Origin of the sequence: Streptomyces sp. NPDC087420 (assembly GCF_044744165.1) — a bacterium.
Taxonomy (GTDB): domain Bacteria; phylum Actinomycetota; class Actinomycetes; order Streptomycetales; family Streptomycetaceae; genus Streptomyces.
Genome location: NZ_JBIUXU010000007.1, coordinates 228,659 through 276,811, shown reverse-complemented (window position 1 = coordinate 276,811; position 48,153 = coordinate 228,659). Strand labels below are relative to the sequence as shown.

Annotated in this window: 40 protein-coding genes; 19 read left to right on the top strand and 21 right to left on the bottom strand. The window is 72.4% G+C overall.

Annotated elements, in window-relative coordinates; genetic code table 11:
- The first annotated feature begins 193 nt into the window (after positions 1 to 193).
- Both ACIO1C_RS16580 and ACIO1C_RS16575 read left to right on the top strand, forming a co-directional pair.
- A complete protein-coding gene (locus ACIO1C_RS16580; protein WP_401863731.1) occupies positions 194 to 1,711 on the top strand; it encodes an amino acid permease in 1,518 nt (505 codons plus the stop codon).
- 17 nt (positions 1,712 to 1,728) lie between these two features.
- Positions 1,729 to 3,327 carry a glycosyltransferase family 39 protein gene (locus ACIO1C_RS16575; protein WP_401863728.1) on the top strand — a complete coding sequence of 533 codons (1,599 nt, stop codon included), beginning with the start codon at positions 1,729 to 1,731 and terminating at the stop codon, positions 3,325 to 3,327.
- Here the strand turns inward: ACIO1C_RS16575 and ACIO1C_RS16570 are convergent.
- Positions 3,261 to 3,695, bottom strand: a complete 435-nt coding sequence (locus tag ACIO1C_RS16570) for an NTP pyrophosphohydrolase (RefSeq protein WP_401863725.1) — start codon at positions 3,693 to 3,695, stop codon at positions 3,261 to 3,263. The two genes, ACIO1C_RS16575 and ACIO1C_RS16570, sit on opposite strands and share 67 nt — an antisense overlap.
- Positions 3,696 to 3,869: 174 nt before the next feature.
- Here ACIO1C_RS16570 and ACIO1C_RS16565 point away from each other — a divergent pair, with 174 nt between their 5' ends.
- Positions 3,870 to 4,910: a hypothetical protein gene (locus ACIO1C_RS16565; protein ID WP_401863722.1), complete on the top strand. Its 1,041-nt coding sequence runs from the start codon at positions 3,870 to 3,872 to the stop codon at positions 4,908 to 4,910.
- A gap of 130 nt (positions 4,911 to 5,040) precedes the next feature.
- Here ACIO1C_RS16565 and ACIO1C_RS16560 read toward each other — a convergent pair whose 3' ends face one another.
- The 5 genes from ACIO1C_RS16560 to ACIO1C_RS16540 all read right to left on the bottom strand — a co-directional run bounded on the left by ACIO1C_RS16560 (position 5,041) and on the right by ACIO1C_RS16540 (position 12,061).
- Positions 5,041 to 7,167, bottom strand: coding sequence for a 3-hydroxyacyl-CoA dehydrogenase NAD-binding domain-containing protein (locus ACIO1C_RS16560; RefSeq protein ID WP_401863720.1), 2,127 nt, complete (start codon positions 7,165 to 7,167; stop codon positions 5,041 to 5,043).
- Positions 7,164 to 8,384, bottom strand: coding sequence for a thiolase family protein (locus ACIO1C_RS16555; RefSeq protein WP_401863718.1), 1,221 nt, complete (start codon positions 8,382 to 8,384; stop codon positions 7,164 to 7,166). The genes ACIO1C_RS16560 and ACIO1C_RS16555 overlap by 4 nt, the downstream gene beginning before the upstream one ends.
- Positions 8,385 to 8,978: 594 nt before the next feature.
- The gene (locus tag ACIO1C_RS16550) at positions 8,979 to 10,247 is read right to left on the bottom strand and encodes an HRDC domain-containing protein (RefSeq protein ID WP_401863715.1); all 1,269 of its coding nucleotides are present in this window, start codon (positions 10,245 to 10,247) and stop codon (positions 8,979 to 8,981) included.
- Between the two features lie 193 nt (positions 10,248 to 10,440).
- The gene (locus ACIO1C_RS16545; protein WP_161312622.1) at positions 10,441 to 11,100 is read right to left on the bottom strand and encodes a response regulator transcription factor; all 660 of its coding nucleotides are present in this window, start codon (positions 11,098 to 11,100) and stop codon (positions 10,441 to 10,443) included.
- Positions 11,101 to 11,371: 271 nt separating this feature from the next.
- On the bottom strand, positions 11,372 to 12,061 hold the full coding sequence (locus ACIO1C_RS16540; RefSeq protein WP_401863712.1) for a DUF3000 domain-containing protein: 690 nt from the start codon (positions 12,059 to 12,061) through the stop codon (positions 11,372 to 11,374).
- Between the two features lie 91 nt (positions 12,062 to 12,152).
- Here ACIO1C_RS16540 and hemE point away from each other — a divergent pair, with 91 nt between their 5' ends.
- The gene (gene hemE / locus ACIO1C_RS16535) at positions 12,153 to 13,217 is read left to right on the top strand and encodes a uroporphyrinogen decarboxylase (protein ID WP_401863709.1); all 1,065 of its coding nucleotides are present in this window, start codon (positions 12,153 to 12,155) and stop codon (positions 13,215 to 13,217) included.
- Positions 13,218 to 13,298: 81 nt separating this feature from the next.
- On the opposite strand, the gene ACIO1C_RS16530 is transcribed toward hemE, so the two are convergent.
- Together ACIO1C_RS16530 and ACIO1C_RS16525 are read right to left on the bottom strand one after the other, a co-directional pair.
- The gene (locus ACIO1C_RS16530) at positions 13,299 to 14,678 is read right to left on the bottom strand and encodes an FAD-dependent oxidoreductase (RefSeq protein WP_401863706.1); all 1,380 of its coding nucleotides are present in this window, start codon (positions 14,676 to 14,678) and stop codon (positions 13,299 to 13,301) included.
- 54 nt (positions 14,679 to 14,732) lie between these two features.
- Positions 14,733 to 15,722, bottom strand: coding sequence for a DUF4349 domain-containing protein (locus ACIO1C_RS16525; protein WP_401863704.1), 990 nt, complete (start codon positions 15,720 to 15,722; stop codon positions 14,733 to 14,735).
- A 126-nt stretch (positions 15,723 to 15,848) separates the two neighbouring features.
- On the opposite strand from ACIO1C_RS16525, the gene hemG reads away from it, so the two are divergent.
- Positions 15,849 to 17,291, top strand: a complete 1,443-nt coding sequence (gene hemG, locus ACIO1C_RS16520) for a protoporphyrinogen oxidase (RefSeq protein WP_401863701.1) — start codon at positions 15,849 to 15,851, stop codon at positions 17,289 to 17,291.
- 4 nt (positions 17,292 to 17,295) lie between these two features.
- Positions 17,296 to 18,012, top strand: a complete 717-nt coding sequence (gene hemQ / locus ACIO1C_RS16515; protein WP_401863699.1) for a hydrogen peroxide-dependent heme synthase — start codon at positions 17,296 to 17,298, stop codon at positions 18,010 to 18,012.
- Positions 18,013 to 18,082: 70 nt separating this feature from the next.
- On the opposite strand, the gene ACIO1C_RS16510 is transcribed toward hemQ, so the two are convergent.
- From ACIO1C_RS16510 to ACIO1C_RS16490, 5 genes are all read right to left on the bottom strand, one after another.
- The gene (locus ACIO1C_RS16510; RefSeq protein WP_401863697.1) at positions 18,083 to 19,714 is read right to left on the bottom strand and encodes an alpha/beta hydrolase; all 1,632 of its coding nucleotides are present in this window, start codon (positions 19,712 to 19,714) and stop codon (positions 18,083 to 18,085) included.
- A gap of 235 nt (positions 19,715 to 19,949) precedes the next feature.
- Complete coding sequence (locus ACIO1C_RS16505; protein WP_401863694.1) at positions 19,950 to 20,966, bottom strand: TIGR04222 domain-containing membrane protein; 1,017 nt, start codon at positions 20,964 to 20,966, stop codon at positions 19,950 to 19,952.
- Between the two features lie 6 nt (positions 20,967 to 20,972).
- Positions 20,973 to 22,304 (bottom strand): DUF692 domain-containing protein, encoded by a 1,332-nt coding sequence (locus ACIO1C_RS16500; protein WP_401863691.1) that lies wholly within the window; start codon positions 22,302 to 22,304, stop codon positions 20,973 to 20,975.
- Positions 22,305 to 22,437: 133 nt separating this feature from the next.
- Positions 22,438 to 23,226 carry a DUF4142 domain-containing protein gene (locus tag ACIO1C_RS16495; protein ID WP_401863688.1) on the bottom strand — a complete coding sequence of 263 codons (789 nt, stop codon included), beginning with the start codon at positions 23,224 to 23,226 and terminating at the stop codon, positions 22,438 to 22,440.
- Between the two features lie 112 nt (positions 23,227 to 23,338).
- Entirely contained in the window at positions 23,339 to 24,139 is an 801-nt protein-coding gene (locus tag ACIO1C_RS16490; protein WP_401863686.1) for a peptidyl-tRNA hydrolase, read from the bottom strand.
- A 71-nt stretch (positions 24,140 to 24,210) separates the two neighbouring features.
- Between ACIO1C_RS16490 and ACIO1C_RS16485 the strand changes: the two genes are divergently transcribed.
- Both ACIO1C_RS16485 and ACIO1C_RS16480 read left to right on the top strand, forming a co-directional pair.
- Positions 24,211 to 24,885 carry an AIM24 family protein gene (locus tag ACIO1C_RS16485; protein WP_401863683.1) on the top strand — a complete coding sequence of 225 codons (675 nt, stop codon included), beginning with the start codon at positions 24,211 to 24,213 and terminating at the stop codon, positions 24,883 to 24,885.
- A 97-nt stretch (positions 24,886 to 24,982) separates the two neighbouring features.
- Positions 24,983 to 25,156: a hypothetical protein gene (locus ACIO1C_RS16480; RefSeq protein ID WP_401863680.1), complete on the top strand. Its 174-nt coding sequence runs from the start codon at positions 24,983 to 24,985 to the stop codon at positions 25,154 to 25,156.
- Between the two features lie 19 nt (positions 25,157 to 25,175).
- On the opposite strand, the gene ACIO1C_RS16475 is transcribed toward ACIO1C_RS16480, so the two are convergent.
- From ACIO1C_RS16475 to zapE, 4 genes are all read right to left on the bottom strand, one after another.
- Positions 25,176 to 26,051, bottom strand: coding sequence for a polysaccharide deacetylase family protein (locus ACIO1C_RS16475; RefSeq protein WP_401863677.1), 876 nt, complete (start codon positions 26,049 to 26,051; stop codon positions 25,176 to 25,178).
- 108 nt (positions 26,052 to 26,159) lie between these two features.
- Entirely contained in the window at positions 26,160 to 27,548 is a 1,389-nt protein-coding gene (locus ACIO1C_RS16470) for an alkaline phosphatase PhoX (protein WP_401863674.1), read from the bottom strand.
- Between the two features lie 291 nt (positions 27,549 to 27,839).
- A complete protein-coding gene (locus tag ACIO1C_RS16465; protein ID WP_401863671.1) occupies positions 27,840 to 28,265 on the bottom strand; it encodes an OsmC family peroxiredoxin in 426 nt (141 codons plus the stop codon).
- A gap of 127 nt (positions 28,266 to 28,392) precedes the next feature.
- Positions 28,393 to 29,499: a cell division protein ZapE gene (zapE, locus tag ACIO1C_RS16460; RefSeq protein WP_401863669.1), complete on the bottom strand. Its 1,107-nt coding sequence runs from the start codon at positions 29,497 to 29,499 to the stop codon at positions 28,393 to 28,395.
- Positions 29,500 to 29,703: 204 nt separating this feature from the next.
- Between zapE and ACIO1C_RS16455 the strand changes: the two genes are divergently transcribed.
- The 4 genes from ACIO1C_RS16455 (at position 29,704) to msrB (ending at position 33,241) form a co-directional block, all read left to right on the top strand.
- The gene (locus ACIO1C_RS16455) at positions 29,704 to 30,531 is read left to right on the top strand and encodes a pyrimidine reductase family protein (RefSeq protein WP_401863666.1); all 828 of its coding nucleotides are present in this window, start codon (positions 29,704 to 29,706) and stop codon (positions 30,529 to 30,531) included.
- Positions 30,532 to 30,712: 181 nt separating this feature from the next.
- The gene (locus tag ACIO1C_RS16450) at positions 30,713 to 31,183 is read left to right on the top strand and encodes an indole-3-glycerol phosphate synthase (protein ID WP_401863663.1); all 471 of its coding nucleotides are present in this window, start codon (positions 30,713 to 30,715) and stop codon (positions 31,181 to 31,183) included.
- A 127-nt stretch (positions 31,184 to 31,310) separates the two neighbouring features.
- A complete protein-coding gene (murC, locus tag ACIO1C_RS16445) occupies positions 31,311 to 32,744 on the top strand; it encodes a UDP-N-acetylmuramate--L-alanine ligase (RefSeq protein WP_401863660.1) in 1,434 nt (477 codons plus the stop codon).
- 89 nt (positions 32,745 to 32,833) lie between these two features.
- On the top strand, positions 32,834 to 33,241 hold the full coding sequence (gene msrB / locus ACIO1C_RS16440; RefSeq protein WP_401863657.1) for a peptide-methionine (R)-S-oxide reductase MsrB: 408 nt from the start codon (positions 32,834 to 32,836) through the stop codon (positions 33,239 to 33,241).
- A 78-nt stretch (positions 33,242 to 33,319) separates the two neighbouring features.
- Here the strand turns inward: msrB and ACIO1C_RS16435 are convergent, their stop codons facing one another.
- On the bottom strand, positions 33,320 to 35,833 hold the full coding sequence (locus ACIO1C_RS16435; RefSeq protein ID WP_401863654.1) for a GTPase-associated protein 1-related protein: 2,514 nt from the start codon (positions 35,831 to 35,833) through the stop codon (positions 33,320 to 33,322).
- Between the two features lie 747 nt (positions 35,834 to 36,580).
- A complete protein-coding gene (locus tag ACIO1C_RS16430; protein WP_401863651.1) occupies positions 36,581 to 36,973 on the bottom strand; it encodes a VOC family protein in 393 nt (130 codons plus the stop codon).
- Positions 36,974 to 37,028: 55 nt separating this feature from the next.
- On the opposite strand from ACIO1C_RS16430, the gene ACIO1C_RS16425 reads away from it, so the two are divergent.
- Together ACIO1C_RS16425 and ACIO1C_RS16420 are read left to right on the top strand one after the other, a co-directional pair.
- Positions 37,029 to 37,667, top strand: coding sequence for a nucleoside/nucleotide kinase family protein (locus ACIO1C_RS16425; RefSeq protein WP_401863648.1), 639 nt, complete (start codon positions 37,029 to 37,031; stop codon positions 37,665 to 37,667).
- A 335-nt stretch (positions 37,668 to 38,002) separates the two neighbouring features.
- Positions 38,003 to 38,959, top strand: coding sequence for a hypothetical protein (locus ACIO1C_RS16420; protein ID WP_401864146.1), 957 nt, complete (start codon positions 38,003 to 38,005; stop codon positions 38,957 to 38,959).
- A gap of 75 nt (positions 38,960 to 39,034) precedes the next feature.
- Here the strand turns inward: ACIO1C_RS16420 and ACIO1C_RS16415 are convergent, their stop codons facing one another.
- Positions 39,035 to 39,907 carry an SDR family oxidoreductase gene (locus ACIO1C_RS16415; RefSeq protein ID WP_401863645.1) on the bottom strand — a complete coding sequence of 291 codons (873 nt, stop codon included), beginning with the start codon at positions 39,905 to 39,907 and terminating at the stop codon, positions 39,035 to 39,037.
- Positions 39,908 to 40,053: 146 nt separating this feature from the next.
- Here ACIO1C_RS16415 and ACIO1C_RS16410 point away from each other — a divergent pair, with 146 nt between their 5' ends.
- Together ACIO1C_RS16410 and ACIO1C_RS16405 are read left to right on the top strand one after the other, a co-directional pair.
- Positions 40,054 to 40,929: a helix-turn-helix domain-containing protein gene (locus ACIO1C_RS16410; RefSeq protein ID WP_401863642.1), complete on the top strand. Its 876-nt coding sequence runs from the start codon at positions 40,054 to 40,056 to the stop codon at positions 40,927 to 40,929.
- Between the two features lie 189 nt (positions 40,930 to 41,118).
- Positions 41,119 to 42,264 (top strand): aminopeptidase P family protein, encoded by a 1,146-nt coding sequence (locus tag ACIO1C_RS16405; protein WP_401863640.1) that lies wholly within the window; start codon positions 41,119 to 41,121, stop codon positions 42,262 to 42,264.
- 38 nt (positions 42,265 to 42,302) lie between these two features.
- Here the strand turns inward: ACIO1C_RS16405 and treZ are convergent, their stop codons facing one another.
- Positions 42,303 to 44,054: a malto-oligosyltrehalose trehalohydrolase gene (gene treZ / locus ACIO1C_RS16400; protein WP_401864144.1), complete on the bottom strand. Its 1,752-nt coding sequence runs from the start codon at positions 44,052 to 44,054 to the stop codon at positions 42,303 to 42,305.
- 229 nt (positions 44,055 to 44,283) lie between these two features.
- Between treZ and ACIO1C_RS16395 the strand changes: the two genes are divergently transcribed.
- From ACIO1C_RS16395 to ACIO1C_RS16385, 3 genes are all read left to right on the top strand, one after another.
- Positions 44,284 to 44,847, top strand: a complete 564-nt coding sequence (locus ACIO1C_RS16395) for a DUF1707 and FHA domain-containing protein (protein ID WP_401863637.1) — start codon at positions 44,284 to 44,286, stop codon at positions 44,845 to 44,847.
- Between the two features lie 149 nt (positions 44,848 to 44,996).
- The gene (locus ACIO1C_RS16390) at positions 44,997 to 46,733 is read left to right on the top strand and encodes a PQQ-binding-like beta-propeller repeat protein (RefSeq protein ID WP_401863634.1); all 1,737 of its coding nucleotides are present in this window, start codon (positions 44,997 to 44,999) and stop codon (positions 46,731 to 46,733) included.
- Positions 46,734 to 47,021: 288 nt separating this feature from the next.
- The gene (locus ACIO1C_RS16385; RefSeq protein ID WP_401863632.1) at positions 47,022 to 47,648 is read left to right on the top strand and encodes a hypothetical protein; all 627 of its coding nucleotides are present in this window, start codon (positions 47,022 to 47,024) and stop codon (positions 47,646 to 47,648) included.
- Positions 47,649 to 48,153 lie beyond the last annotated feature (505 nt).

Genomic DNA, 48,153 nt, shown 5'->3' with positions numbered 1-48,153 from the left:
AGTCCCGGCCCGGGGGGCCGTGGGGGCGGCCCCGGCCCGGGGGGGGCGGGGCGCGCGCGGCACCCGCGGGTCCCGGGGCGGGCCGCCCCCCCCCCGGGGGGGGGCCCCCCCGGCCCGTCCGTGTGAAATACGCCGTTACGGGGTATCCGGGGTCGATCATGTCCGGGGACGACGCGCGCACGGAGGTACGCCGATGAGTACGCAGCAGGATCTGGAGCCGGCCGACAAGGACCTGCCGGCCGGCACCGGCATGTTCCGTACCAAATCCGTCGAGCAGTCCCTCCGCGACACCGAGGACCCCGAGTTCGCGCTCAAGAAGTCCCTGTCCGCCCTGGACCTCACCGTCTTCGGCGTCGGTGTGATCATCGGTACGGGCATCTTCGTCCTCACCGGCAAGGTCGCCAGGGACACCGCGGGCCCCGCCACCGCCCTCGCGTTTGTCGCCGCCGGGGTCGTCTGCGCGCTCGCCGCCCTCTGCTACGCCGAGTTCGCCTCGACCGTGCCGGTCGCCGGATCCGCGTACACCTTCTCCTACGCCTCCCTCGGCGAACTGCCCGCCTGGATCATCGGCTGGGACCTCGTCCTCGAACTGGCCCTGGGCTCCGCGGTCGTGGCGGTCGGCTGGTCCGGCTATCTGCGCTCCCTGCTGGACACCGCCGGATTACAGCTCCCGGCCGCCCTGTCCGGCACCCACGACGGGACGTTCGGCTTCGACCTGCTCGCCTGCCTGCTGGTGCTCGCCCTGACCGGCATCCTCGTCGCCGGGATGAAGCTCTCCTCGCTCATCACGAACGTCATCGTCGCCATCAAGGTCACCGTCGTCCTGATCGTCATCGTCGTCGGCGCGTTCCTGATCAAGGGCGCCAACTACCAGCCGTTCGTCCCCCCGGCGGAGAGCACCAGCGGCGACGGCGGTCTCCAGGCCCCCCTCATCCAGCTGATCTTCGGCTACACCCCCACCAACTTCGGGATCCTCGGCATCTTCACGGCGGCGGCCGTCGTCTTCTTCGCCTTCATCGGCTTCGACATCGTCGCGACCGCCGCCGAGGAGACCCGCAACCCGCAGCGGGACGTCCCGCGCGGCATCCTCGGATCCCTCCTCATCTGCACCGTCCTGTACGTGGCCGTCTCGCTCGTCGTCACCGGCATGCAGAAGTACACCGCCCTCACGGTCGACGCGCCCCTCGCCGACGCCTTCAAAGCCGTCGGACACCCCTTCTGGGCCGGTCTGATCAGCTTCGGCGCCGCCGTCGGACTCACCTCCGTCTGCATGATCCTGCTGCTCGGCCAGACCCGGGTGTTCTTCGCCATGAGCCGGGACGGACTCCTGCCGAGGACGTTCTCCCGCGTCCACCCCCGGTTCGGCACGCCCTACCGGTCGACCCTGCTCCTCGGGTCGATCGTCGCGGCCGTCGCCGGCTTCACCTCCATCGACGAACTGGCCTCCCTGGTGAACATCGGCACCCTGTTCGCGTTTGTCGTCGTCGCGATCGGCGTGGTCCTCCTGCGCCGCCAACGGCCCGACCTGCCCCGCTCGTTCCGTACCCCCCTGGTGCCGTACGTCCCGATCGCTTCCGTGCTCGCCTCGCTCTGGCTGATGCTCAACCTGCCCGCCGAGACGTGGGTGCGGTTCGGGATCTGGATGCTGGTCGGCGTCGCGGTGTACCTGGTGTACGGACGAGGGCACAGCCGCCTCGGCCGGTCGCGCTGACGGCGGTACGCCCCCGCATGCTCGCCGAGCCCACGCCCGCCGCCCTGGAGGACCCGGGGCCCGCCGCCCCCGTACCCCCACCGCCCCGCACCGACCAGGACACGGACGCCACCCCCAGCGTCCCCCGCCCGCGCGCCCGCGCCGACCGCCCCACCGGCCGGGCCACGGGCTACTGGCGGCGGCTGCTCCCCCTCCTCGCCCTCCTGGCGCTCGTCACCCGGCTGCCCTCCTTCCGCCACCCGCTGTGGAGCCCCGACGAGGGCTACCTCGCCGTCCAGGCCCGGATGCTGGCCGACGGGGGAGTGCTGTACGACACCGTCGTCGACCGGAAACCACCGCTGCTGCCCTGGCTGTACGAAGCCACCTTCGCCGTCCTCGGCGACTCCACCCTGACCGGCGTGCGCGGCCTCGCCGTCCTCGCCCACCTGCTCACCGCCGCCCTGCTCGCCGCCACCGCGCGCGACCGCTGGGGCGACCGGGCCGGCCGCACCGCCGGGGTGCTGTTCCTGCTCGTCTCCGTCGGCCTCAACCCCGAGGACACCCAGGCCGCCACCTTCGAGGTCTTCATACTGCCGTTCACCGCCGCGGCCATGTGGTGCGCGGGGAAGGCCCGTTGGGGCACGGCCGGACTCGCCGTCGCCGGGGCGCTGCTGATGAAACAGACGGGCGGAGCCGTCCTCCTGCCCGTCCTGTGGCTGCTCGGCCGCACCCCGCGCGCCCGCACCAGGCTGCCCCGCCTCGTGGCAGGACTCGCCCTGCCCCTCATTGCCGCCGCCCTGCTCACCACCCCGTCAGGGCTCGTCTTCTGGACGGTCACCGGATCCGGCTCGTACGCCACCCCCACCGGCTCCGAACTCCACGTCCTCCTGCGGGCGGTGGCCAACACCGCCCTCCTCGCCCTCGGCTGCCTGGGACTGCTCCCGCCCCTGCTGCGCCTCGCGCGCCGGGCGGCCCCGCGCGCCGACGGCGACCTGTGGCTCTGGCTCGCCTCCTCGGCCGTCGCCGTCCTCACCGGCTTCCACTTCTTCGGCCACTACTTCCTCCAACTCCTCCCGCCCCTCGTACTGCTGGCGACCGAGGGCCTCCACCTCCTGCCCCGCGACCGCCTCACGGCCACGCTGACCACCGCCGCCTGCACCTGCGCGCTGTTCCTCGCCTGGGGCGTCCTCGCGCCACGTCCCGAACTGGCCCACGCCCAGCGCCTCGCGGACGCCGTACGGGCCCGTACGGCGCCCGCCGACCGGGTGCTGGTGTGGGGGATACACCCCGAGACGTACTGGTTCGCCGACCGCGCCCCGGCCAGCCGCTATCTGACGGCCGGACTGCTCACCAACTACAGCGGGGGCCGCGACGGGCCACGGGTCGGTGAGGCGTACGCCGTCGCGGGAGCCTGGCCCGCGCTCACCGCGGAACTCCGCGCCCACCCGCCGGCCCTGATCGTCGACGACTCGCGCGGCAAACCCTTCGCGCCGGAACGGCTGCCCACCCTGCGCCGCCTCCTGGCCCACCACTACGAGCCGCTGCCGGACACGGTCGACGGCGCGGTGATCTACGTACCGTCACCGGCTCCTGACGTGCCGTCAGTGAGTCCTGACGTACCGTCACCGAGCCGCTGACGTACCGCCGAAGGCCCCACGCACGACGCGCCGTACGCCGTCACCCGGCGCCGCAGCTCCCGGTCGGCCGTGGCGACCACACAGCCGCGGCCCGCCGCCGCGGCCTCCGCCGCCAGCTCCACGATCCGGTCGTCCCCGCTGCCCGGCGCGGACTCGACCCGTACCCCCGGCACGGACTCCACCCCCCGGGCCGCGCCCTCGACCACGAGCACGGTCTCCACCGGACCCGGATGGCCGGCCACCCCCCGCTCGCCGTACGGCACCAGGGCGTCGCGCAGCCGCTCGGTGGCCCCGCGCCGGTCGCGCCACCACCCGTCGGGGACCGAACCGACCACGTTGGCCGCGTCGACGACCAGCAGAATCCTCATCCCGCCACCCTGGCACAGGCGGGGGCACGGGTACGGTCACGGACCACCGGCCGGCGAGCGCGGGCCAGGGGCGGGCGGGGGGACGGCGGCGGGTAAAGTCGCCAACTGGGTTTTCCGCGTCCGTGGAACTCTCCGATCCGTGACATCTGTTGTCCAGGAAGGCGGCTGCGGGTCATGACCACCGGCTGGCTGCTGCGCGGCAAGGACGACAGGCTGACGGCGTACGCCGCGACGGCGGACGGTGTCCTGCGGTGGACGGAGACCCTGCCGGGCGGCCCCGGCTGGACCGGACCCGAACTGCTGCCGTTCCCGGGGCTGTTGCCGCACCTGGCGTTCGCCCAGACCACCGAGGGCTACGTGCACCTGCTGGGGGTACGGGAACGCCCGCGCCCCGAAGGGCCCAAGAACCGGGACATCGTGCACGCGGTGCAGTTCCAGACGGGCCGCGCGCTGCGGGACTGGCAGTCCCTGGGCACCCCGCACACGAAGGACATGAAGGCCGCCGCCCGGATCGGCCGTCCGTCGGCGGTCGTCGACGCGCGGGGCGCGCTGCACCTGTTCGTACGCAACGGCAACGGCAACCTCTCCTACCGCAACCAGTCGCCCACCGGCCGCTGGCTCGGCTGGGGCGGCGCCCCGGTGACGGGCAAGAAGCTGACGGGCGAGGCGGGCGCGGCCGTCACCGACGACGGACAGATCGAGATACTGGCGCCGGGGCCCGGCCTGATGACGCACTGGCGCAGGCCCAAACTCGACGTGAAACCGGAGCGGGCCGAGGAAGGCACCGAGCCGTCGGCGTCGGCGGACACGGTCACCGGCCTGTGCACGGGCCCCGGCCGGCTGACGCACTTCTGGCGCGACACCGACACCGGCACGGTTCTCGCCTGGCGTCCCGGCACGGACCCGGTGGACCTCGGCGGCCCGGGCACCGGACTGCCGGCCCTGCTCCGTACCCCGGTCGACGGCCTCGACTGCACGATCCTGGCGGGCCGGGGCCCGGACGGCCGCCCGCAGGTCGCCGCGTACCCCACGGAGACCGAGGACGCCGGCCTCAACTGGACCCCGACGGGCGAGCCGTGCACCGGCGTCCCCGCCCTGGCCCTGGACGGGCGGGGCCGGGTGGTCCTGGCGGTCCTGGGCGAGGACGGCTCGCTGCGGGTGACCCGGCAGAAGGACGAGCCGGGGCTGGCGCTGGAGGCCTGGAAACAGGTCTGAGCGACCGCGCCGGAACCGCCGGGCGGGACCGCGCCGCAAACGCCGGACGGGACCGCGCCGCAAACGCCGGACGGGCCGGTACGGATGTCCCGTACCGGCCCGTCGGACGTTTCCCGCGTCGCGCCCGTGCCTACACCGGCACGCTGGCCACACCCGGCGCCAGGAACCGCTTGCCGTTCACCCGCTCCGAGACACCTTCACGGTCCAGGTACGGGGTGATGCCGCCCAGATGGAACGGCCACCCCGCGCCCGTGATCAGACACAGGTCGATGTCCTCGGGCTCCGCGACCACACCCTCGGCCAGCATCAGCCCGATCTCCTGCGCCACCGCGTCCAGGACCCGGTCGCGGGTCTGCTCCTCGGTGAGGACGCTGTCCCCCTGGTCGAGCAGGGCGGCGACCTCCGGGTCCAGCTCCGGCTTCCCGGAGTCGTACGTGTAGAAGCCGCGCTTGCCGGCCTTCACCACCGCCGCCAGGTTCGGCGAGACCGTGAACCGGTCCGGGAACGCGCCGTGCAGGGTCTCGGAGACGTGCAGACCGATCGCAGGGCCCACCAGCTCCAGCAGCACCAGCGGGGACATCGGCAGCCCCAGCGGCTCCACGGCGCGCTCGGCGACCGCGACGGGGGTGCCCTCGTCGATGACGTTCTGGATCTCGCCCATGAAGCGCGTCAGGATGCGGTTCACCACAAACGCCGGGGCGTCCTTGACCAGTACGGCGGTCTTCTTGAGCTTGCGCGCGACACCGAACGCCGTGGCCAGCGAGGCCTCGTCGGTCCGCTCGCCGCGCACGATCTCCAGCAGGGGCAGCACCGCCACCGGGTTGAAGAAGTGGAAACCGACCACCCGCTCCGGGTGGTTCAGCTTCGACGCCATCTCGGAGACCGACAGGGACGAGGTGTTGGTCGCGAAGATGGCGTGCGCCGGGGCGACCGCCTCGACCTCCGCGAACACCTTCTGCTTGACGCCCAGTTCCTCGAACACGGCCTCGATGACGAAGTCGGCGTCCGAGAACGCCGCCGCCTTGTCCAGCACGCCCGTGACCAGCGCCTTGAGCTGGTTGGACTTGTCCGGGTTGATACGGGACTTGAGCAGCAGCTTGTCGATCTCGCCGTGGACGTACGCCACGCCCTTGTCGACGCGCTCCTGGTCGATATCCGTGAGGACGACCGGCACCTCCAGGCGGCGCACGAAGAGCAGCGCCAGTTGCGAGGCCATCAGCCCCGCGCCAACGACCCCGACCTTCGTCACCGGGCGGGCCAGGCTCTTGTCCGGCGCCCCGGCGGGCCGCTTCGCGCGCTTCTGCACGAGGTTGAACGCGTAGTTGCCGGAGCGGAGTTCACTGCTCAGGATCAGTTCCGCGAGCGCGCGGTCCTCGGCGTCGAAGCCCGCCTGGAGGTCCCCGTCCTTCACCGCGGCGATGATGTCCAGCGCGCGGTACGCGGCCGGGGCCGCGCTGTGCACCTTGGCGTCGGCGATCGCCCTGCCGCGCGCGACGGCCTGGTCCCAGGCCTCGCCGCGGTCCACGTCGGGCCGGGCGACCGCCAGTTCGCCCTTGAGCACGGCGGCGGTCCAGAGCAGCGACTGCTCCAGGAAGTCGGCGCCCTCGAAGAGCGCGTCGGCGATCCCGAGGTCGTAGACCTGACCGCCCTTGAGCTGGCGGTTCTGGTTGAGTGAGTTCTCGATGATCACCGAGACCGCGCGGTCCGCGCCGATCAGGTTCGGCAGCAGCGTGCAGCCGCCCCAGCCGGGGACGAGGCCGAGGAAGACCTCGGGCAGCGAGAAGGCGGGCGTCGCGGCGGACACCGTACGGTACGTGCAGTGCAGGCCGATCTCGACGCCGCCGCCCATCGCCGCGCCGTTGTAGTACGCGAACGTCGGGACGGCCAGGCCCGCGAGGCGCTTGAACACGTCGTGCCCCGCCCGGCCGGACGCGAGGCCGTCCTCCAGGCTCTTGACCCCGACGAGGCCCTTGAGGTCGGCGCCGACGGCGAAGATGAACGGCTTGCCGGTGACGCCGGCGCCGACGATCGTGCCCTCGGACGCCTCCTTCTCGACCTGGTCGATCGCGGCGTCGATGTTCGCCAGCGAACGGGGGCCGAAGGTGGTGGGCTTCGTGTGGTCGAAGCCGTTGTCCAGCGTGACGAGCGCGAAGCGCCCCACGCCGCCCGGGAGGTCCAGGTGGCGTACGTGCGCCTGGGTGACGACCTCGTCGGGGAACAACTCGGCCGCGCCCTTCAGGAGTTCGGCGATGCTCACTTGGTGCCTCCGTCGAAGTGCGGGTTCTCCCAGATGACCGTCGCGCCCATGCCGAAACCGACACACATGGTGGTCAGGCCGAAGCGGACGTGCGGCTGCTCCTCGAACTGCCGGGCGAGCTGCGTCATCAGCCGTACCCCGGAGGAGGCCAGCGGGTGGCCGTACGCGATGGCGCCGCCGTACTGGTTGACGCGCTCGTCGTCGTCCGCGATGCCGTAGTGGTCGAGCAGGGCGAGCACCTGTACGGCGAACGCCTCGTTGACCTCGAACAGGCCGATGTCGGAGATCGACAGGCCCGCCTTGGCGAGCGCCTTCTCCGTCGCCGGGATGGGGCCGTACCCCATGACCTCGGGCTCGACGCCCGCGAAGGCGTACGACACCAGCCGCATCCTGACCGGCAGTCCGTGCTCGCGCGCGAAGTCCTCGGCGGCGATGAGGGAGGCGGTGGCGCCGTCGTTGAGCCCCGCGGCGTTGCCGGCGGTGACGCGGCCGTGCGGGCGGAACGGGGTTTTGAGGCCGGCCAGCATCTCCAGCGTCGTGCCCGGCCGCATCGGCTCGTCGGCGGTGGCCAGGCCCCAGCCCGTCTCGCCGCCGGCGGGGTCGGTGCGGCGCACGGAGATCGGCACCAGGTCCTGCTGGATCTTGCCGTTGGCGTACGCCTTGGCGGCCTTCTCCTGCGAGCGCACCGCGTACTCGTCCGCCCGCCGCTTGGTCAGGTGGGGGAAGCGGTCGTGGAGGTTCTCCGCCGTCATGCCCATGAAGAGCGCGGAGTCGTCGACGAGCTTCTCCGAGACGAAGCGGGGGTTCGGGTCGACGCCCTCGCCCATCGGGTGGCGGCCCATGTGCTCGACGCCGCCCGCGATCACGATGTCGTAGGCGCCGAACGCGATCGACCCGGCGGTGGTGGTCGCGGCGGTGAGCGCGCCCGCGCACATCCGGTCGATGGAGTACCCGGGCACGGACTGCGGCAGCCCCGCGAGGATCCCGGCGGTGCGGCCGAGGGTGAGGCCCTGGTCGCCGATCTGGGTGGTGGCGGCGATGGCGACCTCGTCGATGGCGGCGGGGTCGAGGTCCGGGTTGCGGCGCAGCAGCTCCCGGATGGCCTTCACTACGAGATCGTCGGCACGGGTCTCGTGGTAGATGCCCTTGGGGCCCGCCTTGCCGAACGGGGTGCGGACGCCGTCGACGAAGACGACGTCCCTGACGGTACGAGGCACGATGGCTCTCCTCCAGGGGTGCGGTTGCTGCCGCCCATGCTACTCGTGGGTAACCAGCCTGCACAGCCTTGGCGGCGCTCGGTGGTGCGGGTCACTGATTGTCCTCAGTCGCCGGACGGGCGGTCTGGGGCCGGGGGGCCGCGCGTTCTCGGTGACCGGGTTGCGGTTCGTGTTGTCCTCAATCGCCGGACGGGCTTGGTTGTGCCCGCTGCGGGCCGGGTTTTTGGGTGCGGGTCGGTTGCCGGGGGCCGGGCAGGGGTCGTGTCCTGCACTGCATGTTTTACGTCGCGTTCAGCCAGTCGTATTGGGTAACGATCGCCATGCGACACAAAACACGCTCTACGTTCCGGACACGACCCCTGCCCGTCCCCCTTCCAGGCCCGCGCCAAAACGACCTGGCCCGCTCCGGGTCTTTAAGCCCGTCCGGCGTTTGAGGACGTAGTAACCCGCGCCTGCCCGTCGTGCGGGGGCACAATCCAGCCTGTCCGGCGTTTGAGGACAGCCTTGACCCGCACCCGGCACCGGGCGGGGGCAAAAATCAAGCCCGTCCGGCGATTGAGGACATCAGTGGCCCGCGCCCGGCGCACCGCGTCGTCACGTCGACAGGGCCTCCGCCAGGACCGGGGCGACCTGGGTCACCTGCCAGGCGCGGGCGCCGTGCGACGTCAGAGCCTCCGCCACCGCCTCCGGCGTCGGAGCGGACGGCGGCTCCCAGCACACGCGGCGGACCGTGTCCGGCGTGATCAGGTTCTCCTGCGGCATGTTCAGGCGCTCCGCCAGCGAAGACACCGCCGCCCGCGCAGCGGACAGCCGCGCCGCCGCCTCCGGGTCCTTGTCCGCCCAGGACCGCGGCGGCGGCGGGCCCGAGACGGGCTGGCCCGGCTGGGGCAGCTCGCTGTCCGGCAGCGCCTTCGCGCGGTCGACCGCGGCCTGCCACTGCTCCAGCTGCCGCCGCCCCATCCGGTGCCCGAACCCGGGCAGCGCGGTGAGCGCGTGCACGTTCACCGGAAGGGCCAGCGACGCCTCGACGATCGCCGTGTCGCTCAGCACCTTGCCGGGGGAGACGTCACGCCGCTGCGCCACGCTGTCGCGCGTGTTCCACAGCTCCCGTACCGCCGCCATCTGACGCCGCCGCCGCACCTTGTGCATGCCGGACGTACGGCGCCACGGATCCTTGCGGGGCGGCGCGGGCGGGGCCGAGGCGATCGCGTCGAACTCCTGGTGGGCCCAGTCCAGCTTGCCCTGCCGGTCCAGTTCCTTCTCCAGCGCGTCCCGCAGGTCCACCAGCAGCTCCACGTCGAGCGCCGCGTACCGCAGCCAGGGCTCGGGCAGCGGGCGGGTCGACCAGTCGACCGCGGAATGGCCCTTCTCCAGGGCGAAACCGAGCACGTTCTCGACCATCGCGCCGAGCCCGACCCGGGGGAAGCCCGCCAGCCGGCCCGCCAGCTCCGTGTCGAACAGCCGGGTGGGCGTCATGCCTATTTCGCGCAGGCACGGGAGATCCTGGGTGGCCGCGTGGAGGATCCACTCCGTGTCGGAGAGGGCCTCGCCGAGCCCGGAGAGGTCGGGGCAGCCGACCGGGTCGATCAGCGCCGTACCCGCGCCGGCACGGCGCAGTTGAACCAAATAGGCGCGTTGGCCGTATCTATAACCAGAAGCGCGTTCGGCGTCGACGGCCACGGGGCCCGTCCCCGCCGCGAAGGCGGCGATCACCCGGGCGAGGGCGTCGTCGGTCTCCACCACGGGGGGAATGCCCTCGCGGGGCTCCAACAAAGGGATCGGCGCCGTTTCGACGTCGTCCGGGGGTGCGCCCCCGGTGGTTCGCAGTGCTGGGTCTGCTGCGGTCTCTTGGGCGTCGGTCACCTGTCAAGGGTATCCGCCTGCGCGAACCGCTGACCTGCACTTTCGGTGCAAGAGTCGGATGACCTGCGAAAACACCCCCCAGAGGTCCCACAGGTACGCCCTGAACAGGCGTCTGAACGCACACCGCCCGCCGACGGAACGTTCCGTCGGCGGGCGGTGTGCGTGGGGGAAGGGGTGAGGGGGATGGCGGGGGTCAGTGGATGATTCCGGTACGGAGGGCCACGGCGACCATCCCCGCCCGGTCACCCGTGCCGAGCTTGCGCGCGATACGGGCGAGGTGGCTCTTCACGGTCAGGGCCGACAGGCCCATCGAGACACCGATGGCCTTGTTGGACTGGCCCTCGGCGACGAGTCTGAGCACCTCGACCTCACGGCCGGAGAGCTCGCGGTAGCCGCCCGGGTGGCTCGGGGCGCCCGGGGGGCGGCGGTGCATCCGCGGTCCCGCGCCGATGGGCGCGGCGCCGGGACGGGTCGGGTGGCCGATGTTCGTACGCGTACCGGTCACGACGTAGCCCTTGACGCCGCCCGCGAGGGCGTTGCGCACCGCGCCGATGTCGTCGGCGGCGGAGAGGGCGAGGCCGTTGGGCCAGCCTGCGGCCCGGGTCTCGGACAGCAGGGTCAGCCCGGAACCGTCGGGCAGGTGGACGTCGGCCACGCAGATGTCGCGCGGGTTGCCGACGCGGGGACGGGCCTCCGCGATGGACGACGCCTCGATGACGTCACGGACTCCAAGGGCCCACAGGTGGCGGGTGACGGTGGAGCGGACGCGCGGGTCGGCCACGACGACCATGGCCGTCGGCTTGTTCGGGCGGTAGGCGACCAGGCTTGCGGGCTGCTCGAGGAGAACGGACACCAGGCCTCCTGGGGGAAGGTGCGTGCGGGACGTCTCCGGCGCTGGGGATGAAGCCGGGGCGAACCGTGCTTGAAGGGTCATTGACCTCTTCGGCACCAAACCCGTCGGCCTTTAGAGAATGATCACGATTTGGTGAGTAACAATTCGGGCAATTCGGATGCGTGATCGATCATCCTACGAGTGGTCAGTCACCGAAGGCCTCCCCGGAGATGGTCCGGGGAGGCCTTCGGGACGTACGGGACACACGTGGCGCAGGCGTGCTGAGGGGGCGTCAGGAGACCTGCGGGCCGCGCCGCTGGGGAAGGGACACCACACCCGCGTCCGGCCCTCCGTGGCCCGTTCCAGGCCCTACCGGGGGCAACCCCGCGAGCTGGCACAGCAGATCGCACCAGCCCGCCAGGTGCGCGGCGGTGTCCGGCACCCCGCCCCGGCCCTCCCGGGGCGTCCAGGATGCCCGGATCTCGATCTGCGTCGCGGGCCTGCGCTCCGCGAGCCCGCCGAAGTAGTGCGACCCCGCGCGGGTGACGGTGCCGCTCGCCTCCCCGTACGACAGCCCCCGCGCCTCCAGCGCGCCGGTCAGCCACGACCAGCACACCTCGGGGAGCAGCGGGTCCGCCGCCATCTCCGGTTCCAGTTCGGCCCGTACGAGGGTCACCAGCCGGAAGGTCCCCTGCCAGGCGTCGTGTCCCGCCGGGTCGTGGAGCAGGACGAGCCTGCCGTCCGCCAGGTCGTCCTCACCGTCGACGACCGCCGCCTCCAGGGCGTACGCGTGCGGAGCCAGCCGCTTCGGCGGCGGGGTCGGGTCGATCTCGATCTCGGGACGCAACCGTGCCGCCCGCAGGGCCTCCACCGCCTGCCGGAAGGCCCGTGGAACGGCGTCCCCCTCCCCGTCCCCGTCCCTGCCCTCCGTTCCCTCGGTGCCGTTGGAATGATCGGAAAACTGTCCCTGAGCCGCAGCCATGCGGGGAAGAGTAGGCGGAACGGGGGCCGCGCGCAGGGAGGGACACCCGGCCCGGGGCCGCGGCTTACCCGTACATGCGAAGATTCTGGTCGTGAGCGCCATGGAACGCCCCTCGGGCCAGCAGCCGACGACGTACGACTCCGCCTTCATGAAGGCGTGCAGACGCGAGCCGGTGCCGCACACGCCGGTCTGGTTCATGCGCCAGGCGGGCCGTTCGCTGCCCGAGTACCTCAAGGCGCGCGAGGGCATTCCGATGCTGGAATCCTGCACGCGCCCGGAGTTGGTGGCGGAGATCACGCTCCAGCCGGTACGGCGGCACAAGGTCGACGCCGCGATCTACTACAGCGACATCGTCGTCCCCCTCAAGGCCATCGGCCTCGACCTGGACATCAAGCCGGGCGTCGGCCCCGTCGTCGCGGACCCCATCAGGACCCGCGCCGACCTGGCCCGGCTGCGCGACCTGACCCCCGAGGACGTGTCGTACGTCACGGAGGCCATCGGCCTCCTCACGGCCGAGCTGGGGACCACCCCGCTCATCGGCTTCGCCGGCGCCCCCTTCACCCTGGCCAGCTACCTCATCGAGGGCGGGCCCTCGCGGACGTACGAGCGCACGAAGGCCATGATGTACGGCGACCCGGACCTCTGGTCCGACCTCCTCGACCGCCTCGCGGCCATCACGGGCGCCTTCCTCAAGGTCCAGATCGAGGCGGGCGCGAGCGCCGTCCAGCTCTTCGACTCCTGGGCCGGCGCGCTCGCCCCCAAGGACTACCGCCGTTATGTGATGCCGGCCTCGGCCAAGGTCTTCGAGGCGGTGGCTCCGTACGGGGTCCCGCGCATCCACTTCGGGGTCGGCACGGGCGAACTGCTCGGGCTGATGGGCGAGGCGGGCGCGGACGTCGTCGGCGTCGACTGGCGCGTCCCGCTGGACGAGGCGGTCCGCCGGATCGGGCCCGGCAAGGCGCTCCAGGGCAACCTGGACCCGACCGTGCTCTTCGCCCCCACCGAGGTGGTGGAGACCAAGGCGCGCGAGGTGCTGGACGCGGCGGCGGCCCTGGAGGGGCACGTCTTCAACCTGGGCCACGGCGTCATGCCGAGCACCGACCCGGACTCCCTGACCCGGCTGGTCGACTACGTGCACACGCGGAGCGCCCGCTAGGGGCTGTCTGACCATTCGCGTCGTTGCCCGCGAGGCAGACGGGAATTGTCAGACAGGCCCTAGACACCGGTCGAGTCCCGGTCACATGCCCGCCGCCCGCACCGCCGTCACGGCCTTGCGGGCGGCCACCAGGACCGGGTCCCAGACCGGCGAGAACGGTGGCGCGTAGCCGAGGTCCAGGGTGGTCATCCGCTCCACCGTCATGCCCGCCGTGAGCGCCACCGCCGCGATGTCCACCCGCTTCGCCGCGCCCTCGCGGCCGACGATCTGCACGCCGAGGAGCCGGCCCGTACGGCGCTCCGCGAGCATCTTCACCGTCATCAGGGTGGCGCCGGGGTAGTAGCCGGCACTGTGGGTGGACTCGACGGTCGCGGTGACGAACCGGAGCCCCGCCCTGCGCGCGTCCTTCTCCCGCAGGCCCGTCCTCGCGATCTCCAGGTCGCAGACCTTGCTGACGGCCGTGCCGACCACGCCGGGGAAGGTGGCGTACCCGCCGCCCACGTTCGCCCCGATGATCTGGCCGTGTTTGTTCGCGTGGGTGCCGAGCGCGATGTGCCGGGTCACGCCCGACACCAGGTCGAGCACCTCGACGCAGTCGCCGCCCGCCCAGATGTTCTCGTGGCCGCGCACCCGCATCGACAGGTCGGTGAGCAGCCCGCCGTACGCGCCGAGCGGCAGTCCCGCCGCGCGGGCCAGGGCCGTCTCCGGCCGGACGCCCATCCCGAGGACGATCACATCGGCCGGGTACGTGGCGTCCTCGGTGGCCACCGCCCGCGCCCGGCCGTCCTCGCCGGTGAGGATCGCCGTGACCGTGGCGCCGCCGACGGTGGTGATGCCGAGGCCGTCCATCGCCGTGCGCACCAAGCGGCCCATGTCCGGGTCCAGGGTGGCCATCGGCTGCTCGTCGCGGTGGACGACGGTGACCTCGTAACCGCGCTTGAGAAGCGCCTCGGCCATCTCGACGCCGATGTACCCGGCGCCGATCACCACCGCGCGCCCGCTGTCGTGTCCTGCCAGGCCGTCCAGCAGCGCCCGGCCGTCGTCGAGGGTCTGCACGCCGTACACCCCCGGCGCGTCGATGCCGGGCAGCGGCGGCCTGACGGGGTGCGCGCCGGTGCCGATGACCAGGTGGTCGTAGCCGGTCCAGCTCTCCGTACCGCCGGCGAGATCACGCGACCGCACCCGGCCGCCCGCCACGTCGATCGCGACCACCTCCGTGCGGGTCCGCAGGTCGATCGCGCGCTCGCGGTGCTCCTCGGGCGTGCGCGCGATCAGGGCGTCGGGACCCGCCACGTCACTGCTCACCCAGTACGGGATCCCGCACGCGGAGTACGAGGTGAAGTGGCCGCGCTCGAAGGCGACGATCTCCAGCCGGTCGGGCCCCTTCAGCCTGCGGGCCTGCGACGCGGCGGACATGCCCGCCGCGTCGCCGCCGATGACCACCATGCGCTCCGCTGCCATTCCGCGTCCTTCCGGTCCGTCGTCCGCTACGGAACGCTACGCGGGCGCGGTGGATCAGTCCTGCTCGCGGTGCCCTTCCCGACCGCCGGCGGCCGGGGTCGTCGGAGTCGCCCGTGCGGCCGGGGCGGTCGCCTGAGCCGGGACAGTGGCCGGCGCGGCGGCCGGGACGGACCGCCGCCGCAGCCGCGCCCGGACCAGCCGCCACAGCAGACAGACCACGGCGAGCGCGGCGGCGAACGGCGCCACCGCCCCGATCGCGACAGCGATCCACCGCAGGGTCGCGACAAACGCGTCCCACCCGCCGCCCAGCGCGTCCACGAAGGTCGGATCGTCGTCCGAGCCGTCCTTCTCCTCCACCGGGGTCTCGGTGAGGTCGAGCGTGACGGTCGCCAGCGTGGTGCGGTCCTTGAGCGAGGACTGCTGGGCGAGCAGTGACTCCAGATCCGCCTGACGGCGGCTCAACTCCCCTTCCAGCGTGACCACATCACTCAGCTTGGTGGCCTGGTCCATCAACTCCCGCACCCGCGCCACACTCACGCGCTGCGAGGCGACCCGGCTGTCCACGTCGACCACCTTGTCGGTGACGTCCTTCGCGTTCGCCGTACGGGACAACAGCTTGCCGGTGCCCGCCAGTTCGCGCAGCACACTGTCGTACGACTCCTGCGGGACCCGCAGGACGACCGTGGTCGACACGTGGTCGTCCTCGGCCCGCTCCGTACTCTCCTTCTCGACCAGACCGCCGGCCCCCAGCGCCACCGACCGGGCCGTGGCGAGCGCCTTCGAGGCGTTCTTGACCTCGACGGAGAGCCGCGCGGTCCTGATGACATGGGTCACGGCCGGGACCTTGTCCCCCGGGTCCTGTTCCGTGACCTTCCCGGCCGCGGCCGGACCTTCCGCGGCGGCCCCCGCGCCCTTCTGGTCGGACACCGCCCCGTCGGCGGCCTTGGCCTGCGAGTCGCCGGCGCTGTCGTCGGCCGCGCCGCATCCGGCCAGTGCGAGTGAAACGGTCAGCAGCGCAGCCGCGAGTGCGGACATCTTCCGCATGAGATCCCCCCTGGGACATTCACGAGTGATGCCGGTTCGACGTGCGACCCCGGCGGGCGGGTTTCCCTCTCGCGGTCCCGAAGAGGTCACGGTCGGGACTCGTTACGGGTTTGAGAGAGTGGGCCCATGGAGTCGAACGCGCAGCACGTCAGCACACACACGGGCCGGGTTGTTGTCATCGGCGGCGGGATCGCCGGACTCGCCGCCGCACACCGGCTGCTGGGCGCGGGCGTCGCGGTGACGGTGCTCGAAGGCTCCGCGCGGCTCGGCGGGAAGCTCCTCACCGGCGAGATCGAGGGTGTCCCCGTCGACCTCGGCGCGGAGTCCATGCTCGCGCGGCGGCCCGAGGCCGTCGACCTCGCGGAGGCCGTGGGCCTCGGCGGCCTGCTCCAGCCGCCGACCGCCACCGGCGCCTCCGTGTGGACCAGGGGCGCGCTGCGGCCGATGCCCAAGGGCCATGTGATGGGCGTGCCCGGCGACGCGGCCGCCCTCGCGGGGCTGCTCTCCGACGAAGGGCTCGCCAGGATCGCCCAGGAGCCGGACCTGGCGCCCACCGAGGTCGGGGACGACGTGTCGGTCGGGGAGTACGTCGCCGAGCGGCTCGGCCGCGAGGTGGTCGACCGGCTGGTGGAGCCCCTGCTCGGGGGCGTCTACGCGGGCGACGCGTACCGCATCTCCATGAAGGCCGCCGTACCGCAGCTCTTCGCCGCCGTCCGTACCCACGACTCGCTGCTCGCCGGCGTCCGCGACCTCCAGGAGAAGGCAGCGGCGCGGCCGCAGTCCGCCGCGGTCTTCGCGGGCATCGCCGGGGGAGTGGGCACCCTGCCCGCGGCCGTCGCCGACGCCGTACGGGCCGGGGGCGGCGAGATCCTCCTCGACACCCCCGTCCTCGGCCTCACCAGGACGCCCGACGGCTGGCGGATCCGTACCGGCACCGGCGTCCTGAGCGCCGACGGCGTGGTCCTGGCGACCCCCGCGTGGTCCGCCGCCACCCTGCTCGCCGCCGAATCCCCGGTCGCCTCCGCCGAGTTGGCCGCCGTCGAGTACGCCTCCATGGCCCTGGTCACCCTCGCCTTCCGGCGGGCCGAACTCACCGGGATGCCCCAGGGCAGCGGCTTCCTCGTCCCGCCCGTGGACGGACTCACCATCAAGGCCTCCACCTTCTCCACCCGCAAGTGGGGCTGGGTCGACGGCGCCGCGCCCGACCTCTTCCTCCTGCGCACCTCCATCGGCCGTTACGGCGAGGAGGAACACCTGCACCACGAGGACGCCGAACTGGTCGAGGTGTCCCTGCGCGACCTCGGCGAGGCGACCGGGCTCGACGCGAAACCGGTGGCGAGCGAGGTCACCCGGTGGATCGGCGGCCTGCCCCAGTACCCCGTCGGCCACCAGGCCCGCGTCGAGCGCGTCCGCGCCGCCGTCGCCGCACTCCCCGGCCTGCGGGTCTGCGGCGCGGCCTACGACGGCGTCGGCATCCCCGCCTGCGTCGCGAGCGCCCGGCGCGCCGCCGACGAGATCATCGCCACGTCGACCCTGGCGCGGGGCACCGGACGCGGCGCGGGAGAATAGCCGTATGACTGCTGCACCAGACAAGACGCCGAACGCCGGCAAGAAGGCGAAGGACCTCAACGAGGTCATCCGCTACACCCTGTGGTCCGTCTTCAAGCTGCGCGAGGCGCTGCCCGAGGACCGGGGCGGGTACGCCGAGGAGGTCCAGGAGCTGTTCGACCAGCTCGACGCCAAGGACGTGACGGTACGCGGTACGTACGACGTGTCCGGGCTGCGCGCCGACGCCGATGTCATGATCTGGTGGCACGCCGAGACCGCCGACGAACTCCAGGACGCGTACAACCGCTTCCGCCGTACGCGGCTCGGCCGGGCGCTGGAGCCGGTCTGGTCGAACATGGCGCTGCACCGCCCCGCCGAGTTCAACAAGTCGCACGTGCCGGCGTTCCTCGCCGACGAGACGCCCCGCGACTACGTGAGCGTCTACCCCTTCGTACGCTCCTACGACTGGTACCTGCTGCCGGACGACGAGCGCCGCCAGATGCTCGCGGACCACGGCAAGATGGCCCGCGGCTTCCCGGACGTACGCGCCAACACCGTGGCGTCGTTCTCGCTCGGGGACTACGAGTGGATCCTCGCCTTCGAGGCCGACGAGCTGTACCGCATCGTCGACCTGATGCGTCACCTCCGCGCCTCCAAGGCCCGGCTGTACGTCCGCGAAGAGGTGCCGTTCTACACCGGGCGGCGCAGGTCCGTGGCGGACCTGGTCGCCGGGCTCGCGTAGGCGGGGCCCGGGAAAAAGCGTGGTGGCCGGATCCGTTCCCAGAACGGACCCGGCCACTCCGCCCGGAAGATCAGACGACCGGCGGCAGCTTCCTGTCCGCCGTCCGCTCGTCCAGCGACACCGGGTCCGGCTCCGCGTGCGGCGCGCACTCCGCGCGCCGCACCGGCGCCTTCCCGCGCAGCAGGTAGTCCTCGACGTACCGGTTGACGCAGGCGTTGTCGCCGCCCGCGATGCCGTGCGTCCCGGCGTCCCGCTCGGTCACCAGCACCGAGCCCGCCAGCCGCCGCTCCAGCTCCAGCGCCCCCTCGTACGGGGTCGCCGCGTCGCGCTCCGCCGCCAGGATCAGCGTCGGCGGCAGCTCACCCGGCCAGGTGCGGACGTCCACCGGCCGCTGCCGGGGCGCGGACCAGAAGGCGCAGGGGAGATTCATCCACACGTTGTCCCACGTCTCGAACGGCGCGCTCTCCGCGAGTTCGCTGTTGTCCCGGTCCCAGACCCGCCAGTCGGTCGGCCAGGGCGCGTCGTTGCACTCGACTGCGGTGTACACGGCGTTGCCGTTCTCGCTCTCCGCGGCGTCCCCCTCCCTCGGAGCCGCCTGCTCGACCAGCGGCTTCTCGTTGCCCTTCAGGTACTCGGAGAGCGCCGTGGCGCGCATCACCCAGTAGTCGTCGTAGTACCCGGCCCCGAGCATCGCCGCGTGCAGCTGCGCCGGTCCGACCGTCCCGCCCGCCGGCTCGTGCGCGACCCTGGCGCGCACCCGCTCGTAACTGCGCGTCACCTGCTCGGCGTCGGTGCCCAGGTGGTACGTCGTGTCGTGCTTGGCCACCCAGGTACGGAAGTCGGCCCAGCGCCGCTCGAACGCCTCTGACTGGTCGAGGTTGTTGCCGTACCAGATCTGCCGGGGGTCGGGGTTGACCGCCGAGTCGAAGATCATGCGCCGGACGTGCGACGGGAAGAGCGAGGCGTACAGCGCGCCGAAGTACGTGCCGTACGAGGCCCCCATGAAGGTGAGCTTCTTCTCGCCGAGCGCCGCGCGCAGCACGTCGAGGTCACGGGCGTTGTTCAGGGAGGTGTAGTGCCGCAGCGCCGGACCCGCGCCGCGGGCGCAGCCCAGCGCGTACGCCTGCGCCTCGGCGATTCGCTCCCGCTTGTACGACTCCGAGGGATGCGTGGGCGACGGGGACGGCGCCTTGGCGAAGTCCGCCGGGTCCTGGCAGGAGAGCGGGGCCGAGCGGCCGACACCGCGCGGGGCGTAGCCGACGATGTCGTACGCCTGGGCGATCCGCTTCCACTTCGGCAGGGACGCGGCCATCGGGAAGTACATGCCGGAGGCGCCGGGCCCGCCCGGGTTGTAGACCAGCGCGCCCTGCCGGTCGGCGGCCTTGCCGCTGGCGAGGGCCCGGCTGACGGTGAGCTTGATGGCGGGGCCTTCGGGGTCGGCGTAGTCGAGCGGGACCTCGACCGTGCCGCAGGTGACCGGGGCGGACAGCATCTCCGACTTGGGGCAGCGGCCGAAGGTGATCCCCGCGCCGGCGGCCCGCTCGGCGGCGCGGAGGACCCCGTGCGTCTCGGCGGTGAGGGTCTCGCGGGTGGTCGCCCGGGGGCCGCCGGTGTCGGCGCCGTCCGCGGGGGCGGCGACGAGGGCCGACAGGACCAGGGAGCCCAGGGTGGTCAGAGCCCCGTACTTCACTACAGCTCTCATCGCGTTCCCTTCGTGCGTGCGGCCGAGGGGTTGGCCGCACGACCGAGGGTCGGCGGAGGTGCGGGGCGGGACAAGGACCGCCGGGCGGTGTCGGGGGCAATGACTCCGATGCGCGGTGGGGTCACTCCGGAGCACCTCCCGGGATGCGGAAGCGCCCGGAGTGTGCGTGTACGCACTCCGGGCGCCGCCGCCCCCCGTTCCCCGTCCTCGTCTCCCCGTCCCCCGTTTCCCCCGCTCAGGAGCCTCCGCCGCCGCAACCCCCGCCGCCCCCACCGCAGCTGGAGCTGGATCCCCCGCAGCTGGATCCGCCGCCGCAACTGGAGCCCCCGCCGTCCGAACCCCCTCCTCCGCCACAGCCGCCGCTCGCGGCGCATCCCCCGCCGTGGCTGCCGTGCCCGCCGTGGGAGCGGTCCGTGCTCGCCCCGCAGCCGGCGCCCGGCATCGCGCCCGCGCACCAGGTCGTGGCCGTCCCGGTCACGACGGCGGCCGGCAGGAGGCCGTCCTCCGGCCTGACCCGCGCGGCCGTCCCCAGCTGCCGGCGCAACTCCTCGTCCGGCAGGGCCCGCAGTCCACCGGTCGCGACCAGCCGGACCGCGTCGGCGGAGGAGGGGTCCCGGAGCGCGAAGTCCTTCAGGGCGGCCCGGCCGGCCCCGGTCAGCCGGTTCCTGGCCCGGCCCGCGCAGACCAGACCCACGAAGGCACTCACGATCATCAGCGGCGGCAGGGCGAAGAGGGCCAGCGGGAAGCCGTCGCCGGGCTCGGAGTCCATCGTCAGCACCCCCGCCGTGACAAACGAGAACGGCACCCCGATGACGCTCAGAACCCCCTGGATCAGGCCCCACCGCGCGTACGGCCTCGCCTCGGCCGGCGGCACCAGCAGGCCGCGCGCCGCGAGCGCGTCGCCGACCCGCTGGACGGCCTCACCGCGCATCACGGCACGGCGCAGCGTGTGCAGGGCGCCGTTGGGCGCGGCGGCGTGCTCCTGCATCACGGCCAGTTCGACGGCGTTGCGCGCGCCGGCCGGCCGCAGCGCGACGATGCCGGGGCCGCCGACGGTCAGCCGGCCGTCGGCCTGCATCCCGGCGATCACGGCGTCCACGACCCGGCCGGGACCGCCGGCCAGGAAGGCGCCCTCCAGGACGTCGTGGACCGGGGTGGGTGTGCCGCGCCCACGGAGCCGGACCACGCCGGTGATCAGCAGGACGGAGGAGACGGCGATCGCGAGTGCGATCACCACGGGAAGAACGGTCATGGTCATTCACTTCCTCACGAGAACGGCGCGGGCGGCGGCACGGGTTGCGGCACGGACCAGACGGGTCGCCCGCCGTGGCGGGCGGGGCGCGGCGCGCTCCTCCCACCAGAGCGTCAACCGCCGCCGGGCGGCGGCGTCCTCGGGCCGTCCGTCGATCAGCAGGTGCTCGGCGAAGTCGAGCGCGTCGCGGCGGTACCCGCCGCGCAGCGGCCGTATCTGGGCGTACGCGAGGAACGCGGCGCGGTAGCCGCCGCCGAGGATCTCCGGCAGCTCAGGAGCGAGCTTGGCGACCACCCCGGCGCGCTTGGCGGCGAGGGCCCGGCTCTGCACCCCCAGACGCCGCGCGTCGAACCCCTCGGGCGCGGGCGTGCCCGCGACGAGGGACGACAGCAGGGCGGCCTGCTCCAGGCCGACCCGTTCCCGTACGTCGTCCCCGGCGGCTTCGACCGAGGGGGTCTCCCGCACGGGGCCGGGTCCGGGCACCCGAAGGTCGTGAACCGGCCCCGCCGAGATCGTTTCCCTGATCGCCCTCAGCTCACCGGCCAGTTCCGCCGCCGGCGGGAAGTCGTCGTCGCGCTCCAGGAGCACGCCGGGCGGCGAGACCCGGGCGCGCAGTTCCGCCAGGATGTCGAGGACGGGGCGGGTGACCGGGTGGGCATGGGTGTCGTGCCAGACGCCGTCCCGCTCCAGGCCGCCCGCGACATGGACGTACGCGATGGCCTCGACGGGCAGTTCGTCCAGCGCCTTGACCGGGTCCTCGCCGCGGTTCACGTGGTTCGTGTGCAGGTTGGCGACGTCGATGAGGAGCCGTACCCCCGTACGCTCCACCAGCTCCGCCAGGAACTGCCCCTCGCTCATCTCCTCGCCCGGCCAGGAGATCAGCGCCGCGATGTTCTCGACGGCGAGCGGTACGGGAAGCGCGTCCTGGGCGATGCGTACGTTCTCGCACAGCACCCGCAGCGCGTCCCGGGTGCGCGGTACCGGCAGCAGGTGGCCGGCCTCCAGCACGGGCGACGCCGTGAGCGCCCCGCCGGCCCGTACGAACGCGATGTGTTCCGTGACCAGCGGGGCGCCCAGCGCCTCGGCCCGGGCCGCGAGGTCCGCCAGCCGCTGGACGTCGGGCCGGTCTGCGCCGCCCAGACCGAGCGAGACACCGTGCGGAACGACGGTGACCCCGCGTTCCCTGAGCCGGACCAGCGCGTCGGGCAGATGCCCCGGGCAGATGTTCTCCGCCACCGCCTCGACCCAGTCGACGCCGGACAGCCCCTCGATCGCGTCCGCGATCTCCGGACGCCAGCCGATCCCCATCCCCAGCTGTGGTGTGCCGTTGCCGTTCATGAAAATCCCCCTCCGCACTCCCGCGACCAGTTGCGGTGCAGGAGTAATGGCCCCGCCGGACGACGGCGAACCCGCGAAGGGGGACGTTCAGAGGTTGATTTGAGGTTCCGGGGTTACGGGTGCCTCACCCTTCTCAGGGGCTCTCCCCGGTCTCCGGAGCCGGACGGTCGGTGTTGATCGCCGTCGGCGCGCCAGGGCCCGTCGAGGGCCGGGAGGTGAAGGACTGGTCGTCCCCGGTCGGAGCGACGGCCGACGGCGACGGCGGGAGGTTGCCGTCCGGCGGGGGCGGTCCGGTGGGGCTGGCGGTCGTCGCGCCCGCGGCCTGGTTGGCGATGGCGTCGAAGTCGACCAGTCCGGTCGCTTCGAGCATCGTGATGTGGTCCAGGACCGTCTGGTTGGCGTCGCTGGCCAGCTGCCGTATCAGCGTGTTCCGGGTGCTGTTCCTGACCTGAGCGACCAGCGAGAAGACCTTTCCGTGCGCGGCGCGCAGCAGATTGGTGAACTTGATCTCGTAGTCCCTGCCGGTCGCGGCCGACAGCTCCCTGAGCCAGCCCTGCTGCTGCTCGTTGGGCTGGTTGGGCAGCTCCACGCCGAGCTTCGCCGCCACGTCACGGGCTCGCTTGTCGAGGTCCGCGTGACCGACCACCAGGTGGTCACCGCACTCCTTGATCGCCTGGCTGGGCGCGCGTTCGATGGCCTGCTGGCCGGCCGGCAGCTCCCAGAGCCCGGCCAGCCGCACCCGGATCAGGAAGTCACGGTCCGTCGCCGAGAGTGGTCCCCACTGGGTCGACACGCTCGACGCGTTGAGGTTGGCCTGGCCCGTACCTGAACGTTCGGCGTACGACCAGACGGGGAAGGCCAGCGCCCCGACCGTGGCGACCAGTGCCGCGATGATGAGCGCCGTACCGTTGATGCGTCGCAACAATGTGCTGCCTCCCGAGCCGATGTGTGCACCGCTGAATGAACCGCCGACCGACGGGGCCGTTCAACCTACGTGGCGGTACCGGGAGGTACGTAATCCGGGGGCGGGGTGTTCAGCCCCTCAGCGCCGGATGATCAGCGATCACGGTGCGGGAACCGGGCGCGATCTCCGTGAATCCGGCATCCAGGACCGCCGGCAGCCCGCTGGTGGTGAGCCGGGCCCAGCGCTCCGGGTCGGCGGTGCGGACGGCGAGGGGGAAACCGGCCTCGCGCCACTCCTTGCGGTCGGTGTCCGACAGCTCCCACCAGGCGAGTTGGGCGGCGTGGCCGGCCTGGGCCATCGCCTTGCCCGCCGACATCCCGACCCCGGGGTTCAGCCACAGCACGGGGTGCGCGGGGTCGGGCGCGGGCGGCGGGTGGGGGTCGTCCAGGTCGGTGCCGGAGACCTGGAGCTTGGCCAGTTCCTTGGGCCAGCCGTCGAGGGGGATCGGCGGGAAGACCCGTACCTCGGCGGGGGAGAGGTCCGGGGTGGCTCCGGTGGTGGTGCCGGCGTTCGCGCTCGTGGTGGTCAGGCCCGGCAGCGCCGACGCCTTCCGCCACTCCGCGCCGCGCGCCCGCCTGACCACCTTGCGGATCCGCGCGTCCTGCCAGTCCCGCATGGCGCGCGCCCACTCGCCCTCGTCCTCGCCCTCCCCCAGGGACCGCTCGTCGGAGAGCATGAAGAGCACCGCCCGCGCCGCCGTTTCCAACGCGTCGGTACGGGCCGGGGGCGCGGCCTTCTCGATGTGGACCACCAGGGGCAGGACGTACTGCGGGGCGGTGTCCCGCTCGGTCGGCTCGTTCCTGAACGGACTGTCGTTCTGGGTGCCGGCCTCGTTGGCGGTCTCGCTGTTGAAGGCACTTTCGCTGCTCACGCGACCAGTCTGCCAGCCCGGTCCGGCGGGCCGGTTGGCGGAATGGATCCCTCCGCGCGACGATGCACGCCATGAAGAGCGATCTGTTCGGCACAGAGCACATGGCGCAGCAGGCGACCGTCCCCGGGATGACGCTTCAGAACGCCAAATCGATCAAGTACGCGGTCAACGGCGAGATGCACGCCCGCCAGGGTTCCATGATCGCCTGGCGCGGGAACCTCCAGTTCGAGCGCAAGGGCCAGGGCATAGGAGGCATGCTCAAGCGCGCCGTCACGGGTGAGGGCCTGGCGCTGATGGCCGTGCGCGGCCAGGGGGAGGCGTGGTTCGCGCACGAGGCGGAGAACTGTTTCATCGTCGAGATCGAGCAGGGCGACGCGCTCACGATCAACGGCCGCAACGTGCTGTGCTTCGACCCGACGCTCGCGTACGAGATCAAGACGGTGAAGGGCGCCGGCATGACCGGCGGCGGCCTCTTCAACAGCGTCTTCACCGGTTACGGCAAGCTCGCCGTCATCTGTGACGGCAACCCCCTCGTGATCCCCGTCAGCGCGCAGGCGCCGGTGTACGTGGACACGGACGCGGTGGTCGGCTGGAGCGCGCACCTCAACACCTCGCTGCACCGCTCCCAGTCCGTCGGCTCGATGATCCGGGGCGGCTCGGGCGAGGCCGTCCAGCTGATGCTCCAGGGCGAGGGCTTCGTGATCGTACGGCCGAGCGAGGTCACGCCCGCCAAGACGGCCGGCTGACAGCTGACACCAGGGCAGGGGTACCGCGCGGGGCGGTTCCGATCTCTCTCCGCGCACCCCGGTCCGTCGGGTCCCGTGGCTGAGTACGCTGGACGGCATGGCAGACATGGGAGAAGTGGCTACGGCGGAAGCGACGACCGCCGAGGAGATCACGTACGCCGAGTGTGTGCTGTGCCGGAAGCCCACCGAGTACCCCGAGACGGTCAGGGGCGCGACGCTCTGCCCCGTCTGCGAGTGGCAGGAAGCCCAGCGGATGGCCTGCTCGGGCTGACCCGGCTCGCCGCGTTCTGTCAGCGCTTCATCAGGTCGGAGACCTTGACCAGGCGGTACCCGCGCTCGCGCAGCTCCGGCACGATCCGGCGGACGGCGTCCTCCGTCACCGGCGCCGCGCTGCGCGTGCAGTGCAGCACCACCAGTGATCCCGGCTTCACGGCGTCGAGCACCTGCTGGGCGACGGCGTCCGCGTCCGTCGCGAACGCGTCGCCGCCCACCACGTCCCACTGCACCGCCGTCACCCGCGCCGGAGCGAGGGCGCGCAGCGCCGCCGCGTCGTAGCAGCCGCCGGGGAAGCGGAAGTACGGCACGACCTGGCGTGCGCCGACCGCCCTGAACGCGGCGAAGGCCCGCCGCACGTCCGGGCCGATCTTCTTCCTGTCCAGCCGGGGCAGCCCGTAGCAGTCGCCGGCGAAGGAGTAGTGGCTGTACGAGTGGTTGGCGATCTCGAAGAGCGGGTCGTTGCCGATCTCGTGCGCCTGGGCCGGGTACTCCTCCGCCCACCGGCCCGTCATGAAGATCGTCGACGGGACTTCGAGGCGGCGCAGGAGGGCGATCAGCGCGGGGTTGTCGAACCGTTCGCCCTGGGCCGCCCGCTTCCCCTGATCCGCCGTCATGTCCGCGTCGAAGGTGAGCGCCACGGTCTTCCCGGCGGCGTGGGTGCCACGCCGGAAGACCGGCGTCAGGCCGCCGGGGCCGGGCGCGACGGTCGGTGGCCGTTGGGCCAGGGCGTGTCTGGGCGCGGCGGATGCGGCGGATGTGGCGGACACGGGAGCGGTGGCGCGGGTGGGGTGCGCGGCGGTGGCGGCTGGAGAATCGTTTCCGCAGCCGGCCAGGGTCAGGCTCAGGAGGGTGGTGCCGAGGAGAGCGCGCAGGGGTACGTATCGGATCATTCACGCAAAATATATGATCAACTGGTCAATTCGGTGGTGCGGCGTGAGCGGCCCGCGAATCCGTCGCCGGACGGGCCGTACCCGACCCGTCCGGCCACCAGACGCTTCCTAGCGCCAGGGTCCCGTGACCGCGAAGGTCGTCCCCGGCTTGTAGCAGTTCACGTACATCGTGTCACCGTCCGGCGCGAAGGTGACCCCCGCGAACTCGCCCCACTCCGGCGCCTCCGGCGTACCGATGTTCTGGGCGCCGCGCGCCATCGCGTACACCTCGCCGTGCCGTGTCACCCCGAGGACGTGCTGCGCGCCCCCGCCGTCCTCGCACACCATCAGCCCGCCGCTCGGCGCCAGACAGATGTTGTCGGGGGACTCGCCCGGCAGCTGGACGTCCGTGTCGGGACCGAACACGATCACCAGCGTGAGCCGGCGGCGCTCCGGCTCGTACTTCCACACCTGCCCGAAGTGGTCGGCGGCCGAGCCGATCGCGCGCTGCGCGAAGCTCGACACGAAGTAGACCGAACCGCCGCCCCAGTAGCAGCCCTCCAGCTTCTGCGCGTGCGTGATGCCCTTGCGCCCGAAGTCCTGGAAGCGGATGCCGGTCTCCTTCGCCGACGGGTCCGGTACGGGCACCCATTCGATGCGGTCGAAGGTCGCACCCGCCTCCTGGACGACCGACAGGTCGGGCACGCCCGGCACGCGCATGGCCTCCAGCGCGCCGCCCGCCCGAAGAGAACCGATTCCTCCACGTGGCTTCCGCGGCAGGAAGCGGTAGAAGAGCCCGAACGGTTTCTCGAACGCGTCCTCCGTCTCGTACACGATCCCGCTGTCCGGGTCGACGGCGATCGCCTCGTGCGCGAACCGGCCCATGGCGGTGAGCGGTACGGCGCCGGTGCGGCGCGGATCGTCGCCGTCCACCTCGAAGATGTAGCCGTGGTCCTTGGTGTAACCGTCGGTCCCGGCCTTGGCCTCGGTCTCCTCGCAGGTCAGCCAGGTGCCCCACGGGGTGGGCCCGCCCGCGCAGTTGACGGCCGTACCGGCGATGGCGACCCGCTCGCCGAGGACGTTGTTGCGGCCGTCCATCTCGATCGCCGTACACCCGCCCCGGCCCATCGGGTCGTAGGTGATGCCGGGGACGGCCGGGACCGGGAAGCGGGCGTCGGCGTGGTTCTCGTGGTTCCGTACGAGATGGACGCGGCCGCGGTGGCCGGCGAAGGCGGCCATGCCGTCGTGGCTCCCGGGGACCAGGCCCTCGCCGGAGCGGAGCGGTTCGCCCTCCCGGGAGAGGACGGTGTAGCGGAATCCTTCGGGGAGGTCGAGCAGACCGTCCGGGTCGGGGACGAGCGGGCCGTATCCCCCGCGGCCCGGGGCGGACTCGCGGGTGGCCGTGGCCGTGGCCGCCGCCGCCGTACCGGTGAAGAGTTCGGACACCGCTCCGGTGAACGCGATACCGGCCACGATGGCGCCGGTGCGGGCGAGGATCTGACGTCGTGTCGCGGACATGAGGCAACTCCCTGCTGGCGGACAGGAGACGTGACCCGCATGTGTGTAGCACGTGCCGTGGGGCGCGTGAACCATGCGGGCCACGACGAGCCTCGTGTGTCGCGTGGGACGACCGGAAGCCGCCCGGACGGCGGCCGGATCGCGCCCGGGCGGGCGCCTGGCCGCGGCCGGGCGGTCCGCCTGACCGCAGCTGGCCGTGCCGCCTGACCGGAGCCGAGCCGCCGCTTGACCGGAGCCGAGCCGCTTGACCGCGGCCGGGCGGTCCGGCCGCGGCGGCGGTGTGGCGGTCCGTCAGACGAGCTTGGCGCTCAGGGTGATCGTCGTGCCGGAGAGCGCCTGGCTGACCGGGCAGTTCGCCTTCGCGTCCTCGGCGGCGGCGACGAACGCCGCCTCGTCCACGCCCTCCACCTCGCCCTCCACCGTGATGTGGATGCCGGTGATGCCCGTGCCGGGGGTGAGGGTGACGTCGGCCTGGGTGGTCAGCTTGGTCGGCGGGGTGCCGGCCTTGCTCAGACCGTTGGAGAGGGCCATCGAGAAGCAGCTGGAGTGGGCGGCCGCGATCAGTTCCTCGGGGCTGGTCTTGCCGTTCGCCTGCTCCGCGCGGGAGGCCCAGGAGACCGGCTGCTCGCCGATGCCGGAGGAGTCGAAGGTGATGACGCCCTTGCCCTGGATGAGGTTGCCCTCCCAGACGGTGTGTGCCTGACGCGTAGCGGCCATGATGGAACCCTTCTGATCGGTCGTGCTGATGATCGGTGTGCTGAGCCGTGTGTGCCGTCGCCCTGTTCCGGCCGGTCGCGCGAGCGTCCCGGCCGATCGGCCACGGCGACGGGCCACGGCAACGAACCTACTGCGCCACCAGTCGTTTCGCGTCCCGCGCCAGGGCCGTCAGCCGCGAGATCGCCCGGAAGTATTTCTTCCGGTAGCCGCCGTTCAGCATGTCGTCGCTGAACAGCCGGTCGAAGGGGACCCCGGAGGCGAGGACGGGTACCTCGCGGTCGTACAGACGGTCGGCGAGTACGACCAGCCGCAGCGCGGTCGACTGGTCGGGCACCGCCCGGACGTCCGTGAGGCAGACCGCCCGCAGACCCTCCGTCAGCGCGCCGTAGCGGCTGGGGTGGACCGTGGCGAGATGCCCCAGCAGCGCGGGGAAGTCGTCGAGGCTCGCGCCCTCGGTGGCGTACGCGGCCTTGGTGACCTGTTCCTCGGAGTACGGGGGCGGCGCCTCGGGCAGGCCGCGGTGGCGGTAGTCGTCGCCGTCGATGCGCAGCGACCGGAACCGCGACGCCAGCCCCTGGATCTCCCGCAGGAAGTCGACGGAGGCGAACCGTCCCTCACCGAGCTTGCCGGGCAGCGTGTTCGAGGTCGCGGCCAGGGCCACCCCGGCGTCGACCAGCTTGCCCAGGAGCGTCGAGACGAGCACGGTGTCGCCCGGGTCGTCCAGCTCGAACTCGTCGATGCACAGCAGCCGGTGGCCGCCGAGCGTCCGTACCGTCTCCTGGAAGCCCAGCGCGCCGACCAGGTTGGTCAGCTCCACGAAGGTGCCGAACGCCTTGACCTCGGGCGCGGCGGGCGTGGCGTGCCACAGGGACGCCAGCAGGTGGGTCTTGCCGACGCCGTACCCCCCGTCCAGGTAGACGCCGCGCGGGCCGGCCGGCGCGGCGGGTTTGCGGCCGAACCAGCGGCGTGGTCCCCCCTGGCCCCCGCTCCCGGACGCGTGCGCCCCGCCGCCGAGACCCGCCGCGAAGGCGCTCAGGACCGTGACGGCCTCGGTCTGGCTGGGCTGGTTCGGGTCGGGCACGTAGGTGTCGAAACGTACGGAGTCGAAGCGCGGCGGCGGCACCATCTCCGCGACCAGCCGGTCGGCGGGGACATGCGGTTCACGGGCGCACAGGGACAGCGGGACCACGTCGGACGCGGGGTGGCGCCCGGACGGGGGAGGGGAGGTCGACACAGCGATCAAGTCTAGTGCGGAGGCCGGAGGGGGTGGCGGGTGCCGCCGCTCGTGGGCGGGCCGGGGAGGCGGGGTGTGGTGGCCGGTGGCCGGACCGGGGGGTGGGCCGGGGGCGTGGACGGGGCGCGGTGGCGGGGCGTGCGACCCGGCCGACGTGCGCGGACAGGCCGGGGAGGGTGCGGGGGCCGTGCCAGACTGCTCGGCATGCGACGCCTGTTCCCTGTGACCGATCAGACACGTTCGGCCGCCGAGCCCGAGTGGACACTCGACGCGCTGGCCGACCTTTACGCCTACCCGGCCGTGGACGCGGCCGTGGACGGGGGCGGGGGCGTGGACGCGGACGGAGACCCGGACCGGGAGTGGGGCGCCGGTGTGTGGCTCCGGGCCAACATGGTGTCCACCCTCGACGGCGCCGCCCAGCACGACGGCCTCTCGCAGGCGCTCTCCTCGGACGCGGACATGCGGATCTTCGGCACGCTGCGAGGGCTGGCGGACGCCGTGGTGGTCGGTGCGGAAACGGTTCGGCAGGAGGGGTACCGGCCGGCCCGCGCCCGGCAGGCCTTCGCGGCACGGCGGGCCGCCGCCGGCCAGAGCCCCGCCCCCGTCATCGCCGTGGTCACCGCGAGCCTGGACCTGGACTTCTCGCTGCCCCTGTTCACCGAGCCGCTCGTCCCGACCCTGGTGCTGACCGGCGCGGCCGCCCCCGCCGACCGGGTCCTGGCCGCGCGGAAGGCCGGCGCGGAGGTGCTGATCGCGGGGGACGGGGCGGGCGTGGACCCCGCCCTGGCCGTAAGGACCCTGGCCGGACGCGGCCTCCGGCGGCTGCTCGCGGAGGGTGGACCGCGGCTGCTCGGACAATTCGTCACGGCGGGTGTCCTGGACGAACTCTGCCTGACGCTGTCTCCGACGCTCACTTCCGGGTACGCGCAGCGCATCACGGGTGGACCGGCCCTCGCCGTTCCGGAGCGGTTCGCCCTGGCATCGCTCCTGGAGGAGGACGGGTTCCTGTTCAGCCGCTACCGCCGACCCTGACGGCAGGACCGGTCGCCACCGGGCCCGACCGTCACCGGAAGTTATCGTTCCGCTTAGCTTCCGCTGGGCAGACTTACTCTCGCAGTACCCGTGTCCGCACGGGGAAGGATGGTTTCCGCAGTGGGCCGATACGGGTCCATGAATGGGCCGGACGGGCCCATGAAGACGAAGGGCGTCTGACGTGTTCACAAGCGTATTGATGATCGAGAAGCCCCTGACGCCCGAGGACGTGGAATTTGTCACCACACTCCACGGTGACGAGGCGACCGCGTTCGTCGTGCTCATGCAGCCCCGCGGTGACCAGGCGGACGTGCTGCTGCGCGCCATCGACGACGTCGCCGTGGGAGAGCTGCGGGAAGCCACCCAGGAGGGCGAAGAACCGGAGGGCGAGGAGGCGCGGCTGCCGGCCGAGAAGGCACTGGCCCACTCGCTGGCGGCGCTGCGCGCGCACGGCTCGGAGGCCAACGGCGAGGTCGTCGCGGAACACCCGCTCGACAGACTCAAGGCCGTCGTCGACGAGTCGGGCGCCGACGAGGTGATCGTCATGACCGAGCCGCACTACGTGGAGGAGTTCTTCCACCGTGACTGGGCGTCGCGGGCCCGCCACAAGGTGGGCGTACCGGTGCTCAAACTCTTCGCGCACAGCGAATAGGCTGGGCCGCACACAGCGTGTGGCACCGCGTGCGACGTATCGCGTGTGGCGCCGCTCGCGGCACCGCTCGTGGCAGCGCGAGACACCGCGTGCGACACACCCCGCCAGCACCTTGGGAGACAGACAGATGGCACCGGCACCCGGCATCCCCACCGCCCTGGAACGGCCGCACTTCATCGGCATCGGCGGCGCCGGAATGTCGGGAATCGCCAAGATCCTCGCCGCGCGCGGGGCCAAGGTCGCGGGCAGTGACGCGAAGGAGTCGGAGACCGCGCAGGCGCTGCGGGCGCTGGGGGCCACCGTGCACATCGGGCACGCGGCGGCGCATCTCGCCGACGACGCCTCGTGTGTGGTCGTCTCCAGCGCCATCCGCGCCGACAACCCCGAGCTGGCGCGCGCCGGCGAGCTGGGCGTGCCCGTCATGCACCGCTCCGACGCGCTCGCCTCGCTGATGGGCGGGCTGCGGCCGATCGCCGTCGCGGGCACGCACGGCAAGACCACCACGACCTCCATGCTGGCCGTCGCCCTCACCGAGCTGGGCCTCGACCCGTCGTACGCGATCGGCGGCGACCTCGAAGGCCCCGGCACGAACGCCCGGCACGGCGAGGGCGAGATCTTCGTGGCCGAGGCGGATGAAAGCGACCGCAGCTTCCAGAAGTACGACCCCGAGGTCGCGATCGTCCTCAACGTCGAGCTGGACCACCACGCGAACTACGCGTCGATGGACGAGATCTACGAGTCCTTCGAGACCTTCGCCGGCAAGATCGTGCCGGGCGGCACGCTGGTGATCTCGGCCGACCAGGCGGGCGCCGTGGAGCTGGCCTCGCGGGTACGGGACCTTTCCGCGCCGGACGTGTCCACGGGGGACGTCTCCCCGCTCAAGGTGGTCACCTACGGTGAGGCGGCGACCGCGGACGTACGGGTCCACAAGATCACCGCACGTGGGCTGACCAGCGAGGTGACCGTCGTGCTCGACGGCCGCTTCCTGACGTTCGCGGTGTCGGTCCCCGGCCGCCACTACGCGCTCAACGCGGTCGCCGCGCTGGCCGCGGGGGTCGCGCTGGGCATCCCCGCGCACAACCTGGCGTCGGCGATCGGTACGTACACCGGCGTCAAGCGCCGCCTCCAGCTCAAGGGCGAGGCCGCGGGCGTCCAGGTCGTCGACTCGTACGCGCACCACCCCACGGAGATGACCGCCGACCTGGAGGCGATGCGCGGCGCGGCCCCCGCCGGCTCCCGGCTGCTGGTCGTCTTCCAGCCGCACCTCTTCTCCCGTACGCAGGAGCTGGGCACGGAGATGGGCCAGGCCCTCGCGCTGGCCGACGCCTCGGTGGTCCTGGACATCTACCCGGCGCGCGAGGACCCGCTCCCCGGTATCACCAGCGCGCTGGTGATCGACGCCGCGACGGCTGCGGGCGCCCAGGTCACAGCCGTGCACGACAAGGACGCGGTGCCCGGGCTTGTGGCGGGAATGGCGGGACCCGGTGATCTCGTTCTCACCATGGGCGCCGGAGACGTCACGGACCTCGGTCCGCTGATCCTGGCCCGCCTGTCCGCATAGCGGCCACGTGTGTGGGGCCGCCCGTGCGGAGTCCGCCTGTCCGATCGAGGCTGCGGCCGAGACGGTCCGACCGAGGGAGAGTGTGCGCAATGGCGTACGACATCGAGAAGCCGGACGAGCAGTGGCGCGCGGAGCTGTCCCCCGCGGAGTACAAGGTGCTCCGCAAGGCCGGCACCGAGCCCGCTTTTGTCGGCGAGTACACGGACACGAAGACCACCGGCGTCTACTCGTGTCGCGCCTGTAGCGCCGAGCTGTTCCGCTCTGACACGAAGTTCGAGTCGCACTGCGGCTGGCCGTCCTTCTACGACCCGAAGGACACGGACGCGGTCGAGCTGATCGAGGACCGCTCCATGGGCATGAAGCGGGTCGAGGTGCGCTGCGCACGCTGCGGCTCGCACCTGGGTCACGTCTTCGAGGGCGAGGGCTACGGGACGCCGACGGACCAGCGCTACTGCATCAACAGCATCTCGCTGCGGCTGACGCCCGACGAGAGCTGACGCCCGACAAGAGCTGACGCGGAGAAGCCGGGCGGGCCGAATCTCGGTCCGCCCGGCTTTCCGGTTGCGGGGGCGGGGTCAGCCCGTCCGCCGCTTGAGGGCGAGGCCCAGCCTGCCGAGGGCTCCCGGCCGGTTCCAGGCCCGGAACTCCTCGGTGTGATGCTGTCCCGCCCGGCCGAAGCTCTCCTCCACGGCTGCGAGATCCCCGGCGGGCAGGGACCGTACGACGGGCCGCAGGACCTTGTCGAGCAGTGCGGTACGGGTCCGGTCCCAGGCCTGGTTCGCCCCCGGGAACGAACTCCACGCGATGAAGCAGTCGGCCGTGTACGCGGGTACGGTACGCAGCCGCTCGCGTGTCCCGTCCTCGCGGGCGGCCCGGTCGTACGCGGCGAGGAGATCCGCGTCGCCGCCGTGGATGAGGTCGTACAGCTCGCCGTTCGGCCGCTCCTCGGAGAGGAGTTGGCGGGCGAGCGCGCCCAACGCCTGCTCCAGGACGCCCTGTTCGACCGGCTCGGCGTCGGCGCGCAGCAGACGGGCCCGTACGGTCCAGCCGGGGCCGGCCCGGCCCGCCCGGAGGGCCCCGGCGAACTCCAGGAGCAACAGGGCGGCACGCACCCGTGGTTCCAGCTTCTCGGGGAAGCTGCGCAGCAGGTCGTGCGCGAGGTCCGGGGCGTCCGGGTCGTCCCCGGGGCCGCCGAGCGCGGCGGCGACGAGGGTGGCCCAGGTGCCCGCCGAGCGGTGGGCGTCGGAACCGGTCTCGCCGAGCATCCGCCGGGCCTCGCCGGCCGTGGGCGTACCGTCCGCCCACACCAGCCGTACGGCCGTGCGCAGGACGAGCGGTTCGGCGAACGGGGAGACACCGGCGGCGCGCAGGACACCGGCGAGGGTGGCGACCCGGTCCTGGTCGCCGCCGCTCTCGGAGAGGCCGGTCACCGACCACGGGGCGGGTGCCTCCCCGCACATCCGCAGATGCGGCAGCGACTGAACTCCCTGGAGGGAGAGGGTGGTTCGGTTCAGCAGGCGGGTGGCGGCGGGCGGATCGGCGGCGGCGAGCCGGTCCAGGGCGCTCAGCAGCGCGACACGCAGCTCGAAGTGGTCCTCCAGCGCGGTCTGTACGGCGGGGGTGTACGCGCTCTCCGGTTCGGCGAGCAGGGCGGCGGCCAGGCGGTCGGCGAGGTCGGGCAGCAGCTCCGTACAGTCCACGCCCAGGATGCCCGCGATACGGAGCAGGCCGACGGGGCGGGAGGTGTCCGGGCCGGTCCCGGAGAGGTCGGCGGAGATGCCCGCGCGGAGTTCGAAGGCCAGCTCGATGCCGAGGCGCTGCTTGAACTCCGTGGAGAGCGAGCGGAGTTGCAGCTCGGGGAGCACGGGCAGTTCGCGGGGTGCGGAGTCGGAGTTGGCTTCTGTGTCGGCGCCGGTGGTGGCGCGGACGGCCTCGGTCAGGACGAGCGCGGCGAGCGGCGCGGTCACGGCGTCCGGCGAGCGGCCGGCGAGAGCGGCGAAGAGGTCGGCGAGGGCCTGGGTCTCGGCTGTCGTACGGTCGTCCTCGGTTGATGCGCACAACACGCCGACGAGTATCCGCACCTGCCCGTCGTCCAGGGCGCGCGCGTGGGTTCGCGCCCAACCGGCGGCTTCCGCGCGGCCGTTGGGGCCCGGGTTGACGCCGGCGCGCAGGGCGACGGCGGCGAGGGCGCCCGGGTGGAACCGGCCTCCGGGCAGTGTGGCGGCCTCCTCGAACAGCTCGGGGGCCCCGGCGAGCCACAGACGCGCGGCGGTCTCGGCCCAGCTGTCGCGTGAGCTGTCCGCGTCCTCGTGGGCCCCCTCGGTGCAGTCAAGTACACGAAAGCGGTGGGGCAGTTCGGCGAGGCCCCGTGCGTCGCCCGGGAGAACACCGAGGATCCGCTGCCGGGCGTCGCGGGGGCGGCGGGTGTACGTGGTGAAGGTCAGCCGTGACGCGCTCGCGGCGGGCAGGACGTGGCCGGCCAGCGCGATCCACTGGGCGACGTCGGCGGTGCGGCGCTCGACGAGCACGATCTGCTGGGCAGCGTCGTTCTCCTCCTCCTTGTCCTCCTTGTCCTCGGCGATGGCGCGCAGCCCGGCGAAGAACCCCGCCAGCCAGGGCGCGCGGGAGGCGGCGAAGCCGATCAGGCCCTCACGGTAGAAGAGGCCCGAGGCGGGGAGGGTGTCCATCGGGTCCGGCACACCACTGTCCGGGGTGGTGGCTCCCCAATGCGGCGAATTCCAGGCGGTGATGGGCAGCGCGCCGCCCGGCAGCCCCTCGCCGGGCGGCAGGAGTACGGCGTGGGCGTGGAAGGCGCTTCTGCGTCCGCCGGGTTCGGCTCCGACGCAGACGGCACGGGCCAGCAGCCGGCCGCCGTCGGAGAGCGCGCTGTGGCTGAACGCCTGCGGGAAGTCGGCGAGTTCGGCGTCCGTGGGGCGGACGGGGGCGTCCTGCGGAGGCTCGTACCCGAGCAGTCGCCCGGCCTCTTCGAGAAGCGCCCGGCCGATCCCGTCGGTGACGGCCGTGAACCGAACGCCCGAGCCACCGGACTCCGGCGGAACGGAGGTGTAGTGCAGCTGTGCCAGGCTCATGCGCCGGCTCTCCTGTGTCTGCTGTGCGTGCTGTGTGCTCGCCAATGTCTACTTCAATTCGGCGCGGTAGGGAGGGGCTACGGAGAGAAGACCCGACAACGGCCCGGCTGACGCGGACGCGGGACGCGGGGACGTAGCGGCCCGGTGGAACGGGGCGAGAGCGACGGGCCGCGCTGTGTGCGTCCCGTGAGGTTGGTGCGCGGCAGGGGCCGTAACGGCAGAGATGGCTGGGCCGGTGTGGGTGCGGGGCTGAGCGAGGCATACGTGGCGGGTGATCGGTCGGCGGGCCCGCCGTCGTGGCCGGCTTTCTGTGGTTGCGGCCGGAACCTCGTGGCCATCGGGCGCGAGTGGTACGGAGGCAGGGGCCCGTTTCGCGTGGGTTGAGGAGGTCGCGCGCGGCGGCGCGTGGCGCGTTCCGGGGCCGCGTTGCGCGCCGCCTGGGTACAGAGCCGGGGAGCGGGCGACCTGTACCCGGCCAACTTCGCCGGCTCGGGGGGTGGTTGGTCTGCGGTCGGGCCGTAGACGGCGGCGTTTCGGCGGGTCGCGTCGGGCGCGGACTGGGCGCTGGTCAAGGGGCCCGGCGGTCGCCTGCCGACAGTCGTGGCATGGCTGCCGGGTCGGTCCGTGCCGGGCCTGATCGCGCGTCCCCGTGGGCGGGGCTCCGCCCTGTCGGCGCGAGGGGCGTCCGCGAGGGGCGTCATGGGGCGGTCAGGGGGCGTCGCCCCAGGGCGTGGTCGCCGGTACGGGTTACGCGGGCTGGAGCAGGTCCCAGCGGTTGCCGTACAGGTCCTCGAAGACCGCTACCGAGCCGTACGGTTCGTGTCGCGGCTCCTCCAGGAAGCGGACGCCGGCCGCCAGCATCCTCGCGTGGTCGTGTGCGAAGTCCTCCGTGTGGAGGAAGAAGCCGACCCGGCCGCCGGTCTGCGCGCCGACGCTCGCGCGCTGGGTGTCGCCGGCCGCGCGGGCGAGCAGCAGGGAGACCGCGCCCGTTCCCGCGCCGCCGGGACGGACCACGACCCAGCGGGAGCCGTCGCCCCGGTCGGTGTCCTCCACCAGCTCGAAGCCGAGCTTGTCCGTGTAGAAGGCGAGGGCCTCGTCGTAGTCGGCGACGACCAGGGTGACCAGGGCGATGTGTGACATGCGTCGGTACGTTATACGTATGATGGGAGCTCTGCAAGGGTGGGAGAATGCCCCTATGGACGCGCCCGCCCTCACCGACCTCATCGCCCGCGCCCGCCGCCTCGCCGTCCCCGGTCACCGCCGCCTGCTCGGCATCGCGGGGCCGCCCGGCGTGGGCAAGTCCACCCTCGCCGCCCTCCTGGTCGAGCGCCTCGACGGGCTCGCCGTCCTCGTCCCCATGGACGGCTTCCACCTGGCGCGCGCGGAACTGGACCGCCTCGGCCGTACGGACCGCAAGGGCGCCCCCGACACCTTCGACGCCGCCGGTTACGCCGCGCTGCTCGCGCGGCTGCGCGCGCCGGAGCCCGGCGCCGTCGTGTACGCGCCCGCCTTCGACCGGTCGCTGGAGGAGCCGGTCGCGGGCAGCCTCCCCGTACCGCCCGAGATCCCGCTCGTCGTCACGGAGGGCAATTACCTGCTGCACGACGAAGGCCCCTGGGCGCCGGTCCGCCCGCTCCTGGACGAGGTGTGGTTCCTGGACCTGGACCCCGAGGTGCGCGTACGCCGGCTGGTGGACCGGCATGTCCGCTTCGGCAAGGAGCGCGGGTACGCCGAGCGCTGGGTCAGGGACTCCGACGAGGCCAACGCGCGCCTGGTGGCCCGTGGGCGGGGGCGGGCGGATCTGGTCGTCGGCCTGGAAGGCTGGGAAGACTAGGCCGTTTCTCCGGAATCGTCGGACGGGCCGGATTCGACCGCGCCTTGTCGTCAAGCCTCGGGTCGGCAGTGCCGTACAGGCGGGGGAATCAAGCCCGTCCGGCGATGGAGGACGATCTGTGGCGCCGGGATCGCGACCGCGCCGACGCGGCGCGGCGTCAGCGAGGCCCGTACCGGGCGTCCGGGGGCCCGTCCTCGGAGTTCCGCCGGACAGGGCCTAGGCTCGTAGTTTGGACGATCACCGGAAGGCCGATGATCTGCGGGACGGCGATCGGCCCGGTGGCGGGTGGTACGGCGGTCATGGCGGGCATGGCCGACACGGGTGGAGGCGATGGTGTGGGGTTCTTCCGACGAGGGCCTAGGCGCGACGCACGGGACACGCCGCGCGATCCGGCGTTCTCCTTCTTCTCGGTCGACGAGGGGGCGCTGTTCCGTGGCCAGGTGCGTGAGGCCTTCGCGGAGCACGGCCTGGAGGTCACGGTCTATGTGGACGTGGTGACGGACAGTTCCGGCCGCCAGTTCGGCCTCGGCAACCTCGCGGCCGTGTGCCACAACGACGACCGGGGCCCGCGCGTCTGGGGCGAGCTGGCCCGCCAGCACGCCGGGATGGTGCTCCGTACGATGGACGGCCCCTCCGCCCTCGACACCCTGCCGCCCGACCAGATCCGCGCCCAGCTCTACCCCCGGGTCATCAGCGCCGAGGGCCTGGACCCGCAGACGTTCGCCTACGCGCGTTCCGTCGCCCCCGGGCTGTACGAGGTGCTGGCCCTGGACCTGCCCGAGAGCGTCATGATGCTCACGGACGAGGCGCTGGAACCGCTGGGAGAGGTCGCGCGGCTGCGGGAACAGGCGCTGCGCAATCTGCGCGAGCTGCCGGTGGAGAAGCGCGAGACGGTCAAGGACGCGGACGGGATGCGCTTCGAGGTGGTCCTCGGCGACTCGTTCTACACGGCCAGCCGCGTCCTCGCGCTGGACTCCGTCGTCCAGCGGGTCACCGGCCGCCAGATCGGCCTGGACGGCGCGCTGGTCGCGATGCCCTTCCGGCACCAGCTCGCCTTCCACGTCATCCGCGACGCCACGATGATCCCGACCCTCAACGCGATGGCGTCCTTCGCCGCCTCGGGGTACGAGGACACGCCGGGTGCCATCAGCCCGTACGTCTACTGGTGGCGCGGCGGCACGCTCACGCAGCTCAGCGAGGAGGACGAGGACGGCGAGGGCCTGCGGATCGTCGTGGGCGACGATTTCGAGGCGTTGCTGGAACGGCTGGTCGCGCAGGACCCGCCCGGCTGACCCGCCTGCCCGGCCGGCCGGAGTTCTGAGCCGCTCGCCCGACTCACGGGGTGCCCGCGAAGGGCGTTCCGCCCGTCACGGCGTGTGGTGTCCGCCGGGCCGGGGGCTACTCGCCGGCCGGGAAGTCCGTCGAGGCGGCGACGTCCTGCTGTGCCTCCAGGGCGGCCAGGCGGTCCGTGAGGGACGCGCGGATGATGCCGAAGGAGTCCGTGCCCAGCGCGATGCGCAGGGGGGCGGGGTTTGCTCGGCGCTGCCGATGATGACCGAGGCCATCCTGGCCGGGTCGCCGGGCGGCAGGGCCTGGCCGCTTTCGAGGATGGCGCGGACCGCCGCGGCAGGCGTGTCGGCGTAGGCCTCCAGCGCCGGGCCCAGCTGGGCGGAGCCGTAGCGGAACCGGGTGCGGGCACCGCCGGGTTGGATGATGGTCACTCCGATGCCGAAGCCGGCGACCTCGCGAGCGACGGCCTCGGTGAAGCCTTCGACGGCCCACTTGGTGGCGTGGTACATCGAGCCGCCCGGGAACGCGGCCTGGCCGCCGAAGGTCGAGATCTGGATGATCCGGCCCCCCTGCTGGGCGCGCAGGTGCGGCAGGGCCGCGCGGATGACGTGGATGGAGCCGGTCAGGTTGGTGGCGATGATGTGGTCGATCTGGCTGTCGGTGAGCTCCTCGGCGGCGCCGAAGAGACCGTATCCGGCGTTGTTGACCACGACGTCGACGGTGCCGAGCTCGGCGAACGCCTTGTCGACGACGGTCTTGATCTCCGCTGTGTCGGTCACGTCGAGATGGGCGGTCCAGAACCGGTCTCCGTACTCGTCCTTCAGGTCCGCGACGGCGTCCAGCTTGCGCACGGTGCCCGCGACACGGTCGCCGCGCCGCAGGAGCTGCTCGGTCATCTCATGCCCGAAGCCGCTGTTGGCGCCGGTGATGAACCATGTACGCGCAGTCATGGGAATCCTCTCCTTCGGTGGACCGGGCGGTCTTCCGCCGCCCTGAGAAGAGTCTTCGCCGCGCGGGGACGGGTAGCGATTCCCCTGCTGAGACCCCTCCCCAGCAGGGACACCCAGCCGTGGGGAATCGGCCTTACGGTGGATTCATGACCGGAAACCAGATCGGCGGCTTCCTCCGTGCCCGTCGCGATCAGGTCCGTCCCGAGCAGGTGGGCCTGCGCGACAACGGGCGTCGCCGCGTACCCGGTCTGCGCCGGGACGAGCTCGCGATGCTCGCGGGGATCAGTACCGAGTACTACACCCGGCTCGAACAGGGCCGCGACCAGAATCCGTCCCTCCAGGTCCTGGACGCGGTGGCACGGGCCCTGAACCTGGACGACGACGCCCGCGCCCACCTGCGCCGGCTCGCCACGCCGGCCCCCGCGAGGCCGCGCGCGCCGCGCCGCGCCGAGCGGGTGCGCCCCAGCCTGTTGCAGCTCATCGACTCCTGGCAGGCCACCCCCGCCTTCGTACAGGGCCCCCACCTGGACATACTGGCGTCCAACGCCATCGCCCGGGCGCTGTCGTCCGTCTTCACCCCCGGCACGAATCTGCTGAGAGCCACGATCCTGGACCCCGCCATGCACGAACTCATGCCGGACTGGGAAGCCAAGCTGGAAACCCTCGTCGCGGGCCTTCGCTCCACGGTCGGACCGGAGACCGAGGACCCGCGCCTGATGGCACTGGTCGGTGAACTCGCGGTCAAGAGCCCCGCGTTCGCTCGCATCTGGTCCCGGCACGACGTCCGCCCGCTGTCGGGCGGCGGCACCCATCACATGCGTCACCCCGCGGTGGGCGACCTCGAACTCGCCTACGACAAATTCGCCGTCAACGGCACCGACGGACTCACTCTCGTCATCTATCACGCGGAACCCGGCAGCAGCACCGAACAGTCCCTGGCCCTGCTCTCCACCCTGGCCGCCGACATCACGCCCGGCCACCAGCCCCAGAACCGGGACCGGAACCGTTCCAGCAGGAACTGACGGCCCTGCATACCGGTGCCGTACGGTCCGCCGCGTCGCGGGTGCGCTGGTGTCCCTGCTGGTGGTGTGCGGGACGGTCGACGGCGCGTTCCAGAGGATCGGCGCCCCGGACATCCCGGCCCCCGGACACCCCGACCCGCGAGGATTCCGGGGCTCGCGTCGCGTCGGGTCGGCGGGCAGGATGAGGGCATGGCCACCACGACCGGGAACCCCGAGCCCGCACTCGCCCCCTTCACCGCCGACGACTACCGCGCCCGGATGGCCCGCGCCGCCGCGTCGGCCGCCGGTGAAGGGCTGGCGGGGGTGCTCGTCGCGCCGGGGCCCGACCTCACGTACCTCACCGGCTACCGTCCCAGCGCCGACACCGAGCGCCTGACGCTGCTGGTCCTCGCCGCCGGCCAGGACCCCGTGCTCGTCGTGCCGGCCCTGGAGGCGGGGGACGCGGAGCGCGCGCCGGGCGCGCCCGTGCTCACGCTGCGCGACTGGACCGACGGCAAGGACCCGTACGCGCTCACGGCGCCCCTGCTCGACCCCGCGGGACGGTTCGGCGTCAGCGACAACGCCTGGGCCATGCACCTGCTCGCGTTCCAGCGTGCCCTGCCCGGCACGTCGTACGTGGCGCTGACCGAGGCGCTGCCGATGCTGCGCGCCGTCAAGGACGCCCGGGAGCTGGCCAGGGCGGAGGCGGCGGGCGCCGCCGCCGACGCGGCGTACGGCGACATCCTCGGCGTACGGTTCGCCGGGCGCGGGGAGACGGAGGTGGCCGCCGACCTGGCCGCGCTCCTCCTGCGCCACGGCCACTCGCAGGTCGACTTCACGGTGGTCGGCTCGGGCCCCAACGGCGCGAACCCGCACCACGAGGCCGGAACCCGTGTCATCGAGCGGGGCGACATGGTGGTCCTCGACTTCGGCGGGCTCAAGCACGGTTACGGCTCCGACACCACCCGTACCGTCCATGTCGGCGAGCCGACCGCCGAGGAGCGGGCCGTCCACGACCTGGTCCGCGAGGCGCAGCAGGCCGGGTTCGAGGCCGTACGCCCGGGGGTGGCCTGCCAGGAGGTCGACCGGGCCGCCCGCGCGGTCATCGACGCGGCCGGGTACGGCCCGTACTTCATCCACCGCACCGGCCACGGCATCGGCGTCACCACCCACGAGCCGCCGTACATGATCGAGGGCGAGGAACGCCCGATGGTGCCCGGCATGTGCTTCTCCATCGAGCCCGGCGTCTACCTCCCGGGCCGCTTCGGCGTCCGTATCGAGGACATCGTCACGGTGACGGAGGACGGCGGACGCCGCTTCAACAACACGTCGCGGGAAATGGCGCTGGTGGAGTAGGGGGGAGCGCCCGCGCGATCCGCGCGTGAGGCCCGCGTTCAGCCGCCCGCCAGGACCACGCAGGACTCCGCCGGCAGTCGCAACACCCCGTCCGCGCCCGGTGGTTCGACCGGCTCCCAGGCTGCCAGGACCCGGGCCGCGCCCGCCCCGCCCAGGGGGATCTCGACCGGCTCGGGGGAGAGGTTGACCGCGATCCGCAGATCGCCCCGGCGGTACGCGAGCCAGCGGGCCTCCTCGTCGTACGCGACCTTCACCGACGCCAGGTTCGGGTCCGCGAGGTCCGGCTGGCCGCGGCGCAGGGCGATCAGGTCGCGGTGCCAGGACAGCAGCCGCGCGTGCGGCTCCTTGCCCAACTCCGAGCGGTCCAGGACGGAACGGGCGCGGGTCGCGGGATCCTGCGGATCGGGGATGTCCTCCTCCGCCCAGCCGTGCGCCCCGAACTCCCGCCGCCTGCCGTTGCGTACGGCCTCGGCCAGGACCGGGTCCGGGTGGTCGGTGAAGAACTGCCAGGGGGTGCCCGCCCCCCACTCCTCGCCCATGAACAGCATCGGGGTGTGCGGGCCCGTCAGCACCAACGCGGCGGCGCACGCCAGCAGTCCGGGGGAGAGCGTGGCGGAGAGCCGGTCGCCGAGCGCGCGGTTGCCGATCTGGTCGTGGGTCTGCGCGTACCCGAGGAAGCGGTGGGCCGGGGTCCGCGTCACGTCGACGGGACGGCCGTGTGTACGGCCCCGGAAGCTCGAATACGTACCGTCGTGGAAGAAGACCCGCGTCAGCGTCTTGGCGATCGCGGCGAGCGGCGCGCGGGCGAAGTCGGCGTAGTAGCCCTGGCCCTCACCGGTGAGCGCGGTGTGCAGCGCGTGGTGGAAGTCGTCGTTCCACTGGGCGTGCAGGCCCAGTCCGCCCTGGGTACGGGGGGTGGTGGTGCGGGGGTCCGCCAGGTCCGACTCGGCGATCAGGAAGAGCGGGCGGCCGAGGCCCCCGGAGAGCCCGTCGACGGCGGTGGACAGCTCTTCGAGGAACGTCAGCGCGCGGTGGTCGGCCAGCGCGTGCACCGCGTCGAGGCGCAGCCCGTCCAGCCGGAAGTCCCGCAGCCAGGCCAGCGCACTCTCCAGCAGGTACGCGCGGACCTCGTCGGAACCGGGAGCGTCGAGGTTGACGGCCGCGCCCCACGGGGTGTGATGGGTGTCCGTGAAGTACGGCCCGAACTGGGGCAGGTAATTGCCCGCGGGGCCAAGGTGGTTGTGCACCACGTCCAGGACGACGCCCAGGCCGAGACCGTGCGCGGCGTCGACAAAACGCTTGAGCCCCTCGGGGCCGCCGTACGGCTCGTGCACCGCCCACAGCGACACCCCCTCGTACCCCCACCCGTGCACCCCGGGGAACGGGCACACCGGCATCAACTCGATGTGCGTGACGCCCAGTTCGGCGAGCGGGGCGAGCTGCTCCGCCGCCGCGCCGAAGGTGCCCTCGCCGGTGAACGTCCCCACGTGCATCTCGTACAGGACGGCTCCCGGCAGCGCCACGCCCGGCCACTCGGCCCGCCACTCGTACGCGGTCTGGTCCACGACCGCGCTCAGTCCGTCGGGGCCGTCGGGCTGGCGGCGCGAGCGGGGGTCGGGCAGGACGGGGCCGCCGTCGAGCGCGAAGCCGTAGCGGCTTCCGTCGGCGGCGGGCGCCTGGGCGATCCACCAGTCCTCGCGCTCGGGGTCGCGCTCCATCGGTACGTCGTCGTCCGCGACCCGGAGCACGACCCGGTCCTGCGCCTGCGGTGCCCACACCTCGAACTGCACGGGCTGTTCCCCCTTGTCGCCGTACCGGCCAGTACCTGCTTGCACTCGCCTGTCACCACCACTGTCACCACTACTGTCCCCACATGGTGACAAGACAGGCGGCCGGAGGGCGGGTGATCGCGGCGAATCGGGCCCAGGTTCCCTCCGGCGCAGGTCAGCGCTGGGCCGGATGCGGTGTGTCGCCGGTACCGTCTGGACACTCCGGGGGCGTCGGCCCGACAATCACGGGGTGACGTCCTCCTTCGAGTTCCAGACGTATCCCGCGCGGCTGTCCGACGCCGAGCGCGACCGCGTACTCGCGGTGCTCAGGGAAGGCGCGGCGCTGGGCCGGCTGTCGCACGACACGTTCCTGCGCCGGACGGATCTGGTCCTCGCGGCCCGGGGCGCCGACGAACTGAAGGCGCTCACGGCGGACTTGGAGACCGAGAGCCCGTGGTCGCGGAAGCTGTTCGGGACGGTGAGCCGGGTCTCGGCGTTCTCGATCAGGCTGCGCAGGGCGTGGCAGGTCGAACGCCTGCCGAAGCTGCTGCTGCCGCAGCCGGGGCCGTATCCGCTGCGGATCGGCCGCGATCCGATGAACGGACTGCGGCTCAGCCACGAGACGGTCTCGCGCGTCCACGCCGAACTGAGCATGCAGGGCGGGGTATGGATCCTGCGCGACCTGGGCTCGACGAACGGCACCACGGTCAACGGCCGCCGGGTCACGGAAACGGTCGTGGTGCGCGACGGTGACATGGTGGGCTTCGGCCGGATGGACTTCCGCCTGTCGTCGGGCGAACAGCCTCGCGGTTGAGGGCACGACCCTCGCCCGGCTCCACCGCTTCCCACGCCACGCCGTCGCCGGAACGCCGCCCCCCGAACTGGTCGAAACACGGACGGGGTGCCGTGGTCGGTGCTATACCGGCATGACGCTCTGAGGGGCGCAATGCGGGGGGCAGAGTTGTGGTGGAGGACGGCCGTGGACAAGTCGACGATGATATGGGTCGTTTACCGGGCATATCCGGACGCGCGAGACGTCGACCGCGTCCAGGTCTGCTGCTGATCCTGGTCCTGGTGATCGTGGCGGCGATCGCCGCCAGTTTTGTCGTACTCCCGCGCTATCTCGAAGAGGACGACAAGGCGACTGCCAAGAGGCCGCCCTCCGGGATGGCGCCCGGACGGTTTGCCGGGGAGTGGAAGGCGCAGGTCGAAGGCGGCGCTCCGCTCGGTTATCACGAGCCGACCGGCAGTCTGTTCCTGTGGTTCTCCGACCGTCCCGCCTCGCCCGCCGGTCTCTTCGTCCTCGACGCGAAGTCCGGTAAGAGGAAATGGCAGAGCCCGGTGAACTGGGACATCGAAATCGAGTACCTTCCCGTTGATCCGGTGCTCGGCGATGTTGTCGTTGTCGCCGGAAAGGATCCGTACGGCGAGTCCCGCCTGGCCGGGCTCGGCATACGCGACGGAAAATTGCTCTGGTCCCGCCCCTTCCCCCAGATCCGTCCTGAGATGGCCTTCTCCGACGGCTTTGTTGTCATGCAGACGGACGAATCGAGTGTGCGGGCCATCGGTGCCGCGCGGGGCACCGACAGGTGGAAATGGTCGGCTCCGGCAGGTTGCTCGGTCGTGGTGGTCCACGGCAGCGATCAACTCGTTGTCGTGGAGACCTTGTGCGGCGAGCGACGGGACATTCGCTCACTCGACAGAGCTGACGGCCACGAGTTGTGGAAACGCAGAGTGGACATGCGTGTGGGCTCCGAATACAGCCCCAACTGGGGTGTACGTGGCGGTCTCGTCGGCTTGACCGTCGGCGAGCAGATGTGGGCCTACAACGCCCGGGGAAAGACGGTCTTCGACAAGGCGAAGGGCGCCAGTTGCGGCGTCGGCGCGGACTGTTTCGCCGCGGGCGGCGACGTCGGTGTCCTGCGCTTCGCCTCAGGTGACGACAACATCGTCCAGGCCGTCGATCTCAGCGACGGCAAGCCGCTGTGGCGGCACCACATGACGGCGGACGTGCTCCAGGTCCGCGGGGACAGCCTGCACATCTTCGGGCGGTTCCCCGAGCCGCTGTTTCCGCACTTTCTGGCGACTGTCGACCTGCGTACCGGAACGTACCTCCTCAGCGCGACTCCGGCCCCGGCCCCGGACGCCACGGGAGACGACTTCATCGGCGTGGTGCGGAACCGGGTGCTGATGAACGAGAGCCTCGGCTCCTTCACCGCCTATCGGACGGTTCCGGCCGCCAAGGGGTTCTTCGGCGGTGCTCTGCCCGACGCCTGGCCCGATGCTTGCCGAATGCTGCGTCCGCAGGCGGTGGCGGATGTGATGGGCGACGTGCATTCCTACGCGGCGGTTCCGGAGCGGTTGGCCTTTCTCGGGTCGCGTCTGCCCCGGCCCACTGTCTGCCGATACCGCCCGGACCCGGTCGACGGCCCCCTTGTGAGCGCGAGGATCGTCTGGGTCGCGCCTACGGAGGAAGACGCCGCCGGGATCATGGATCGGTTCGTCGAGGCCGGGGGCGTCACCCAGCACCCTGGTGTCGGTGACGCGGCGGCCCAGAGAATGCCCTGGCAAGGGCAGGAGGAGCAGACCGTGTACTTCCGGGTGGGCAGGTACCTCGCTGCCGTCAGCGTCGAGGGACAGGCGGACCGGGCGCCCGAGTTGGCGAAACGGGCCGCTGAGGGTCTGCGTCGGCTCTCTTGAAGGCAGGTGAAGGGCTCCATGACTGTGTCTCCCCGCCGTCGCCGGCCCACTTCGGTGCGCAACGGAATTCGTCGGCCGGTTCGGCGACCGCGCACCACTCCGGAGCGGACCGGACCGGCGAACGGGACGGACGTCGGGACCCCGGAGACGGGAAGGCGTCCTTCCCTGATCCCGCTCGCTCTGATTGTCGGAACTCTCGTGACCGCCCTCCTGGCGGCCCTCGCCACGGATCTCTATTCCTGGGGGAGATCCCTCCTCACCGAACCGGGCGAGCCTTTCACCGCCAGCGTGTCCGTCGAGGACGACGGCACGCACGGTTACGCTCTGCCCGAGCCGCTGCGCACGGGAAACGACGCCTATGCCTTGCGTACGGGGTTTTCCACGGACGCCGAGTGGCTTCGGTTCCTGAAACGGAACGAGGCGGCCCCTGTGGGCGAGGCGCGTGTGTCGATCGTTCTCAAGGGACTTCGTTCCACCGTCCGTGTCACGGACATGCGGGTGCACATGACCGACACGGACCCCGTGTTGAAGGGCACCGCGATCCGTCCTTACACCCAGGGTGATGTCGCGTCGGTGCCTGTGCTGGTCGACCTGGACGAGCCCCGCCCCCGTATCCGCGGAAAGGGCGGCGCTCCTTACTTCCAGGGTTACAGCATCGATCTGGCGAAGGACGAGCGGGTCTCCGTCGAACTGAGGTGTAAAGGGGACAAAGCCCACTACGAGTTCTCCCTCGGCATCGATTACCTCGATGACGACGGAAAGCACACCCTTTACCTGGGCCGATCGGGCCGGACAGCGGAAAAACCGGCGGAGATCAAGACGAGCGACACCTTCCGCGTAACGGGCGAGGCGCGCTCGTACAGCACCGTCTACGAGGGCAACAACATGGGCCGGGGATATCACCCGGTGCGCTGAGGTGCGGCGGTCCTGGCACGCAACTCCTCCAGGACCAGCGTCAGTTCCCTCACCGCCGGGGGCATGGCGCCGATCGACCGCAGGAAGCCCTCCCCGCTGTTCCCGCCGCTCGGGGGCGTGTCGTACGCCAGCGCGGAGACACAGTCCCGGCCGGCAGCGCCTCGGCGTCCTCGCCGGAGATCCCCTGCGCGGTCGTCCGTTCCAGCACGCGGGCCCGTACGGCGGCCAGTTGGGCGCGATCCAGCTCGGTGAGCGTACGGGGCTCCGCGGCGGAGCCCCTGCGCAGGATCCGGCCGAGGGTGTTGTACGGCCGGGGGTGTTGTACGGCCGGCGGCCGCGTCGCCGCGCGCTGCCTTCGCGGGGTGCCGGGTGACCACGTAGGCCCCTTCGTACGGCCGGCCGGCCCCCTACGCCACCCGTACGGCCCCGCGCCGACTGCGCGTGGGCGTGGACGGTGGTCGGCTGGGGGGTAACCGCGCCCGTCCGCAGGCGCGCCCGCCCGGTC

Coding starts and splice junctions, on each gene's coding strand:
- ACIO1C_RS16580 (WP_401863731.1), top strand. CDS start 194: ATGAGTACGCAGCAGGATCTGGAGCCGGCCGACAAGGACCTGCCGGCC.
- ACIO1C_RS16575 (WP_401863728.1), top strand. CDS start 1,729: ATGCTCGCCGAGCCCACGCCCGCCGCCCTGGAGGACCCGGGGCCCGCC.
- ACIO1C_RS16570 (WP_401863725.1), bottom strand. CDS start 3,695: ATGAGGATTCTGCTGGTCGTCGACGCGGCCAACGTGGTCGGTTCGGTC.
- ACIO1C_RS16565 (WP_401863722.1), top strand. CDS start 3,870: ATGACCACCGGCTGGCTGCTGCGCGGCAAGGACGACAGGCTGACGGCG.
- ACIO1C_RS16540 (WP_401863712.1), bottom strand. CDS start 12,061: ATGGCTGCGGCTCAGGGACAGTTTTCCGATCATTCCAACGGCACCGAG.
- ACIO1C_RS16530 (WP_401863706.1), bottom strand. CDS start 14,678: ATGGCAGCGGAGCGCATGGTGGTCATCGGCGGCGACGCGGCGGGCATG.
- ACIO1C_RS16525 (WP_401863704.1), bottom strand. CDS start 15,722: ATGCGGAAGATGTCCGCACTCGCGGCTGCGCTGCTGACCGTTTCACTC.
- hemG (WP_401863701.1), top strand. CDS start 15,849: ATGGAGTCGAACGCGCAGCACGTCAGCACACACACGGGCCGGGTTGTT.
- hemQ (WP_401863699.1), top strand. CDS start 17,296: ATGACTGCTGCACCAGACAAGACGCCGAACGCCGGCAAGAAGGCGAAG.
- ACIO1C_RS16510 (WP_401863697.1), bottom strand. CDS start 19,714: ATGAGAGCTGTAGTGAAGTACGGGGCTCTGACCACCCTGGGCTCCCTG.
- ACIO1C_RS16505 (WP_401863694.1), bottom strand. CDS start 20,966: ATGACCGTTCTTCCCGTGGTGATCGCACTCGCGATCGCCGTCTCCTCC.
- ACIO1C_RS16500 (WP_401863691.1), bottom strand. CDS start 22,304: ATGAACGGCAACGGCACACCACAGCTGGGGATGGGGATCGGCTGGCGT.
- ACIO1C_RS16485 (WP_401863683.1), top strand. CDS start 24,211: ATGAAGAGCGATCTGTTCGGCACAGAGCACATGGCGCAGCAGGCGACC.
- ACIO1C_RS16480 (WP_401863680.1), top strand. CDS start 24,983: ATGGCAGACATGGGAGAAGTGGCTACGGCGGAAGCGACGACCGCCGAG.
- ACIO1C_RS16475 (WP_401863677.1), bottom strand. CDS start 26,051: ATGATCCGATACGTACCCCTGCGCGCTCTCCTCGGCACCACCCTCCTG.
- ACIO1C_RS16470 (WP_401863674.1), bottom strand. CDS start 27,548: ATGTCCGCGACACGACGTCAGATCCTCGCCCGCACCGGCGCCATCGTG.
- ACIO1C_RS16465 (WP_401863671.1), bottom strand. CDS start 28,265: ATGGCCGCTACGCGTCAGGCACACACCGTCTGGGAGGGCAACCTCATC.
- ACIO1C_RS16455 (WP_401863666.1), top strand. CDS start 29,704: ATGCGACGCCTGTTCCCTGTGACCGATCAGACACGTTCGGCCGCCGAG.
- murC (WP_401863660.1), top strand. CDS start 31,311: ATGGCACCGGCACCCGGCATCCCCACCGCCCTGGAACGGCCGCACTTC.
- msrB (WP_401863657.1), top strand. CDS start 32,834: ATGGCGTACGACATCGAGAAGCCGGACGAGCAGTGGCGCGCGGAGCTG.
- ACIO1C_RS16435 (WP_401863654.1), bottom strand. CDS start 35,833: ATGAGCCTGGCACAGCTGCACTACACCTCCGTTCCGCCGGAGTCCGGT.
- ACIO1C_RS16430 (WP_401863651.1), bottom strand. CDS start 36,973: ATGTCACACATCGCCCTGGTCACCCTGGTCGTCGCCGACTACGACGAG.
- ACIO1C_RS16425 (WP_401863648.1), top strand. CDS start 37,029: ATGGACGCGCCCGCCCTCACCGACCTCATCGCCCGCGCCCGCCGCCTC.
- ACIO1C_RS16415 (WP_401863645.1), bottom strand. CDS start 39,907: ATGACTGCGCGTACATGGTTCATCACCGGCGCCAACAGCGGCTTCGGG.
- ACIO1C_RS16410 (WP_401863642.1), top strand. CDS start 40,054: ATGACCGGAAACCAGATCGGCGGCTTCCTCCGTGCCCGTCGCGATCAG.
- ACIO1C_RS16405 (WP_401863640.1), top strand. CDS start 41,119: ATGGCCACCACGACCGGGAACCCCGAGCCCGCACTCGCCCCCTTCACC.